Below are 56,883 nucleotides of genomic sequence, written 5' to 3' on the forward strand. Positions count from 1 at the left end.
AGAAGGCCCGGCCCGGGGCGACCTCGCTCCATGACCTTTTCGCTCGGCGCGGCGACCACGCCCGCCTGGCACGCGGGGCAAGCGCGCTTTTCCCGATCCTCCTCGACCACCACGAACTGCGCCGGAATGAAGTCGAGGATCTCGCTCCGGATGTGCCCGATGCAGGTCTTTTCGGTGCCGCAGTCGGCGCACTTGCGCTCGGCTTCCGGCACGCGGACGACCTTCTGCTTGCGCGGAAGATGCGCGGGCAGCGCAGTGCGACCCTTGTGGGGCGGCGGGCGCTTCGGCTCGGGATTCGTCTTCTCCGGCGGAGGCTCATCCCCGATTGCATCGCGCGCCCCTTCCGGCGTGTCCTTGCCGAGCGCATCGAGCATCAACGTGAGCTGCTCCGCGCTGACCTTCTCGGTGCGGCGCCCGTAGAGCATCCGGAGCGCATTCTGCAGCCTCGCCGCGAGGGCCGTGTTTTCATCCCGCACCCGGGCCAAAAGGCCCATGACGACCTCGACGAGCTCGTCGACCCGCCCCTCCTCGGCCATCGACAGGAGCTTCGAGCGCACGTGGGCGAGGTCCTGGGGAGCGTTTGTCCGCGGGGAGGTCATACGCGCTCTGTATGCCTCGCGCGCCTGAATATCAAGCGAAAACGTCGCACCCTGGTTTGCCAACGGAGACTCGGGCGAACCTACGGCGGCTACGGAGGACGAGCCCTCACGCGTGTTGCCGCGGCTGCGGGAGGAGCCGAAACCGCTTGCGGCGCTGGGCGTCGCTCAGATCGATGCCTTCGAGGAGCAGGCCCAGCTCGGCGGCGTCAACCTCGAGGTGGCGGACCGCAGGCGACGCAGGCATGGGGAGGTGGAAGCGTCCACGTGCGAGCCTCTTGGCGATGATGCAATAGCCGGTGCGGTCCCAGAACAGCACGCGGATCTGATCCCCGCGACGATTCCGGAACACGAAGAGGTGGCCCGAGGTGGGATCCTGGCCGATGATCTGCGCCACGGCAGCCGACAGGCCATCGAAGCTCTTACGCATGTCCGCGGGCGTCGTGGCCACGTAGATACGCAACGCGGGCGGGAGCGTGAACATCAGCGCGGCTCCGAATCACGCAGCAAGCCGAGGACGCGCAGCAGCGTTTCCTCGTCGAATCCCGGGCTGACGCGCACCGCGTGTCGCTCGTCGACAACGATCTCCACGCCGCCACGGGCCAGAGGCGCGGCCTGCTCACGGGGCAACACGGCTTCGACGAGGTGAACGGGCAGGAATGCCGGAACCGACTCGGTGGGCGCGGTCGGCGCGTCCTCGATTGCTTCGCGTTTACGCAGCGACCAGCTCCACCAATGCAGGCTGTGCGCGTCGACCCCTACCTTCGCGCCAAACTCCCCCGCACGCAGGCCGCTGCGCTTCCAGCGCGCGACCAGCCGAGCCCACTGCTTCGCCGTCCTCCGTGCCATCCGTCCTCCAGACGCGTTGAGGGCAGGGTGAACGGCTGGCGCGGGGGCTCCAAGATGTAGTTGGCCGGGCGCTTACAACCGCCGCCACCTCCTCTGCCAGCGCCGCAACCCCACCTGACGGCCCCAACCGTCGACGAAGCTCGGGTAGCATCCCCCACATGCTCCGCCCCCTCCTCGCCTCCGCCACCCTCCTCTCCTTGCTCGCCCTCGCCGGCTGCGACGAATGCGGCGAAATCGATTGCACTTGCCTGCAAGGCGGCATCGTCGTGACCGTCGTCGACGCGACCACGAAACAGCCGCTCGTCGGGGCCAAGGTTGCCATTGGCAACGAACTCTGCCCCTCGAATGGCCCGGACCACGTCTGCAATGTCCCCGGCGGCACCTATTCGGTGCAGGTCTCCGCGACGGGGTATGCCGCGAAAACGGTCTCCATCGTATTGCCCGAGCCGCAGGGCGAGGGCTGCTGCGTCTGCGGCGACATCGTCGAGCAGACCGTCGAACTCACGCAGATGCCTTGAAAGGCGTCGTCACGATTCGAGTTCCATCCCCCCAAAATGGGAATCCTCGTTCGCCCCCGTGCGAACCGTCGTACGCTTTCCACGCGCAAGGCGCCGACGTGAAACCCGCACGAATATTCACGGCGAAGCTCAACAAAAATCGAGCTTTCTCAACGAGATAGCTTCGTCGAAGCCGTTGCCTTCGGCCTCGCGGCGATGGTATTCGTTCACGATTGGGAACGTCTCGGGTCATGAGGCCCCCACGATTCCCTCCCCATCGAGGCTCATGCTTAAACGAACCCTGCTCCTCACGGCCTTCGCCTCCCTCCTCGCCTCCCCTGCGCTCGCGCAAGGCCCGACCGGCGACACCGCCGCGCCCCCGCCTCCGCCGCCGGCCGACACCACCGCGCCCCCGGCCGACACCGCCGCGCCCCCCGCCGCGCCCGCCGCGCCCGCCGCGCCCGCTGCGCCCCCCAAGACCGAACCGAACGAAGAAACCCCCGAGGATCCGGGCGGCCGCGTTCGCTGGGGTGTCTCCGGCAACCTCGGGTGGCACGTCCCGCAATCGATGTTCACCATCGGCGGCGAGGGCCGCATCGGCTACCAGGTCTCGAACGTCTTCAGCGCGTACGCCGCCATCGGCGGCACCGGCGGCTTCGGGTTCAGCGCCGATGTCGGATTCGACGGCATCAACGTGGGCGTCTCGGCCATCTCGTACTGGTACGTCGGCGCCATTGCCGAGGCCATTTTCGGCAACCGATTCTACGTCGGCGGCGGCCCCGTCCTCGCGCGCGGCGCCCTCGGCGGCATCACCACCGGGGTCAGCCTCGACGGCGTCGCCGAGGTCACCGAAATCGCCTCCGCCGGCTTCAAGCCGGGCCTCAACCTTCGTTTTGGCCTCTCCACGGCGAACCCGAGCGGCCCCTCGCGCCGCCGCGGCGGCTTCAATATCGGCATCGACGCGCTCATGCTCTTCCACCCGAGCGCGCTTTTCGTGACCACACGCGCGGACGGGCCAAACGGCTCCGCGGGCGTGTCCGTCCGGGAGAACACGCTCGGCGTCTCCCTCATCCCCATGCTCACGCTCGGCTACGATTCGCGCTGAGCCGCCGCGACCCCTTCCGTTTTCGTCCGCATCCCGGCTACCATCGCCCCCGCCCGCTCCCCATCCTCGAGAGGAGGCGACCGATGCTTGCCGGACGCATGATGGACTTTCCCCTCACCCTCACGCATTTCCTCGAACGCGCGCGCACCTTCTTCGGTCGCAACGAGATCGTCTCGCGCCTCCCGGACAAGACCCTCGTCCGCAGCACGTACGGCGACTTCTACCGCCGCACGGCAAAACTCGCCGGCGCCCTCCATCGCCTCGGGGTTCGGCCGGGCGATCGGGTCGCCACGCTCTCGTGGAATCATCAGCGCCACCTCGAGGTCTACCTCGGCGCGCCGGCCATGGGCGCCGTCGTCCACACCTTGAACCTCCGCCTCCACCCGAACGAGCTCGGCTACATCGCCAATCATGCCGAGGACAAGGTCGTCGTCGTCGACCGTTCCCTCCTGCCGCTCTGGCGCAAGTTCGCCGACCAGGTCCGCTCGGTCCGCCACGTCATCGTCGTCCCCGACTGCCCCGCGCAGGGCGAACCCACGAGCACCGAAATCGATTACGAAGAGCTCATCGCCCCCGAAAAGGACGAATATCCCTGGCCCTCGCTCGACGAGCGCAGCGCCGCGATGATCTGTTACACCTCGGGCACCACGGGCAACCCCAAGGGCGTCGTCTACAGCCATCGCTCGACCGTCCTTCACACGCTCGTCGTGTGCAACGCCGATACCCTCGGCGTCCGCGAAGCCGACGCCGTCCTGCCCGTCGTCCCGATGTTCCACGCCGCCGCCTGGGGCCTGCCGTATGCGGCCGTCATGGCCGGCTCCAAGATCGTCTTCCCCGGCCCGCACCTCGACCCGCCCAGCCTGCTCGACCTCATCGCCGCCGAAAAGGTCACGATCGCCGCCGGCGTGCCCACGATATGGCTCGGCATCCTCCAGCTCCTCGATCAACACCCCGGCAAGTGGGACCTCTCCGCGATTCGCTCCACGGTCATCGGCGGCTCGGCCGCGCCCCCGGCGCTCATCGACGGCTTCAAGTCGCGGCACGGCATCGACGTCACCCACGCCTGGGGAATGACCGAGACGAACCCCGTCGGCACGCTCGCGCGCGTCAAACACGCTTTGTCCGACCGCGACGAGGCCACGAAGCTCGGGTGTAAAGCGTCGCAGGGGTATGCCGTGCCGTTCGTCGAGCAGCGGCACGTCGGCGAAGACGGCACGATTCTCCCGTGGGACGGCGAGACCATGGGCGAGCTCGAGGTGCGCGGGCCCTGGGTCGCCTCCTCGTATTTCGGCGGCGAGGGCCCCGACAGGTTCACGACGGATGGCTGGTTCAAGACGGGCGACGTCGTCACGATCGACCGCGAGGGGTATCTCCGCATCACGGATCGATCGAAGGACGTCATCAAATCAGGCGGCGAGTGGATCAGCTCGGTCGCGCTGGAGAATGCGCTCATGAGCCACCCGGCCGTGCTCGAAGCGGCCGTCTTCGCGGCGCGGCACCCGAAATGGACCGAGCGCCCGCTCGCGGCGATCGTGCTCAAGGAGGGCAAGGCCGCCACGAGGGACGAGCTCAATGCCCACATCGAGTCGAAGTTTGCGAAGTTCTGGCTCCCGGACGATTATGTCTTCATGGCCCAGATCCCGCGCACCTCGACCGGCAAGTTCCTGAAGACGAAGCTCCGCGAGTTGTACGGCGACCACCTCGAAAAGAAGGGCGCCGCGGAGTAACCTTGCGCATGCGTCCCTCCCTGCTCCTCGCGCTCGTCGCTTGCGGCGGCGCACCGCCCCCGGAGAGGCCGGCCGTCCACGTCGCGACGGCGCGCGCCTCGTTTTCCTCCACCGGGGCGCTCGTCGCCGAGCCGCTTCGGGATCCCGCGCCGTGCACGCGTGTCGCCGAGCTCGTGCGGATCGAGCGCGTGTCCGAGCCGGAGAACGGCATCACGCTGACCCCGGATCCCGGCATGGGGCAGAAGTCGATTCATTTCGAGGGCTCGCTGAACGGCGACCGCTTCCCCGACCTCATCCTCTCCTTCAACGATACCATGGGCAGCACGCATGAATGCATGAGCGGCGTCTACCTCGGCTGCGGCGAGGGGGAATACCTCCCCGTATGGGGTCCCGAATACGCCTTCGATCTGAAGGTCACCGACACCGAGACGGCGAATGGCTATCGCCTGATCCAGCACATCTCACGAGCGGGCGAATTCGAGGCGATCGTCACCGACCTCCACTTCGACGGACAATCGTACCACCCCGCGCCGGGAGAAACGCCTCCCCGCCCCTAGGTCTACCTCCACCGTTTCTGAGGCCACGCTCCTCCAGCGTCCGTAGGCCCTCCGCGTCGCGTGCTCGTTGGGCAACGCGGAGCGGCCTGCGGCGGCATCCCCGCCTACATCTGGCGCCGGCCGACGAAATTCGGGGGGGCATGCAGAATGTCTGCGACGAACGGATCCCCCGAGCATCTTCGGTACGACGCCACGGATGGATGGCGCTCAGGAGGTCTTGATGGTCCGCTCTTCGTCGCTTGTTTTTGGTGTGCTCTTGTCGACGCTCCTCGTTGCGTTCGTGGCCTGTGGGGGGGAGGGCGACGCTGACCCCGGGCCCACCGGCGGCGCGGGTCCCGAGCAGGGCTTCACGTCGTGCGGCAATTTCCCCGACATGGTCGCGAAGTCGTGTCAGCCAGGCCAATATTGCGCGGACGCGGCGTTCTCCGATTGCAAGGCCGGGTGCCTCTCGAACGTGAACTGCGCCTCGGACCAGACGTGCCAAAAGGCGGCGGGGGAGACCACGGGGGCGTGCCAGAACAACATGACCACCACGTCGAGCTCGAGCGCGAGCTCGAGCAGCAGCGGAGGCGGCGGCGGCAATAACCTGGCGAGGTGCCAAGACGCCTGCAAGAAGATGCTACAATGCGGGCTCCTGGACGCCGCGGACGGCGCCCAGTGCACGAATGACTGTAGCGAGGCTTCGGACGTGGAGCAAAAGACCATCGCGGATTGCGTCGAGCCGTGGACGTGCAACGCGCCGATCCCTGGGTGCCTCGATCCGATCGTGTGCGGGCCGAGTTATCCCTGCCCCGCCGGTCAGGATTGCCTCGCCCATACCTGCCTGTGAACCTCGAATGAAGCGATCGGGGTGACGCGCTCATCAGCGACGCGAAGGTCCAGGAGATCGTCCGCCAACTAAACGACGCTCTCCACCTCGTACACCTTCGTCCCCTGCGGCGTCGGCACCTCCGCTTCATCCCCCTCCGACAAACCCATCAACGCCGCGCCGAGCGGGCTCGTCGGCGTCACCACCTGCACCTCGGTCCCGCCCACCTTCACGCGTTGCCCGCCCGCCGCGGGGAGCACGAAGCAAACGAGCTTCGCGCCCCGGTGCACCAAGGTCACGAGCGCCGTCGCGGCGATCCCGTCCCCGTCTGCAAATGCGCGCACATAGATCGCGCCGAGGAGCGCGAGCGACCGTTCGAGCTCCCGCGCTCGCTCGGCCTGGCCGCGCGCGATGTAGGACGCCTCGGTCGAGCGCATGTCCTTGTCGTTCTCGGGCTTGTTTTCCTCGTGGGACGCGGCCGCGGCCGCCTCCGACGCGATCCGCGCCATCGTGGCGAGCTCCTCCGAAAGCCGCGCGCGAAGCTCCTTCAGGAGGGCTTGTTTGTCGAGCTGCACGGCCCCATCAAGCCACGGACGCCCCACCCCCCGCAAGCGCCACGCGGTACACGACGCCCCATTTTTCCGCCGTCCCCTCCACGTCGTCGATCACGGGAACCCGATACCGCGTGATCTCCTCGATCCCCTGGTTCGGCAGATACGCGCGCCCCGGATCCCCGAGCAGCACCGTCCGCCCCTCGCCTGCCCGCGCGCGGAGCCACGGGAACACGACGCGTGTCATCACCGCGTCGTAACAAACGTCCCCCGCGAGCACCACCTCCGCCCCCTCGGCCCAGGCGGGCAAACCCGCCCCACCCAGCAGGTCCTCGACGTGCGCCTCCACGGCGACCCCCCCGTCCTCCGCGTTCCTCGTGATCGCCACGGCGGCCAGCGAATCCGTGTCCACCGCGACCACCCGCCGCGCCCCCGCGCGCGCCGCTGCGATCGCGCAAAGCCCCGAACCCGACGCGAGATCGAGCACGACCTTGCCACGCACGAGCTCCGGCCGATCGAGCACGAGCCGCGCGATCGCTTGCCCGCCGGCCCAGGCGAACGCCCAGAAAGGCGGCTCGATCCCGTGCGTCCGGAGAAATGCCTCCGTGGCGCGCCAGAGCGGCGTCACCTCCGTCGCGAGCCGGAGCCGGATCTCGGGCAGCAGCGGCGGCGCGCACGACGCCGTGTTTTCCTCGATGAATCGCCTCGCTTCGGCCTCGCGCATGAACGCGCGCGAGCGTACTCGATACTTGACGCCTGCGCGGAAAAAAGGTCAGTAGGGACCGATGTGGGCAAACGCGCGTCCTGCCATTGTGACCCTCCTCGGCCTCTTCGTCGCCGCCTGCGCGCCTGCGAAGCCTGCGGAGAGCGCGGCCGGCGCGTCGCCCACGGTCTCCGTCGCGGCGACGGAGCCGAGCGGCGAGCCTGTCGGACCGGACGTCGCGAGCCCCGGCGATCAGTTCGAGCTTTTGATCGGGGGCAAGGTCTACTCCGTGGCCGACGGCAAACCTTTCGAGGTGCAGATCGGCGGCGAGCGTATCGAGGCCACGATCCGCTCGAAGCAGGTCCTGCAATACGAGGGGAACGGGATCTCCTTCCGTTATCCGAAAGAAATGACCCTGGAGGAGGAGCGCTCCACGGGCGTCTCGAGCATCACCGTCGAGGCGGCCGATTCGACGTTCCTGATGATCCAGGTCTATACGGTGGACGTCGACCCCGCGACGCTGAGCCAGTCGCTCGTGGATGGGATCGAGAAGGAGATGCGCTCGCGCGGCGGCCAGTTTCACCCGGGCAGCGGCAGCAGCGTGCACAGGCGCCTGCGGGGCGAGAACGTCGAGGGGACGCGGCTCGAGTTCACGCTCGCGAAGGAGTCGATGCAGACCGAGATCTACGTCCTGCGCAAGAACAAGCTCATCATCTCCGTGCTGATCCAGCGCTCGGACGACGACACGATCATGGCGGAGCGCCGCTTCAAGGTGATCACGGACTCGCTCCGGTAGCCTTGACAGGCGCCGCTTCGTGCGAGAAACCGAGGCGCCCGTGAGCGACCCCTCCCCGAACGAGCCCACGAAACAAGCCGCGCCGCGCTCGCTCGTGCGGCTCGCCGTGCGCCTCGTGGGCCCGGTCCTGCTCGTGGTCGTGCTCCTGCGCATGCGCGACACGCGCGCGGCGTGGGATGCGCTCGCCTCGGCGTCGCTCCTGCCGCTCGGCCTCGCTTTTGCGCTGAACGCGGCGAGCTACTGGCTCAAGATCGTCCGCTCCGACGTCCTGCTCTCGGCGCGCGGCTACGACTACCCGCGCAAGCGCGCCTGGCTCGGCTTCCTCTCGTCGGTCTTCGTCGGCATGTTCACGCCGGGCCGCGTGGGCGACGTCCTCCGCGCGCAGTACTTCCGCCACGACCTCGGGATGCCTTATTCCGAAGGGATCGCGGTCGTCGTGGTCGACCGGCTCTGCGACCTCTACGTGCTCGTCGCGTTCGTGGCGGTGGGCGTCGCGCGATGGAGCTCCGTCGTCGTCGGGGATCTCGCGCTCTTCACGTGGGCCGGCGTGCTGCTCGCGGCGCTCGGCCCGCTCGTCCTCTTCGTCCCCTCGTTCGCGCAGACGGCGATGCGGGCGCTTTACAAGAAAATGCCCGGCGACCCCACGGGCGAGGGATTTGATCGTTTTCTTTTGGCCCTGCGCGCCCAGCGCCCGCGGCACCTCGCGTCCGCGGTCGTGCTCACGCTCCTCGCATTCGGCGTCAATTACCTCCAGGGCTATTTGATCGCGCAATCGCTGCACCTCGACCTGGCCTTTTACGACGTCGTCTGCCTGCTCGCGGTGGCGAGCTTGCTCGGCCTCCTGCCGATCTCGGTCTCGGGCCTCGGCGTGCGCGAGCTCTTCTTTTCGGAGGTCTTCCCGGCGCTCGGCCACCCCGGGGACGCGGGCTTGATCTACGGGCTCGTGGTGTTCCTCGTGATCTACGTGGGCGTGGCGGCGATGGGGTTTGTCGGGTGGTATTTGGCGCCGCCGCCGCTCGGAGACAAACCCGACGCGCGGAGCACGGCGGGGGCGGAGCGCTGACCGCCCGTGCGGGATGTGGTAGGATCCAGGCATGAACGCGTTTCCGGCGCGCAAGCAGGACGAAGAGGAGCGGAACACGCCCGAAGTCGAGGCGGCGTTCGAGGCGGTGCCGGAGGGGCAGATCGCGGAGATCCTCGACGGCGAGCTGCACGTGCAGCCGCGGCCGCGGTCCACGCACAGCCTGGCCGCGACACAACTCACCTCTTCGCTTGGTCCCTTCCGCCCGCGCGGCGATGGGCCGGGGGGCTGGGTCATTCTGTACGAGCCGGAGCTGCACCTCGGCCCGCGGCCGGACAAGCTCGTGCCGGATCTCGCGGGGTGGCGCCGGGCGCGGATGCCCGAGCTGCCGGACGTGCCGGCACTGACGCTCCCGCCCGACTGGGTCTGCGAGGTCATCTCCCCCAGCACGCAAGCGATCGACCGGGGGAAGAAGATGCGCATGTATCGGCGCGAGGGGGTCGAGTACCTGTGGTTCGTCGATCCTGCCGCGCAAATGGTCGAGATGTTCCGGCTCGTCAATGAACGCTGGTCACACCTCGACACGTACGAAGGTGATATCCGTGCGCGGCTCGAACCTTTCGAGGCCATTGAAATCGACATCGGCGTTCTCTGGGCCCGGTGAAGTGAACGAACCGACTCCCCCTCGCCTCTCCGTCTCCGGCCCCGACGCGATCCTCCTCGCCTGGATCACCGCGGCCATCACGAATGCGATCACCATCGCGCGGTCCTTCCGCCTGCCGCCGCGCCTCCTCACGCGCGTCCTGCACCACGCCTTCGACACCGGCCATTTCCTCGCCCTCGGCCTCGCCGGGGCTGGCCTCATGGGCCTCTACGTTCGGTTTGGCCACACGCGGAGGCGTTCGTCCGCCGCCGTGTTCGTCGTCCTCTCGCTCGCCCTCGGCGCCCTCGTCTTGCCTTCGGACCTCGCGACGGCCGCCGAGCGCCACGCCTCGGGCCAGGCGGCCTGGGTCGAGCCGGCGCTGCTCGTCCTCGCCGTCGGCCTCCTCGCGCTCACCGTCCCGCTCGCCGTCCTGCTCGGCCGCCTCGCCGCGCGCCCTTATCTCCGCTGGCTCGCCCTCGCCGCCGCCTGCGCGCTCCTCTCGGCGAACCCCGTCCTCCTCCAGGGCGATTATGCCGGCGCGCGCCTCTTCGTCGCCTTCGCCGCCGCGGCCCTCTTCGCCGCCGCCCTCGCCGGCGCCGCCTTGCCCGCGCGCCTCGTCCCCTTCGTCGCCCGCCTGCGCCCGCTCCGCACCCCGTTCCTCGCCGTCGCCTCGCTCGCCGCGGCCGCCTCGCTCGTCGTCGCCCCGCGCCCCACCGTCGCGCTGGCCCTGCAAAGCCCGACCGGATCGCTGCTCCCGCCCTTCCTCGGGCCCCTCCACGAGGACGCGATCGTCGACGACGCCCCCATTCCCCCCGAAATGGCCCCGTGGTTCACCGACCGCAAGGACGCGCCGCCCGTCCCGCCCAGCGCGCCCCCGGTGTTGCCGACCCACCCCGTCGTTTTCCTCTTCAGCATCGATTGCCTCCGGAACGACCTCCTCGCGTCCGGGAAATACGACGAAAAGCTCCCCACCCTCGCCGCCCTCCGCCGCGAAGGCGTGTATTTCCGCAACGCGCGCTCGCCCGGCGCGCAGACCGTCTACAGCCTCTCGGCGCTCTTCGCCGGCACCTACTTCTCGCAACAATACTGGACCCCTTCGACCGGCGACGTCCACGGCCTCTGGCCCGAGAACGACCCCACCCCGCGTTTCCCCGAGCTGCTCCGCGCCAAAGGCGTCACCACCGTCACCTTCGCCGGCGCGCCCTGGCTCGTGAATCGATATGGCATCGTGCGGGGGTTTTCCGAAGAGACCTTCGTCCGCCCCGTCGGCAACCATTTCACCCTCGCCAAGCACCTCGTCGATGCGACCCTCCGCCGCCTCGTGGCTACGCGCGGCGAGCCCTTGTTCCTGTACATCCATTTCCTCGACGCGCACGCCCCCTACGACCTCGCCGGCAGCTCCGGCCCCGAGCTCGATCGGTACCTCGGCGAGCTTGCCCTCGTCGACGCCGAGATCAGCCGCATCGTCCGCATGGTCGGGGCCTCCCCGCTCGTGGACCGCACAGCCTTCGTGGTCACGAGCGACCACGGCGAGGCCTTCGGCGAGCACGGCCAGTACCGCCACGCGAACTCCCTCTACGACGAGCTCTTGCGGGTCCCCGTCCTCGTCCAGGCCAAAGGCCTCACGCCGCGGGTCGTCGACGAGCCCGTCACGCTCGTCGACCTCGGCCCGACGATCCTCGACCTCTTCGGCGCCGCGACGCCCGGCACCTTCCTCGGCCAGAGCCTCGTGCCGTTCCTGCGCGGCGAGAGCCCCACGCTCACGCGCCCGCTCCTCGCCGAGACCCGCATGAAGCGCGCCCTCGTCCTGCGCGACGGCACCAAGGTCACGGTCGACGATCGAAGCCGCACCCTCGAGCTCTACGACCTCACCTCCGATCCGGGCGAGATGCGGAGCCTCGCGGACGACCCCACGCGCCTCGTCCCCCCGCTCTCGCTCCTGCGCCGTTTCCTCGCCACGCACACCTTGCGCCGCGAGGGTTATGTCATCCCCTATCGACGATGAGCCCTGCTTGACGCCGTCCCCCGAGGCAGGTACGCCCTCGCCCTCCATGGAATCGGGAGAGGCTCGGATCCAGGGCCGCGCGGGCGGGCGCCTCGGCAGCGCCGCCGTCGCCCTCGTCCTCCTCGCCGGGATGGCCTATTTCGGCAAGGTCGTCCACGCCCACTATCCGATCCAGCAATGGCTCGTCTGGCATTACGCCGGCATGTGGCTCGGCGTGCTCGTCGTCCTCGCCGGCGCCTACGGCCTCGGCCATGTCCTCGTCCGGCGCGCCTTTGGCCTCCGGCTCCCGCTCCTCGAACACGCCATCACGGCCTTCGCCGTCGGCATCTTCGGCTACGAAATCCTCGTCTTCCTGGCGGGCCTTCTCCAGCTTTATCGCGCGCCCACGTTTTTCGTGCTCCCGCTCGGCCTGCTCGCTGCCGTCTCCGTGCCCCTCGCGCGCCACCTCGCGCACGTGCGCCGTGTCCTCGCGCGGGCCTCGCGGCGCGCGCCGCCCCTTGGCAAAGGGGCGATCCTCGCGCTCGTGTTCGGCTGCCTCGGCCTCGGGCTCTTGTATTTCAACATCCTCACCCCGCAGAACGTCCAGTTCGACGCGCGGTGGAAGCACATGGCGATCGCCGAGGATTACGTGCTCCACGGCGGCATCCACCCTTCGGCCGAGGGCTGGGTCTTCTCGGCGCGCCCGCATTTCAGCTCGTATCTCTACACCTGGGCCTTCCTCCTGCCCAAGGCCCGCCTCTTCGACCGGATGGTCCTCGCGGCCCACCTCGAATTCGCGGCCTTTCTGTTCACCACCGTCGTCGGCATCCCCGCGCTCGTCCGGCGCCTCGTCCGGGGCGCCGATCCTCGCTGGATCTGGGCCGTCCGTTTCCTCTTCCCGGGCGTCCTGCTCTACGACAGCTCCGTCAGCGGCGGCGCCGATCACCTCGGGGCGATGTACGCGGTCCCGATCGCGCTTTGCACGTTCCGTGTCCTCCGCGATTTCGATCCGCGCCGCGCCGCCCTGCTCGGCGTCCTCGCGGCCGGCGCGGCGCTCACGAAGGAGACCGTGGCGATCATGCTGGTCCCCTTCCCGGCGCTCGCGCTGCTCGTCCAGTCGATCCGCGCGGCCCGAAACAACCGCCGCGCCCTCCTCGCTCCGCTCGCCTTTGGCCTCGCCGCCCTCGTCGCCACCTCGCCGCTCTGGCTCAAGAACTTCGTCTTTTATGGCGACCCCGTTTATCCCCTCTCGCATCGCTTCCTGAACCTGCACCCGTTCTCCGAGGACGCCGCGTATCGATTCCAGTACGGCTATCTCGAAGGGAAGATGTGGGCGCCGACGCGGGACCTCGCGGGCCTCGCCGAGACGGCGAGCTCGCTCTGGCTCTTCTCGTTTCTCCCGAACGACTGGGGGAAATTCCACGGCGACGTCCCCGTCTTTGGCTCGCTCTTCACGCTCCTGCTGCCGGCCTTGCTCCTCGTGCGCGTGGACCGGCGCGTGTGGTTCCTCGTCGCGTGGATCCACGTGGCGATCTTCGCGTGGTACTCCGTCCACCACCAGGACCGTTACCTCCAGGGGCAACTCCCGCTGATGACGGCCGTCACGGCCGTGCTCCTGCTCTCGCTTTATCGCTCGTTCGGCCGCCCCACGCGGGCCGCGCTCTTCGGGCTCGTGGGATTGCAGGTCGTCTGGGGCGGGGACGTGTATTTCATCCAGACGCACGTCCACGCGAAATCGCCGCCGAAGCAGGTGATCGACCTCCTGAGCGGCGGGTTCGACCAGAAGTACACGGATCGTTTCGCCGTCCAGGCGCGCTTCCAGAACATCGGCGCCGAGGTCCCGCCGGGTTCGCGCCTGCTCCTGCACCTCATGCACGTGCACCACGGCCACCTCGGCACGGGCCATCGCACGGTGCTCGACAATTACCTCTGGCAATTCGGCATCGAATACGGCCGCGCCGGCTCCCCCGAGGGCGTGCGCAAGCGCCTCCGCGCGCTCGGGGTCACGCACGCGTTCGTCGCGCCCGAAAAAGAGAGCGACGGCTCGAACTCGATCGCGGCCGACATCCTGTTCTGGGAATTCGCGCAAAGCGGGCTCGCAGAGCGCCGCGTCCTGGAGGGCGGCGTCCTCGGCCGCGTGACGGACACGCCGATCACGGCTCCGTTCCACGACGCGGCCCTCATCCTCGGCTGCACGAAGGACGCGCCGCCGCGTGGGCTCTATCGCGTGAACGACCTGCACGTCTTGCCGTATGGCCCGAAGGCGCTCGACTTCCCAGCGTCCGAGGCCGAGGCCGCCACGAAGGAGGCCGCGGAGCGGCTGATTCCGACTGCGGAATACGTGATCCTCGAGAAACAATGTTACGAACAGAAGCCCGCCGCGCTGCTCCAGAGCTTCGAGCTGCTCGTCGAGCGCAGGAGCAGCGGCGCCTGGAAGAAGCTCGAGATCTGGGCGCGGAAGCGCTGAGCGGCGACCTTTGCGCTTGATCTTCCACGGAGCGGGCCCACGTGAGGCTTGACTCACGGGGGGTCGGGGAGTACTCCGCCCCGGGCGATGGAGTCGGAGTCGGCCCCAACTGTACCGTCCGCTGGATCACGCGCGCTCGACGTCGTGCGTACCCACCTCCGCGGGGCCCTCGCCACGACGATGCTCGTGGCCGGGATCGCCCTCTTCGGGTGGGTCGTCCACCGGCATTATCCCATTCCGAAGTGGCTGTTCTGGCGTTACGCCGGTTACTGGCTCGGCGCGTTGGTCGTCGGGACCGCGAGTTACGGGATCGGCCACGTCCTCGTCGAGCGTGTCTTCCGCCTCCGCCTGCCGCTGCTCGAACACGCCGTCTTTTCGTTCGTGCTCGGCATATTCGGATTCGAGACCACGATGTGCCTCGTCGGGGCGGCGCAGGGCTATCGCAAGCCCGCCTTCTACGCCGTCCCCCTCGTGCTCCTCGCCGCCGTGGCCTGGCCGCTCCGCCGCCACGTCGCGCACGTGCGGAAGGTCCTCGCCCGCACGGCCCCCACGCGCCCCGCGCTCGGCTGGTCCACGCTCGCCACGGTCTTCGGCGTGCTCGGGCTCGGGATGGTGTATTTCCTCGTGCTCACCCCGCACAACGTCCAGTTCGACGCGCGGTGGAAGCACATGGCGATCGCGGAGAACTGGGTCGCCCACGGCGGCCTGTATCCCGCCGCCGAAGGCTGGGTCTTCTCCGCCCGCCCCCATTTCACCTCGTACCTCTACACGTGGGCCTTCCTCGCGCCGGGCCGCCTCTTCGACAAGATGGTCCTCTCGGCGCACCTCGAATTCCTGATCTTCGTGGTGACCACGGTCCTCGGCATCCCGGCGCTCGTCCGAAGGCTCGTGCCGAAGGCCGATCCGCGCTGGGTCTGGGCCGCGCGTTTCGTCTTCCCGGGCGTCTTCCTCTACGACAGCTCCCTCAGCGGCGGCGCCGATCACGCCGGCGCGATGTACGCCGTCCCGATCGCGCTTTGCCTCTTCCGCGTCCTTCGTGACTTCGATCCGCGTTTCGTCGTGCTCCTCGGCCTCTTCATCGGCGGCGCCGGGATCACGAAAGAGACGATCGTCATGATGCTCGGCGTGGCGCCGCTCCTGCTCGTCGGCGGCAAGATCCTCGTCGTGCTCGTCCAGAGCCTCCGCGGCAAAGCCACGCCGGAGCTGCGCCGCCGGGCTCTGCTTTCGCCGCTCCTCCTCGCCGCGGCGGGCCTCGTCGCGACCTCGCCGCTCTGGGTGAAGAACTTCCTCTTTTATGGGGACCCGGTCTACCCGGTCTTCAGCAAATACCTGCATGCGCACCCGCTCTCGGACCAGGCGCTTTATCGGTTCAAGTACGGTTATGCCGAGGGCCTGCTCTGGAACCCGACGCGGGACCTGCAGGGCCTGCGCGAGACGCTCCAGGCCCTCTTCACCTGGTCCTTCAGCCCGAACGACTGGCCCAAGTTCCACCGCACCGTCCCCGTCATCGGCTCGCTCTTCACGCTCCTGCTCGCGTGCCTGCCCTTCCTGAAGAACACGAAGCGGCTCTGGATCCTCGTCTTCTGGATCCACGTGGGGATCTTCGGCTGGTATTCAATCCACCACCAGGATCGTTATCTCCAGGGCTTGATGCCGCTCATGGCGGCGGTGACCGTGGCGATCGCGATCTCCCTGTGGCGCTCGTTCGGCGTGGCCGCGCGTGGCGCCCTCGGCATGCTCGTCGGCCTGCAGCTCATCTGGGGCGGTGACGTCTACTTCATCCAGACGCACGGCTTCGTGAAGACGCCGCTGAAATCGGCGATCGACCTCTTGAGCGCCGGCTTCGAGAAGAAATACGACGATCGTTTCGACATCCAGGAGGGCTGGCAGGACGTCGGAAACGCCATGCCAAAGGGCTCGCGCCTGCTCGTGCACATTTTCCTGAGCCACCATTTCCAGCTCGGGACGAACCGCGAGACGATCCTGGACATGTACCTCTTCCAGTACGGGATCGAATACGGCACGGCGAAGAACCCCGAAGGCGTGCGCCAGATGGTGAAGGACCTCGGCGCGACACACGTCTTCGTGCAGCCCGACAAGAAGGCCGACGGGATGAACTCGATCGCGGCCGACATCCTGTTCTGGGATTTCGTCCGGTATCTGACGAATCGAAAGACCGTGAACGAGGGCGTGCTCGGCGGCGTGCCCGACAAGCCGATCGAGGTGCCGTTCCGCGACACGGTGGCCGTCCTGAGCTGCTCGGCGAAGGCGCCCCCGAACGGCCTGTACAAGCTCTCGGACTTGCGCACGTTGCCCTACGGCCCGGACAACCGTCGCTTCGGCAAGCCCCTGCGCGCGGCGAACAACAAGGAAGAGGCCGCGGCGCTCCTGCCGATGGCCGAGTTCGCGGTCGTCGAGGACACCTGCTTCGACCCGAAGAACCTGCCGCCGGACCTGTCGCGCTCCTACGACTTGCTCGTCGAGCGCCGAGAATGGTCAGGCTTCCGGGCGATGGACATCTTCCGCCGCAAGGGCCACCTGCCGGCGGCGCCGGTGCCGCCCGGGCCTTAGGTCTTCTCATCGCAAGCCGCCGCGCCGGGGCGCTGCCCCGGTCCCCGCGGGGGCTGTTCGCCCCTCGACCCGAACCAGGCACGGCCTGGACCGAAGGTGGAAGAATTGCGCGATGCGCAGTTCTTCCAACGGGCCGGTGGCAAGACCATCGACGTGCGTCTCAAGCTGGCGAGGGGCACGTGGCCGGTTGAACCCGCAGCGCCGTGGTCTTGGCTGGCAGGATCGTCGACGGGCTTGACCTGGCGTGTTCGATGAACTGCGCGGTGCGCAGTTCATCGCCCCCCGAGTCCAGCGCTTGCGGGGGGTGAGCGGCCATCATTCGGCCGAAAAGCTCGTCGCGACACACACGTTCACGCGTGCTCTTGCTCGGAGGCATCGACCGCGGGGCGGGTGCCTACCCCCGAGGACGTCGTCTCCAGCTCGCCGGCCTCGAGCAGCGAGGGGAAGCCGCGCTCGACACCGGCCTCGTACTCGGCGCCCTCCTCGGCTTCGGGCATCGAGGCGGCACGGCGCTCGATAGGCCCCCGTGCTCGCCAGCCTTATGCTCGTCGCCCAGCTCGCAGGTTCCACCTCGTCGGCCACCAACATCGAGGCCGACAACGGAGCCGACTCGCAGGGGCCACTTTTCGGAAGCAAAGATGGTGCCGTGAGCATCTCTCCACCGACAAAAGAAATACATCTTCCTCTTACAAGGAACTACTACAGGACACGTTTGCCTGGTAACATGGGCCCACATGCGGAGGGCGGCATCATGGTACGTCAGGGATCGCTTCTGAGGACAAGAGGGCTGAGTTGCGCGCTTACGATCATGGTTGCGCTTGTCACGGGTTGCGCTGGGTTTGACCCGTCAGGGCTTATTCAGGTCAACGTCAATTCGCAATCGTCCGCCCCAACAGGCAAACCACCTACGGGGAAAGGCACATCGGAAGTCGCAGATGAACCGGCAAAGGTGCCCGGGAACGCGCCCGCCCAGTCAGGAGACTACACGACCGACTGGCAACTGATTGGTAGCAATTACAACCAACTTGAGTGGCGCATGACGGCCTTGAAGTTCACCGCCAAGGGAACCGTCGCCTTCCTCGAAATCAGGAACAATTCCGAGTCAGACGACTCATTCTTTGATTTTAAATCATCGCCACTTGCGATCATCGATGCTGCGGGGGACTATTACAAGCAAACGTCAAGCAGTGATCCTCCCGAGAATCTTCGACACAATGATGGCCACTGGTGGCTGGAAAGTGGTCGGTTGATACGGGCGAAAGTCACATTTCAAGCCATGCCATCGAACCGACGAAGCGGCAAAATACGTCGCGCTAACAGCAGTAGGGTTCAACCATTCGTGTTCGGACAATAGTCATTGCTCATTGTCGTGTGAGCGGCGAGCGGCCAAATATCCCCCGAACCCTCGCAGCCGTGACCGCGCTCGACATCGTCAGCCCGCGAGGGAGTGGGGGTGCGGGAATCGCTCGGTCCCTGGGCCCTAATTCGTCTTCAACTTCTCCGCATTGAGCACGAGCACGTCATCGGCGAGCACGTGGGCCCAGTTCCCCGCGGACTCGTCGACGATCACGACGCGCCCCTGCTTGCCCGCATACGCGCTCGTCGACAGCTCGGTCGGCCGGAAGATCTCGTCGTTCTTGCCGCAGGCCCGCGCCACGACGCGCCCGTCGACCTCCAGGCCCACGTACGTCTTCTGGCAATCCTTGCCGCCGGCCACGAGCACGTGCACCGGCTGGCCGTCGAGGGGCATCAGCGGCAACACGAGCTTGCCCTTCGCCGCATCCCCGCCGTGGTACCCGTTCACGAACGCGCGGCCGAGGAACCCCGTGACCTCCTGCTGGTTGCCTGTCGGGCCCGTCGTCGGCACCTTCCCGAATGCCGTGCCCGTCACCTCGCTCCCCGCGGGATACGCATCGTCGAAGCTGTAAACCACCGAGAACCGCGCCGCGAACGCGACCACGTCGGGATCCGAATCGGGTAGCTCCGTGCGCGCCGCGCGGAAAAGGTCGACCGCATTCGCCGACGTGCCCGACCGGAGCCGCGCGCGCACGTCGTCCTTCGTGCCGCCGGACCAATGAATCCCGTCGACGTAGAGGCCCATCCCCGGCGCCTTGTCCTCGTCGACGATCCGCAGCGTGGCGCGGCGGCCCTGCAAGTCCTGAATCTGCCAGGCCTCGGGCACGAGCTTCCGGTCGACGCGCGGGCGCGCCGTCCGCAGGGCCGCGCCGTCGACGACGAGCTCCACACGCAAGCCGGGGCTCGACCTGCCGCCGAGCGCGAATCGAAGCTCCGGCCGCGCGAGCACGCCGAGGTCGATCTCCAACGTCCCCATGTTGTCGCCCGCGTCCGGCAACGAGACGAGCAGGCTCTTGCCCGTCGCGCCCGAACGCCGGCTCTTCTCGATGCGCAGCCCCGCGCCGCGCATCACTGCGCCTTGCGGGAGGTTGCCCTCGAAATCGGCGACCTCGCCGAGCCGCGCCCGCAGCTCGCCGAGCAGCTTCTCCCGGTCCGGGTGGCGCTCCAGGAAGACCTGATAAAACTCCAGGGCATCGAGGATCTCGTTCCGCGTGCCCGTGCGCGTGACCGTCGCGATGTCGCGGGTCGGGTCCGGGAGCTGGGCGCCCTTGACGCCGCGGAGCACCTTCACGACCTCCGGATCCCAGCGAAGGAAATGGAACGAGTTGCCGTCGATGTTCGCGCGGGTCTTTTCTTTGTATTTGTCGCCCCAGGGATTGCCGAGGTCGACGACCGCGCCCTCGGCGAGGAAGTCCTCCAGCGTGCCGCGCTTCTCGTGCCCCGGCCGCCCGCGCTTCTCGATCGACTTGTGCGCGATGCGCCGGTTCGCGAGGCCATAGGCGTCGACGATCGGCAGATCCGCGTACCAGCCCACGAGGCCGATGCAATCGATCGAGAGGCGGGGCTTGAGCCCCCGGGCGACGAAGAGCTTGTGGATCCGCTGGCCCATGCCCGCGTACGTCGAGCCACTTTCGAGCGGGAACACGCTCTTCAGCGGGTAAAACGTGTTCTCCTCGGCGAGGTTCCAGCGCTTCTCGTAGGGCTTGAGCACGCGGACGGGCAGGACGGCGAGCGCGACGGCGAGCGCCGCGGCCGAGCCGAGCAGCGCACGGACCGGGAGCGCGGCCTCTCGCAGGCGATACCGGAGCGCGATCTCGGTGGAGGCCGCGAGGATCGGCAGGAGCGAGATGAAGAAGCGGTGCTCCATGAAATCGCCGCCGACCTTCACGACGTAGCGGCCGTAGACGAGGAGCGAGAGGAGCGCGAAGATCCGGAGCCGCGTCTCGGACCGATTGCGGGCCCGCCCCGAGAGCACGACGAGGAAGAGCGGGAGCCAGATCGCCGCGCCGCTCGTGAAGAGGAAATGCGTCGCGTAGATGAGGCCTTGCGACCAGTACGTCAGGTTGCCCGACTTCGCGTAATAGGTATTCGGAAAGAAATCGCCGTACGCGCGCCAGCGCCAGAGGAAATAGGGCACGTACAGGAGGACGAGCGGCGCGCCGTAGGCGAGGTACCGGCGGAGATCGAGGCGCTTCCAGAAGGGCCGCTCCTCGTGGTGGACGAGGTCCTCGGCGACGAGGGCGAGGCCCATGCATCCATACAGGAGCAGGTGATCGGGCCGCGTGAGGGCGGCGGCGACGAAGGCGAGCCCGGCGCCGAACGCGCCATTCTTGCGGAGCGAGGCCCACATGCCGACGGCCACGAGCATCGCGGCGGGCATGGTCTCGAGGCCCGACGACGCGAACGTGTAGAACGGGCGGCTCGCTGCGAGGCCGAGCGCGGCGAAGGGCACGATCGCGCCTTTGGGGCTCGCCTTGCGCACGACGAGCGCGACGAACACGATCGCGAGCGCGTACGACGCGAGGTTGCCGAAGAGCCCCGCGTGCGGGATGGAGACGCGGACCTTGGCGAGGAGGCCGAGCACCAGCGTCCACAGAAAGTTCGTGTACCCCTCGACCCACTCGCCCGGGTTGAAGACGAGCCCATCGCCCCGCGCAAAGTTGCGAGAATAGCGGAACGAAATGAACGCGTCGTCACAGAGCCATCGGATCTTCCACGCGAAGAAGAGCCCGGCGCCGAGGCCGCCGAGGAGGAAGACGGCGTAGAGGACACGCTTGACGGCGAAGGAGACGCGGCTGGCGAGGAAACGCTCGAAGAGAAGCAAGAGGGCCGCGCCGAGGATGAGACCGGCGAAGAGGGGCAAGCTGGCCAGGATGGCTTCGGCCGCGGCGACGACGATTTCGAGGAGCATCACGGAAAGTCCGGAGGCGTAAGGGCGGGATCCGGCGCCCCGCGGGGCGGAGACTAGTACATCCGGGGGGAAGTTCTAGGGGGTCGTGGGGGCCGCATCTGGCCCAAGGCCAGGCTCATCGCCGCCGGCGTTTGGGTCCCCCTCTTCCGGGGCTCTTCGCCTCCGGGGGAGGGGCGGCTGCGGCCGGCGTCTCCTCCTCGTCGAGCACGATGGGCACACCACGCGCGCGCGCCGTCCACTGATCGAGGAGCAAGACCGTCGTGAAGGGGCGCAGATCCAGGAGTTCGAGGCGGCCCTTGAGCCGGTTGAGGAGCGCGTCGCGCATCGACTGGAGCTCATAGGCCTGGTCGGGACGGGCCATCTTCAGCACGAAAGTCAGGCGGATGGCGCCCGCGCGCGTCGGCTTTTCGTGGGATGCGCTCGGCAGCATTCCCTTGATACCGTCCGCGTGGGGTAACCTGTAATAGATCGACCCCAGCAAGAGCAGGCAGTCCGTCGCCTTCTGGACGAGCTCACCCACGAGATCCGGGGGCAACGATTTGATGGAATAATCCTTCAGCTCCAGCAGGTGCACGATCTGCTGCGCGGGATCCCACCAGACGAAATCCATCTCGCCCAGGCCATACCGCTTGAAGTGCTCGACGAAATACGGCGCCGCTTCCAGCCGGACCGTGGTGTCCGGAGGGTCGAAGAGCAGCCCGGATTCCTCGATCAGCTTCGGCACGGCGGCTCAGGCTTCGTCGCGTTGGCCAAGCTCGAGCTCGAGCTCCTCGCGGTACATCCGTATCGATTCGTCGACGATGGGATTGCTGGGCATGCCGTGGCGAAGATCCCGCAGCATGGGCTTCACCTGGCCGTCTTCCCGCATCAGGGAGCAGAAGGGCACGGTCTCGTCGTGCTTCTGCGCCAGGATCTGGAGCTGCTTGATCACGAGGTAGCTATGCGTGGCGAGGAAGACCTGGACCCCTGCCTGACCGAGCTGGAAGAGCAAGCGAACGAGGATCCGGATGGCCCTCGGGTGCAGGTTGGTCTCGGGCTCGTCCAGGAAGAGGACCGAGCCCGGGACGAGGCTGCGGTTCTCGATGAGCGTCGTGAGAATGCCTATCTTCTTGATGCCGTCCGCCGTCTGCGGCATCCCATAGGATCGCTTCCCGCGCTCGAACGTGAACTCGTCGGAGCTCTGCGACTTCACGATCTTTCCGTCGAAGAGGTCTCGCAGCGCGGCGAGCACGTCGGAAAGGTCGGGCCCGATCTGGCCCTGCGTCGGCGGGACGCGCAGGAGCTTGATGAGGTCGTAATAGGTGTCGTCGAATCCAAAGATCTCGAGTCGCTCGCGCGTCACCGCGATGGCCGAGAACGTGGTCAAAATTTCCTTCGGCGGAATGAAAATCGCGCTGATGTCCCGCAAGGGCAAAGAATCGTGGCCGCCGCCCAGCACGATCGCTTTTCGATTCGGGACGCGACCCCACGAAAAGAAGTGGCCCGTTCCGCTGAAGGTCGTCTCGATCCTCGCGCTACGCGCGCCGTGATGGATGAGGGTTCCGAGCCCTCCGCGCGGCTGGAACGTCCAGCGCATCTTGGACGCGACGAGCGACCTCCAGGACGTCTCTTCGAGGCTGGGGAGCTGCTCCGCTTCGAGGCTCTTGGCGATGACGTAGAGCGCCTTCAGGAGGTGCGTCTTGCCCGTGTCGTTCTCGCCGACCACCACGTTGACGCGGCCCAGCTCGGACCAGGCAAAGTCCGCGAAAACCCCACAGTTCTTTAGATGCACATGGCTGAACAACGGAGTTCCTCGGTCCTTGGTGAAGCGGCCCGCAGCCTACCCCACCCGCACGCACAACGGGGAACGAATCCCTCACCCACCCCCGCCCACGCCCCGCAGCGCCCAGGTGACCCCTCACCTCCCCCCGCGCACGGCGTGACGCGCGAACACCCGACCCGATCCGCCCCCCCGCGCCCCGTGACCTCGACCCGATCACCCCCGCCCTGACCCACCGCGGCACCCGCTCCCGCGAGGATCACCCCTACCTCCCCGCTCCCATCCCCGGCGCCCCCGAGGATCCCCCCTCCCCTGCCCTCTTCATCTCCGGCGCGGACCTAGATCACCCCCCAACGATCCGCCCCCAGTTCTCCTCGTACCAAGCGATCGTCTTCACCAACCCGTCCCCAAGCTCCGTCCGCGCCTCGAACCCGAACCATTCCCGCGCGCGCGACACATCCAGCATCCTGCGCGGCTGCCCGTTCGGGCGCGCGCTGTCCCAGACGATGTCCCCTTCATACCCCACCGCCTTCGCGATCGTCGCCGCCAGGTCCCGCATCGACACCTCGCGCCCCGCGCCGAGGTTCACCGGCTCCTCGCCGTCGTAACGCTCCGCCGCCCGCACGAGCCCCTCGGCCGCGTCCTCCACGTAGAGGAACTCCCGCGTCGGCGAACCGTCGCCCCACAAAACGACCGACCGCTCCCCCGCCCGCCGCGCCTCCACGAACTTCCGGATCATCGCCGGGATCACGTGCGAGTCCTCCAGGTCGAAATTGTCCCGCGGGCCATACAGGTTCACCGGGAAGACGACGACAAACTTCGACCCGAACTCTTTCCGGTACGCCTGCGCCATCACGAGCAGCGCCTTCTTCGCGATCCCGTACGGCGCATTCGTCTCCTCCGGATACCCGTTCCAGAGATCCTCTTCCCGGAACGGCACCGGCGCAAACTTCGGATAGGCACATATGGTACCGGCCACTACAACCTTGGGCGTCCCCGCGCGCCGCGCCTCTTCGAGGACGTGCAGGCCCATGGCCATGTTGTCGCGGAAGAAGGTGCCGGGGTGGCGCCGGTTCGCGCCAATTCCACCGACACGCGCGGCCAGATGCAAGACGAGGTCGGGCCGATGCGTTTCAAAGAGAGATCGCGTCGCGTACGCGTCCGTCAGATCGAACGCGGCCGAGCGGGGGACCACGATCTGGCGCGCGCCACGCGCTTTCAGCACTTCCACAACGTGCGAGCCGAGGAACCCGGCGCCGCCTGTGACGAGGATCTTGGAGTCAGAGAGAGGGAACATCGGCATGGCAAGCACGACCTTAGCGCAGGCGATACCACCCCCACGCCCCGGGCGCAGCCAATCGATCGAGAAGTAGCGAGACGCACATGCCGCGCAGAGTCCGCCCCAAAAAGCTCTTTCTCACGATCGGCGAGCGCGTGAAGACGTTCCGGCTCGCCGCCGGGCTGACCCAGGAGGAGGTGGCCGAAGGTCACGCGCCCGGCGAGTCGCTCGCCAACAAAGGCCACATCTCCAGCATCGAGCACGGGCTCGCCAACCCCACCGTCGAGACCCTCCAGCGCATCGCCGAGGCGCTCGAAGGGCTCGACGTGGAGCTCGTCGACCTCGTCGTCTCCCCGGACGAGAGCCCACGCCACGCGGTCATCGCCCTCTCGCGCACGCTCCCCGACGAGGTGCTCGAAGAGATCCTGGCGAAATACGGGCCCCTGCCGGAGCTCGCGCCCCGGAAGAGGAAACGCACGCACCACCGGGCGAGCGGGGCGCGGCCCAAGGCGCGGTGATTACGTCCGGGAATACCAGTCCACGAACTTGCGAATCCCCTCGCGAATCCCCGTCCTCGGCTCGTACCCGAGCGCTGCCTTGGCCGCGCGGATGTCCGCAATCGTGTGCTCGACGTCGCCGACGATCGCCGGGCCCCGATGCACACGCGCCGGCTTGCCGAGGGCCTCGGCGAGCAGCGCGACGACCTCGTTCAACGTCGTCGGCGTGCCCCCGGCGCCGAGGTTGTAGACGCGGTAGCCGTCGTCCACCCGATCGATCGCGCGGAGCGTGCCGTCGATGACGTCGTCGACGTAGGTGTAGTCGCGGCTCGCCGTGCCCGTGCCGTAGAGCTCGATCGTCTCGCCCCGATCGATGGCGCGGCAGAACGCGTGGATGGCCATCTCGGGGCGCTGGCGCGGGCCGTAGACCGTGAAGTAACGCAAGCACGTGACCCCGAGGTCGTGCGTATGCACGAGCGCGCGCAGCACGAGCTCGGCCGCGCGTTTGCTTGCGGCGTACGAGCTCATCGGCTCGTCGGCGCGGTCGTCCTCGGCGAAGGGCAGGCGCTTGCTCGCGCCGTAGACCGAGGAGCTCGACGCGAACACGAAGCGGCGCACGCCCCGCGCGCGGGCGAGCTCGGCGAGGCGCGTCGTGCCCTCGACGTTCACGCGCTGGTAACGGGCCGGCACCGCGAGGCTCGGGCGCACGCCCGCGAGACTCGCGAGGTGCACGACGACGTCGAAGTCCGTGGCCGAGAGGATCTCCGCGACGGCCGCTTCGTCGAGCAGATCTGCCTCGACGACGTGGGCGCGGCCGCGGACGCGGGCGAGATTTCGCTCCTTGATCGAGCGCGCGTAATAAGGATCGAAGCTGTCGAGGCCGACGACCGTGTCGCCTCGATCGAGCAGGCGCTCAGCGAGGTGAGATCCGATGAACCCGGCGATGCCGGTCACGAGCAGCTTCATCGCGGGCGCGAGGGTAGCACCCCGATCTCGCCTTGCCTGTCCTCCGAGGCCTCGTGCGGACGGACCGTTCTGCTATCCTCCGCCGCCGTGAGCGCCGTGGACATCACCCAGCCCTCTCCGGGCGAGCCTCCTGCCATCGCCCTGACCCGCAAGGTGGCCGAGAGCCCGGTGGTCATCCTCCCGCGCGTCTCGCTCGTGGTCCCGGGCCTGAACGAAGCGAAGAGCCTGCCGGAGCTGGCCCGGCGCATCCACGAGGCGCTCTCCGGCAAGGAGGCCTACGAGCTCATCTTCGTGGACGACGGCAGCACGGACGACTCGTGGGCCGTGATCAAGCGCCTGGCCTCGGAGAACCCGGCCGTGCGGGGCGTGCGGCTGCGGAAAAACTTCGGCAAGGCCCAGGCCCTCACGGCCGGCTTCCGCAGGGCGCGCGGCACGATCTTCGTGACGATGGACGCCGATCTCCAGGACGATCCCGCGGACCTTCCGAACTTCCTCACCAAGCTGGAGGAAGGTCACGACGTCGTCGTCGGCTGGAAGGTGCAGCGCCTCGACCCGACGAACCGCCTGTTCCTCTCGCGGATCTTCAACGGCACCGTCGGCTACATGACGGGCGTGAAGCTGCACGACATGAACTGCGGCTTCAAGGCGTACCGGAGCGAGGTCATCCGCGCGATCCCGATCTACGGCGACCTGTTCCGGTTCATCCCGGCGCTCGCGGCGTCGCAGGGCTTCAGCGTCACCGAGATCCCGATCAAGCACCACGCGCGCAAGTACGGCAGCTCCCGCTACGGGCTCGAGCGCATCCTGCGCGGATCGTTCGACCTCATGAGCGTGCTCTTCCTGACGCGGTACCAGAAGAGGCCGATGCACCTCTTTGGCTTCGCGGGCGTGACGCTCGCGGGGATCGGCATGCTGATCGAGCTCTACCTGACCGTGCTCTGGTCCTTCGGTCACAAGATCGGCGACCGCCCGCTCTTGCTCCTCGGCGTGCTCATGATCGTCACGGGCATTCAGCTCTTCTCGATGGGCTTCATCGGCGAGTTCCTGACGTACCAGAGCCAGACCCGGCACCTCGAAGACGAGCCGCCGATCCGCGAGGAAATCCTGTGATCCCCGACGCGTACTTCGACCGGTTCGAGACGCAGAAGTACCGGCACAAGAACCCGGTGCAGCGGATGCTGATCCGCCGCTTCGCCGCCACGCTGCACTCGATGTTCCTCGAAGCTCTGCCAGCGCGCACGGTGCTCGAGGTGGGCTGCGGCGAGGGGTTCCTCTCCGGCTACCTGTCGGAAAAACTCGAAGACACGAGCTTCGTCGGCGTCGAGTACAACCCGGACGACGTCGCGCGGCTGCAACGCCACTTCCCGCGCATCGAGGCGCACGTGGGCTCGATCTACGACCTCGGGTTCCTCACGAAAAAGCCCGACGTCGTCGTGTGCTGCGAGGTGCTGGAGCACCTCGACGATCCACGCCGGGCGCTCGCGGAGCTGCGCAAGGTCGGGGCGCGGCGCGCGCTGCTCTCGGTGCCCCACGAGCCGTTCTTCATGCTGTCGAACTTGCTGCGCGGGAAAAACGTGTCGCGCTTCGGCAACGACATCGACCACAAGAACCACTGGGGCATGGCCTCGTTCCGCGCGCTGCTCGAACCGGACTTCGAGGTGCTCGATCTGCGAACGTCGTACCCGTGGATCCTCGCGCTCGCGGAGCCGCGCGCCTAGGGGATCGAGGTCGCAGGAGCGCAGCGCTCACCACCCGGGGTGGAGGCTCCCGTTGCAGCCTGAGGAGGCCTCCTCCACCTCGTAACAACATCGGCCGTTTTCGAGCAGGCCCTCGCCGAGGATGGTGAAGTCGCTCGGGGTCTCGCGCGAGATGATCTCCGTCGCCCGCGTGATCGGGGGGCATGTGTTCGGATCGTCGCCCGGCGTGTCCGGCCACGCGAAACATCGGTACGTCGTGAGATCATCGCCACACCCCTGGGTGGTGATGGGCACGACGAACAAGGCGAGCATGAACGCGCGCAGGAGGTTCTTGGAGGTGCGCATCCGCGTATCCTATCCGAACGTGCAGCCGGCCTCAGGACTGCGCTCCTTTCGCGCACAACGCGCCCCCGCCTGCAAACCGCCGGCTCTCCGCGCTTCCCCGCGTTGGATCCTATCTCGCAACGCTCCCCCACGTTGACGCGCCGCACGGCGGGTCTTCCCCGACAAACCATCCTCGCGCGCCCTCGTCCCCCGCGCTCGGCTGCGCCCCGACTGGACGAACCTTCCCTCGGCGAAGGCGTTTCCGCCCACTGGCCACGAGCTTGCATGGGTCGCTCTCGCGCGCGATCCACGTCCCCGAACTGCGAGGCACTAGCCCATGGCGCTCGATCTATCGATCTCCCACGGACAACGTACCCCCCCTGGTGCCCAGCCCGACACGAGCGAGCCCAGCGATGCACGTCCGCCAACGTCGACCCGGGTGGACGACGTGTCCCCGGTGTTACGAGCGCTGTCCCTCGCCCAAGCGCTGGCCGATGCGCTCGCCGATACCCGCGGCTTCGGGGTGAACGCCGCGGCCCAGCACGAGCTGTCGCTCGCGCATTCGCTCGCCTCGCACGTCGTCGACATCCTCGAGGGCCTGCCGCCGGAGTCCGTTCGGTCGAGGCCGTCCGCCCCGGATGCCGAGGAGTGACCCTAGGACGGCGGTCCCGCCTCGATCGCCCGCCGATACCGCTCCCGCCGCGTCCCATCCTTCAAAATCTCGTAGGCCTCGTCGAGCACCTCGAGGACGAGGCGCACATCGCCCTGGAGATCGGCCGTCGCGGCCGTGAGCAGGCGTGAAGGCTCGAAGAAGCGCCGCAGCTCCAGGTAGGCCCGCCGGATCTCGTAACTCGTCGCCGCGCGGCCGATGCCGAGCAGCGCGAAGTAGTCGCCGTCCTCGACGAGCGCGACCCGCGCCCGCACCCGCATGCGGATCGCCTCCTCGTCGAGCGGATCCTCCGCAGGACGGCGCTCGGCCGAAGCAGGGCGCGCCGGGGTGAGCGCGGTCAGGACCTCCAGGCACACGAGCGCGTAGAGCAGCGGCGTGAGGTCGTGCCCCGCTTGGGCCGCGAGCTCGCCCACGGTCGTGCCCGGCGCCTGCGCCACGAGCGTGGCTTCGTCGGGCACGAGCGCGCACTCGGAGAGGAGCGAGATGCGCGGGCCGGCGTCGAAACGCGCGGCCGCGCCGCCGAGGCGCGTGAAGGCGGCCTCGGGCGGGATCACGCGCCGGACGATCTCCACGAAGACCTCGGCCCCGGTGGCGCCGCCGAACACGTTGGGCTCGGCGCGCAGGCGGCCCGGCGGCTCGGCTTCGAGCTCCAGCGTGCCGGACTCGATGAGGATCGCCCGGCCGATGATCCACTCGGCGTGCGCGCGGAGGACGGGCCAGAGCGCGTCCTGCTGGAGAAATCCGTGCGCGATGAGCGCCGCGCCCGCGTGCCGGCCCGAGGGCGGGAGCTTGCCGGCGAGGCGAAACGCGACGTCGCGCTCGAGGTCGCCGCGGGCCGAGAGGAAGGAAAGGAGCGCCTCGTCGGCGACGCCCGATCCGGCCGTGACCACGTCCCCATCCTGGAGGACCACGCGGCGCACGGCCCCGCCTTCATGGATGGCGAGCGAGCCCGTGGCGCGGCTGGCGATGGCACGGGCGAGGGCGCGCGGCGCGTCGCCGGGGCCGAGCACGGTGGGATGCGCGCTGCGTGGCCCCTGCGAGGCATGCGGGGTCTGCGAGGACGGAACGGGCGCGGGCGGCGGCGGCACCGGCGGGGCGAGGCGCACCGAGGGCGGCGGGGCGTCCGAGGCGCGGCTGAGGATGCTGGGGGCCGTGGGCGGGGTCGGGGGGTTGGGGGTCGAGGGTCCGCTCGCCGGCGTGTAGCCCCCAAGCGGACGGGGGTTTGGGGGCACAGCTCCGCTCGCCGGCGCGTAGCCCCCAAGCGTGGACGCGAAGCGCGGCATGCCGCTCGGCACCGTCCAGCGGGCCGGGAAGACCGTCGGCGGCGCGACGTCGATCATGGGCTCGATCACGGGCGGCGGCGGGCGTGGCGGCGTGGGCGCGGACGCGGGCCGCGGCTCGATCGAGCGGGTGGCCGTGGTCGTCGCCTCCGTCGGGCGGATCGGCGTGCCCGGGTCGTCGCCGACGCGGGTCGAGCGCGGCTCCCAGGGCGTCGCGGGGGCCTCGGAGGAGGCGCCGCGGGTCTCCAGCGAGCGCGGCGTCGATGCGCCGGGCGCCGTTTTTCCGCCCAGCTCGCTCGGCTGCGGCGTGGGCGGCATGTCGAGCACGAGCTCGCCCACGCTCGGCGGCTCGAGGGCGGCGGCCGACGACGGCGGCGCGGGGTTGGGCGCGGTCGTGTTGCCATCGGCCAGGGCAAACGAGCCGGTCGTGATGCTGAGGGCGGCGTTGGGCCCCGTGCCCGGATCGAGCCCCGTGGTGGCGAGGTCCGACTGGGAGCTGTCGGCCTCGGCGTCGAGCGGCTCTTCGAGGATGGCGAGGAACTCGTCACCGAGGATGAGGTCCACCTCCTCCTCGACGGCCACGGCCGGCGGGGGCACGGACGAGGCCGGGGTCTGCGCGAGCACGCGTTGCTCGGCCGAGGCGAGCAAGTTCATGAGCTCGGGCGAGAGCTGCATGGGGTGCGTGGGCAGCAGCGTGGGCGGCGACTGCCCGTCGCTCTCGTCGGGCGGGAAGATCGACGCGCCCATCTCGGCGATCTCGGGCGCGCCGGGAAACGCGGACTGGAAGGCCGGCGGGAAGGCGCCGGTGCCGTCGTCGAGCAGGCCCGGGGGCACGGTCTCGCCGGGGCGGATCCCGGCGGCGCCGCGGTCGTCGACGATCGAATCGTCGAGCGGCGCCGGGTCGGCGAGCGCGGCGATCTGCGCGACGATGGCGTGGATGTCGAGGGGCCGCGCGAAGGAGCGACCGGCGGCGGAGTGCGCGCCGATCTCCGCGGCGCGCAGGCGGCTGCCCAGACAAACGAGCTCGGCGTCCTCGCCGCCGGGCAGCTCCTGCAGCCGCTCGATGGCGTCGCGCGCGCCGGGCTGATCGATGTCGACGAGCAGCACCCGCGGCGACTCGTCGAGCACGCGCGCTTCGAGCCGCTCGATGGGCGCGAAGGCCACGGCGAAGCCTTGCGCGCGGAGCGCCGACGCGATGGTTTGCCCTTCCGCGGACGCGTCCGCGATCAGAATCACGTCGCGACGCGGCGTGTTCGGGGCTTCCTCCATCGCGGGCACAGCGTGATCCTTCGACCCGAGGCACCTGGCTGTCAACGCGTGCGCCCTCGGGTCTTCCCTTCCTACGTCCAAGGCGGCGTTCGTTCCAACATTTGAAGCGAGCCGCGCACCTTTCTGGTGGTAAGAATCCAGCGCATGTCCGCCTTCGGCACCCCCCGAGAGCTCGCGCTGGTGGCCTTTCTGGTCGGGCTCGTCGTCATCCACTCGGTCGTCCCGCGGATCGGCGAGGCGATCGGCGGCCTCTTCGAGCGGAAGAAGGGAAGCGGAAAGGCAAGCCGCTCCGAGGGCGCGGGCTGAAAAACGTGGTAGGGCTCGGCCCGTGCAGACGCGCACGCGCAACGCCCTCGTGTTCGCGGCCGCCGCGGTGGTGGTCGTCGCGGCCGTCGCCTGGGTCTGGCAACGACGCGAGATGGCGCGGCCGCTGCCCGCGACGCTCGACGCGATCCCCGAAGGCGCGCTCCTCGTCGCCACGGCCGACCTCGGCGCGCTGCGACGCTCGGACGCCTTCGCGCCCCTGCTCTCCGAGACCCGCGAGATCCCCGGCCTCGGCAAGGTCCGCGACGTCTGCGGCTTTGATCCCATGGCCGGCCTCACGGAGATCGGCGTGGCCGTGCCCTCCTCCGGCGGCGACGGCGACTTCGGCCTCGTCGCCTCGGGCGCCATCGACCCGGACGCGCTGCTCGCCTGCGCGAGCAAGGTGATCGAGGCCCGCGGCGGCCGCTCGGTGGTGAACCCGATCGGCGCGTTTCGCACGGTGCGCGACGCGAGCCAGTCGACGAGCGGCGCGGAGATCGCCGTGCGCGAGGGCGGGCCCATCCTGCTCGGCGCAGGCAGCTACCTGCGCGCGATGATCGACGCGGCGGAGGGCCGCGTGCCGAGCGCGCGCGCCGACGGGGACCACACGAAGCTCGCGGCGGAGGCGGGCCCGGGCGCGCTGCGCGTGACGGTGGTGCTCACGCCGGAGCAGCGGCGCACGTTGCTCGAAGAGATCGCGCTGAGCGGGGCGCAGGGCTCGCCGGCGGCGTCGGTCGTGGGCCTGGGGCTCTCGGTGACGATCGGCGAGCGCGTGGGTTTGTCCGGAGTCGTGGCCTGTGACGCGGCGGCCCCGTGTGCCGATCTGGCGCGAATTTTCGATGGCAAACGGACTGCGCAGTCGGGCGATCCGCTCGTGCGCCTGATGGGCCTCGGGCCGATCCTCGAGCGGCTGCAGATCGGCGCGGAGGGCCCGCGCATTTCGGCGCGTGTGGACATGTCGACGGACGAGGCGACCGAGCTCGTGACGCGCGTGATCGCGTTGCGCGCCGCGGCAGCGCGGCAAAAAGGTCCGGTCGAGGAAGAGCCGCTGGCCCCGCCGCGGCCGAGGCCGCCGCCGCCCTCTGCCTCGTCGGAGGGTTCGACGCCCCCGCCGGCGCCGGCGCCGAAGCCGCGCTGAATCTTACGGCGGCGTCCGTTTTTCCAGTGCAACGAACGGCGCGCCGCTCGATTACACTCGGCGCAGCCATGTCTACGCCGAACGAGACCATCCCTTCCCGGCTCTTCAAGCAAGCAGAACGCAGGCCCGACGCGCCGGCCCACCAAATCAAATCGGGCGGCGTCTACCGGCCGAAGAGCTATCGGGAGCTCGCCGACGAGGTGAAGCGCCTGGGCAAGGCGATGATCGCGCTCGGCCAGGCGCCGGGCTTCACCGTGTGCCTCCTCGGCTTCAACCGCTCCGAGTGGGTCGCCTTCAACGTCGCGGCCATGGCCGCGGGCGGCGCGCCCGCTGGCATCTACACGACGTGTTCGCCCGAGGAGGTCGCGTACATCGTCCACCACGCCGAGAGCCAGATCGTCCTCGTCGAGGACGCCGGGCAGTGGGCGAAGATCGAGAAGATGCTGGGCGAGCTGCCGCACCTCAAGCACGTCGTCACGATGCGAGGCGCGCCCCGCATCGATCATCCGATCGTGTCCTCGTACGAGCAGTTCCTCGACAAGGGGAAGGACGTCACCGACGAAGCGTTTTTCGCGCGCATCGCCGCGCTCGAGCCGCAGGGACTCGCGACGCTGATTTACACGTCGGGCACGACGGGCCCGCCGAAGGGCGTGATGCTCTCGCACCAGAACCTCGCGTGGACCGCGGACACGGCGCAGCGGCTCGTCGGCGGCACCGCGCAGGACTGCGTGCTCTCGTACCTGCCGCTCTCGCACATCGCGGAGCAGATGTTCACCATCCACGGCTGCATCACGATGGGCGGATCGGCCTACTTCGCCGAGAGCATCGAGAAGGTGCCGGACAACCTCAAAGAGGTGCAGCCGACGCTCTTCTTCGGCGTGCCGCGCATCTGGGAGAAGTTCCACGCGGGCGTCCAGGGCAAGCTGAAGGGAGCCCAGGGCGCGAAGAAGGCGCTCGTCACGTGGGCGATGGACATCGCGCGTGAGGCGACGGCGGTGAAGATGCGCGGCGGAGAGCCCTCGGGCGCGCTCGGGCTCCAGTACAAGCTCGCGCAGAAGCTCGTGTTCGCGAAGCTGAAGGCGGCGATCGGCCTGTCACGCGCGCGCACGTGCGTGTGCGGCGCCGCGCCCGTGTCGAAGGAGATCCTCGCGTTCTTCGCGAGCCTCGACATCCTCGTCTCCGAGGTCTACGGCCAGAGCGAGGACACGGGCCCGACCACGTTCAACCTGGCGAACGACATGAAGCTCGGCGCGGTCGGCACGCGCATCGAGGGCATCGACGTGAGGATCGCCGAGGATGGGGAGATCCTGGTGAAGGGCCCGAACGTGTTCCTTGGCTACTACAAAGAGGCACAAGCGACGGCCGACACGCTCCAGGACGGCTGGCTGCACTCGGGGGACCTCGGGCAGTTCGACAAGGACGGGTTCTTGTCGATCACAGGTCGCAAGAAGGAAATCATCATCACGGCCGGCGGGAAAAACATCGCCCCGAAGAACATCGAGGCGGCCCTGAAAAACCACCCGCCCATCGCCGAGGCCGTCGTCATCGGCGACCGGCGCAAGTTCCTCACGGCGCTCGTGGTGATCGATCCGGCCGCCGCAGGCGAGATCGCGGGCGCACCCGGGGCAGATCCGTCGAAGCTCCGCGACGACCCCACCGTGGTGGCCGCGGTCCAGCAGGCGGTCGACCGTGTGAACGCCACGCTCGCTCGCGTGGAGACCGTGAAGAAATTTCACATCCTCGACCGCCCCTTCACCATCGAGCGAGGTGAGCTCACGCCCACCCTGAAGCTCAAGCGCCGCGTGGTGTACGACAACTACGCCAGCGAAATCGACGGCATGTACGAGGGCGCGCAAGACGCCTGACGCGACGACGAATCCCCCAAGCGCCTCCGCTCCGTGCTAACGGAGCCTGCGCCATGCACGCCGTCACCTTCGACTTCGGTCAAACCCTCGCCGCCCTCGACGCGGACCTCACGGCCGCCCGCCTCGCCGAGCGGAGCCTCTCGTTCGACCCCCAACGAATCGGGGCCGCTCTCCCCGACGCATGGCGCGTCTACGATGACGCCATCCATCGCGGCCTCGGCGGTCACCCCTGGAAGATCTTCATGCGCGCGCTGCTCGAACGCGCAGCCTCGTCGCCGCTCGACGAGGAGGCGCTCACGAGCGCCGTGGATTTCCTCTGGTCCGAGCAGCCCCGGAAGAACCTCTGGCGGCGCCCGATCCCCGGCATGCTGGAACTCGCGGAGGATCTCTCCGACGCGGGCGTGCCCGTGGGCATCATCTCGAACTCCGAGGGCCGGCTCGCCGAGCTCGTCGCAGAGCTCGGCTGGGACGATCGGTTCCTCGTGATCGCCGACAGCGGCCGGCTCGGCATGGACAAACCCGGCCGCGAGATCTTCACCTGGACCGCCGAGCGGCTCGGCCGGCCGCTCGATCGGGTCGTGCACGTCGGCGACTCGCTCGCCGCTGACGTGGAAGGTGCGCTCGGCGCAGGGCTGCGCGCAGTGTGGTTCGGCGGAGATCCGAAGCGCGCGCTCGGCGAGCGAGCGCGCGTGGCGAAGGACGCAGGCGAGGTGCGGCGGGCGCTCGTGGAGTTCGGGCTGACCGCCGTCGCCGAGCGTGTGCCTACTCGAGCTTCGACCCGGCCTGGATCCAAGCAGCGATCGACTTGATCTCGGCGTCCGTCATCGGCTCGCCCGAGAGCGGCATGAGGCTCGTCATGTCCGCGCGCCCTTCACACGCCGGATCCACCTTGCAAAGCAGGTAACTCGCCGCCGGTTGTCCCGGCACCACGCGTTGCGCGCCCGTCTGCACGCTGGGCACGTTGATCACGTTCGCGAGGAACGTGGCCGGGTCGGGTGTCAGATCCAGATCCCCCGCCTTGTCCGTGCTGTCGTGGCACTTCGACGTCGCGCAGCGCGAGCCCATGAGCGTGCGCACGCTCCCCCACGTGCCGGCCGTGTTCGGATCGGGCGCGTCGGGGTCGGGGGGACAATTTCCGTAGTCGATCGGGTCGAGGGCCGACAGATCGCCCTGCAACGTGTCCGGCTTCATGCCGCGGATCCAGCACCACACCGCGCGCGTCGCGAGCGCGGTCCACGTGCGCTGGAGGAGCGGCATGCGCGGGCCGTGTTTGTCCGAGAGCAGCCGCTTGTAGAGGTAACTGCGCCCCGGATCACCCGGCGCGACGAGCGACCACGGCGTCGCCGACGGATGCGCGCTGCCGTTGCCGTTCGCGTCGCCGACGCGCACCCGATCGAGGTCGGTCACGCGTACGTCGAGGAAGCCCTTCAGCGACGGAGGCGACGCGGTGAGGTTCACGATCACGCTCGCCGGCGAGCTGCCTGGCAGGAACGACGCGCCGTCGAGGGGCACGCTGAGCACCTCGGCGCCTGCGTCGTCGAGCCTGCGGATGCGCGCGCCGTTCGCGTCGAGCGAAGGCGGCGCCGAGGCGAGCCGAAGCTCCACGCTCGCCGGCGGGAACGGCGCGTTCTTGTCGAGGACGACCTGGAGGATCTCCCGCTCTTGCCCGCCGAGAACGAGTTTGTCGCCGGGGCGCTCGCACTCGTCGGGCACGAGGCTCGGCTCGGCCGCCGTGATCTGGCAAGGCGCGTTCACGAGCGCGAGCATGTCCTTCACGCCGCCGAGCTCGGGGTACTGCCGCGACGCATGGCACACGCCCTGGTTGAGCGAGCACGTCTGCGCGACGCCGAGCGCGTGCAGCGACGCGATGTTCGGGTAGATCGCCTCCGCCGGATCATCACTGCCGCCCGCGCCGCCGCCGTTCCCGCCGTTCCCGCCGGGGCCGCCGCTCCCGCCGGCGCCGCCGTCTCCGCCCGTGCCGCCGGTGAGCTCGACGTCCTCGTCGGCCCCGCACCCGACCACCATCCCCAGGGCGATCGAGAGTGCCCCGATCGCCCTGGTCGCCCGCGACAAACCCATCCTGCTCGTCCTTTCAAAGCTTGGGGCTTCGCTCGGACAAGCCGAGCTACGCCCCAAACCCCTTCCGTCACTGCTTCTTGGCGGTGATCGTATCCGGACCGCAGGTGATCGTGTACGGCGCGCCGATCTGCCCCGCGATGAGCGTCACGTATCCGCACGTACCCTCGTACGAGATCTCCGGCGGCGTCAGCTTCGGCACGTCGGTCGCGTCCGGGGGCACGACGCCGCCGAGCATGAACTGCGGAGCTGCGACGAGGACGCCGCAGAACGAGCGCAGCTTCGCGTCGAGGCCCGCGAGGTTCGTGTCCGCCAGGGTCGTCTTGACGAGCGCCTCGATCTGCGGCTTCTCCGCCACCGGCTCGACCCACGGCTCGCCGAGGAGGCGATCCTTGAGCGCGATCACCGCGTCGCCGACCGTCGCGCCCGTCGTCGCCTGCGCCCTCGACACGATCTTCGCGATGAAGTCGTTCCCGCCGAGCGGCTTGCACGCGCCGTACGTCGCCTCCCACGAGAGCCGCCCCTGGAAGTCGAGCCCGCGGAAGCCCGGCTCCGCGTCCTTCAGCGCGAACCCGATGGCGAGCTGGAGGCTCTCTTCCCCGTTGTCCTGCGGATACTCGCTGTAGCTCGGCCACTCCATGGCGCGGTGCAGGCTGCGGCGCAGCGGGCGCGACGAGATCGCGAAGACGCCGTCGGCAGGGCTGTTGCCGCGCCGGCCGATGTCCTTGTCCGCAATCGTCCACGGGTCGAAGACCCGCGGCACCTCGTAGGCCCCGTTGCCGCAGCCTTCTTCCGGCGCCTTCAGGTTGAAGGCCGGGTGCGCGAGGATGTCCGTGAGCAGCTCGCGGAGCGAGAAGTGCGACGCGACAAACTTCTCCGTGAGGCCCATCAAGACGTCGCGTTGCACCTCGGTGCGCGGGAAGTAGTTCGCGATCGTCAGCCGCGTGCCCATCACCTCGGCCCACACGACGTCGACGATGTTCTGCGCGACCATGTACGCGAACGCCTCGTCCGGATCGGCGAGCTCGCCGCCGGGCAAGCGCACGAGCCCGTGCGCCGCGAGCCGGTCCACGCCGCGCTTGAGCGCGCGCTCGAGGTCCCACACGCTCGCGCGGCGGCCCTTGTTCGGGGCCTCCGGGGTCGAGCGGATCGAGCCGAAGTACGTGTCGACGCCGAGCGGATCGTCCTCGGTGGGCGCGCGGAAGCTGCCGCACGCGTTGCCGTTCCAGCCGTAGGGCGCGCTGCCGCCGCCGTCGGCGACGCCCCAGTAGCGCAGCATCGAGAGCGCGCGCATCTCGTCCGTGCCCTTCGTCTCTTGCTCCTCCTCGGGGTGCACGCCGGCCGAGTTTCCGTAGAGCGCGACCTCGAAGAGTCCGGGCACGGGCCACGCACGGTTCAGCGACGGATCGTCGCTGTACGTCACGGAGAACTCGCTGTTGTGGCAGGTCAAGCACACGCGATCGCGGTGGAGGTAGGCCCGCTCGAAGATCGCGCCGAAGTTCTGCCGCCGCGCGCGCTCCATCTCCAGCTCGCCGACGTTCGCGCCCGAGTACGGCTGCGACATCATCGCGAAGAGGTTCGCGCGGTACACGGGCGAGAGGTCGTCGAGCTCGAGCGCCGACGAGAGGAGCTGGTTCATGGTGAACCCGGGGCTCGGCGGGTTCTTCGTGGTCGCGTCGTTGTCGCGCACCCACGCCGCGAGGTTGCCGTTGTCGTACGCCGCGGCCGGCGGCGCGCCGTAGCACTGCTGCAGCGACTTCGTCTCGATGCGGTTCACGCGCAGCGTGTCCATGAAGAAGTCGCTCCACCGCTGCCGGAACGCGTCCTCGCGCATGAGCGCGCGAGCCACGATTTTGCGCGCGTTCACGAGGTCGTCGCCGTAGGGCGGAAGCGCGCCGCCGAGCTCGCCGAACTTGCCGGCGGCCTCGAGGTCCGCCTTGCGGATCGCCGTGATCGCGTCGGTGTACGCGTTCACCTCGGCCTGGCCCCACGGCTTGCGGCCGCTCACCGCGACGATCGCGCGGCGCACCCACGCTTGATCACTCGCCTGGCACTCGGTCCACACGTGCTGCGGCGTGTGCGGCGTCGAATCACCACCCTCGCCGCCCGCGCCGCCCATGCCGCCGTCACCGCCGCTGCCACCGCTGCCGCCGCTGCCGCCGACGCCGGGGCCCGTCGGCGCGGGCGGGTCCGTCCCGCCGCCGCCGCATGCGGGCACGGCGGCCATCGCGGCCGCGCACGTGATCACCAGGGTGAGCGTCGAGAGCCCGGAGAAACGCCTGGTCTTCATGCCACCACCCCCAACTGCCGCTTCTGCACGAGGAGCGCGGCATCGATCTCCGTCGTCGCGCCCGGCACGTCGGAGACGTTGAAGCTCTCCTGCGCGAAGGGCCAGATTCCAAGCGAGAGCAGCGCCGCCATCCGGTTCTCCTGCGGCGTCGAGGCGATCGTCGCGCGCCCGTCCTCTCCGCACGCGCCGAACACGCCCTTGCCCGAGGGCCGCACCGGCCCGCCGATGAACACGACCGGGAAGCCATACGGCCAGTGGTTTCGCCCCTGGCTGCCTTGCTTGAACGGCGTGCGCCCGAACTCCGTCGTCAGCACGATCAGCGTCTTGTCGAGATCGAGCTTCGCCGGGTTGTTCTCGCCGGGCGCGTTCACCACCGAGAGGAGCTGCCGCAGCGTGTGCGACAGGTTCCGCGCCTGCGTGAACGAGTTCTCGCCGTGCGTGTCGTACCCGCCGCCGCCGTCGGCCGTGAGCAGGCCCGTGTCGACGATGCACACGTACCTCGCGGGCACCGTCGGGTGCCGCAAGAGGTGCGCCGCGAGCTTCAGGTTCATCGTCATCGCGTCGGTGCCCGCGTTGTCCCCGCAGTTCGAACCGCCGATCTTCGTGAAGAACTGCGGCTCGAGCACGCCCGAGATGGCCTGCGCGTTGGCGATGGAACTCGACGCGGCTTCGAGCTCGCCGAGCCGCGGCGCGCGCAGCGGACCACCTTCCCCTCTCCAGCGCAGGCGCTCGTGGTACCGATCGATGTAGCCCTGCATCAGCGCGTCGTACTGCGCGCGGTTTTGCCCGACGGTCCCGCGCGCGAGCAGGCTCGTGAGATCACCGGCCGCGTCGACCTTGATGGCGAGCGGACGCGCCGCGCCGGGGTGCATTCCGATCGACACGACGCTGCGGACGTTGTCCGTGGGCAGCCCGTTCGCGCCGTTCGACATCAGCGCGTACGAGTAAGGCGCGCGCCCCGGCGTGTTGAACCGTTCGAGGAAGTAACGCTGCACGTGCGCGCCGAGCCCCGAAAACGCCGGATGCCCGAGCCCTCGGCCGCCGAGCATCATGGGGATCGCGCCCTCGTGTGGCTCGAGGTCGTGCGCCGAGACGGAGACGCGTGTCCGTTCCATCACATCGGGCCGCTCCCGCAGGGGCATCACGAAGGGCCCGAGGTGCACGGCTTGGCCCATCGAATCGGCCGCGAAGGGCTCGGTCAGCGGGCCTTGAAACGCACACTGGTCCACGGCCGCCTGCACGTGCCCCGACTTCAGGTACGCGTGCCACTGCGTCCCGCTCGCCTCGCCGAGCGAGGGAACGCAGTAAAACGACTCGTACTGGCTCACGCCGCCGTAAAGAAAGATCTCGAGGATGTTTTCGGCCTGCAGCTCGAGCGGCAGCATGGCCCCCTCGGCTTCCTTGGGCACCTCTCCGAACGCGCGCGCTTGCCGCATGCCCCAGAGCGATACGCCGAGGCCGCTGGCCGCCGTCGCGGTGACGAGCCCTGCGCCCTTGAGAAAATCGCGACGCTTCACGTAAGCCTCCAAGTCGAACGTGCCGCGACGAACCACGCCGACCGGCACGTGTCTACGTTCTCTTGCGCGGAAAGGGTGGTCAATCAAGTTTTCAACGTCCACCCGGAACGGTTTCGAAAGCGGCATCGTTTGGTACCGCAACGTTACGCGTGCGCTGCCATTCGTTCCGATGGGAGCGTGAAATGCCGCGCCTATTGAAGCCGCATGACGGGCCGCGACGACAACGTGCTCCGGCGCGGCGACAACGTGCTCGGCGGTGCCCGGCGGCTCGGGGCCGTGGAAAATCGCGACCGACGGGAAGGGTCTGCATTGCGCATTCCTGGGGTCGCCTTGACGCACCTCGGCGCGCCTCCTAGCATCGGCGCCGATGTCGCGCGTCTTTTGGCCCTCGTCCCTCGCCCTCCTGCTCGTCGGCTGCGCCGGCGCCACGCCGCCCGCCGACGCGCCGCCGCCCGCGGAGGCGAAAGCCACGCCGGCCGAGGCGCCCCCCGCGCCCGAGGCGAAGGCCGAGCCCTCGAACAAGGGAACGGACGTGATCGGCGCGCTCGATGCCCCGGCGGGGAGGCTCGACCCGGCCGAGATCCAGAAGATCATCCGCGGCAACTTCAAAACATTGCAGGCCTGTTACGAGGAGGGCCTGAAGAAAAACCCGAACCTCGGTGGCCGCATCGCGATCAAGTTCGTCATCGGCAAGGATGGCAAGCCCGCCTCCGTCGGCGAGGAGACGCCTGCGACGCTGCCCGATCCCGACGTCGTGAAGTGTGTCCTCGCGGCCGTCGAGACGCTGACGTTCCCCGCGCCCGAGGGCGGTGTCGTCAAGGTCGTTTATCCGATCATGTTCGCCCCGGCCGGGGGCGATGCAATGAGCAATTGCAAGAAGTCCGCCGAGGAGAAAGACGGCATTCGCACGGTCTCGATCGTCTGCGACAAGCAAACGCTCAAGGTCACGGACATGCCCGTGCGCGCCGTGGACGAGAAATTCGCCGACGCGATCCTGACCGGATTCGAGCAGCAATCGCCGAAGATGCGCCGCACCCGCGGCAAGCCGACGATCGCCGACAAGCCCTGCTACACCACGCTCATCGACGGACAAACCTGGGTCTCGACGTTGCTCGTCACCGAGGTCACCCCGGGCCGCGCGCTCGTCGTGTCCTGCCTCGACGAGACGGGCGGGATCAGCTCCGGCCGGTGCGACGCGCTGGTCGAGTTCATCGTCAAGCGCGAGGCCACCGCGCCCGCCACGCCCTCGCCCTCCCCCACGCCGAAACGACCGGTGCCCACGGGGACGGCCACGGGCGGCGGCTTTTGACGGGTTTCCAGCGCTTGCCGTCTCGGGCCTATCCCTGTATGCTCCGGCCCATGTCCGCGCCGATCCGCGCCCCACGCCGCCTCTTTCTCCTCGGCGCCGCGCTCCTCGCCTTTGCCGCCGGCTGCAACCTGAAGACACGTGGCCCCGCGCTCGCGGCCTCGGCGCAGGCGCCTGCATTCTCGCTCCCGTCGCACACGGGCGAGACGGTCACCCTGGCGAGCCTCACGCAAAAAGGCCCCGCGGTCGTGGTGTTTTACCGCGGCTACTGGTGACCGTATTGTCGTAGCCAGCTCGGGCAGTTGGCAAGAATGAACGATCGGTTCCGGAGGCTCGGCGTGGGCCTCGCGGCGATCAGCGTCGATTCCGAGGAAGATTCGCGCGAGTTCGCCGAGACGCTCGGCGCGCGTTACCCGCTGCTCCGGGACGACGGGTTGAAGACCGCGCTCGCCTATGGCGTCGCCATGCAGGGCCAGGACATCGCGGTCCCCTCGACCTTCGTCATCCTACCGGACGGACGAATTTTCTTCCGGCAGATCGGCGAGAGCATGGCCGACCGGCCGAGCACCGCCGAGCTGCTCGATATCGTCGACCGCGCGCTCGTCGAATCACGGCGCGATTGATCCGCTGTTCCCCGCGCGCCTGCGCCCTCGAAGCGCAGCGAGCGCGCCGAGGAGGAACATGAATCCCGCCGCCCCCTCCTCGCCTTTCACCGCGCACCCGCCGCAGCCGCTCGGCGCGTGCGCAGGCGCGGCCGGCGTGTTCTCGGCCGGATCGGCGGTCGTGCTCGGAGGAGGTGTCTCCGCGGCCTCGTCCCGGGGCGGCGTCGGTGCGAAGCCGGGCGGAAAAGGCCGCTTTCCATCGGCCGGGTAATCGACCGGCACGCGCTTCCCGTCGTCGAAGAAATAGACGACCTTCACGAGCCGCGCGACGAACACGCCGCCTTCGAGCTTCTCGACGCGGACGACGTCGTGCATGCCCTTCACGGGCCAGCGGTCGGGCACGAAATGCTCCGGCCGGATCGTGAGCCCCGACGAGATGAGCCCCTTTCCCTCTGCGAAGAACGCTTCGAGGGCCGCCCCCTCGAGCTTGCGCAGCGAGGACGCCTCGTAATCGGACTTCTTCATCGCATACACGACGGGCTGGACGTACTTCCCCACGATCCGCGGCATCCCGCCGAGCACGCAGAGCTCGGGCATGGGCGCGCCGAACGACGTCGTGTACGGATGCGCCAGGAATACGTAGTCGGGGAACTGCGAGGAATTCTCCAGCTCGAACGTGTAGTCGACGCGCTTCTCCCCGTCGGGGATGAGGTCAGCCCGCGCCTCCCGGGAGACGAGGAGCCCGAGCGAAGCCAGAAAAAGCAGGGCGGTGCGTCGTGTCGTCACGGATGGGTGCTCTCCTCCGCCCATCCTACACGAACGCCCTGCCCCGTCCCCGGCCGAAAACTTGTCCCACGCCCCGCGTACGTGAGACCCCCCTCCCCATCATGACGATCCCCCGCTCGCAGGCCGAGCTCGTCACGCTGCGCAAGCTCGCCCAGGACCTGGCCGCTGCGCGTAAGGAGCGCCCGACGAGCGTCCACCTCCTCGCCGCCATCGCCTCGCGCGACGGTCAGGCCGGCGAGCTCCTGCGCGAGCGGCGCCTCGACGCGGACACGCTCCTCAAGGCCGGTCGTTCGTTCGACGAGGACACGCCCGATCCGCTCGCCCGCGCCACCGTCGCGGCCCGCGAGCTCGGCAAGCGCGCGCCGCTCGGCGAGCCGAACCCTCTGCACCTGCTCCTCGCCCTGCTCGCGGATCGCACCTGCGCCGCGCACCGCGCCCTCGTCCAGGCCGGCGTGGACACAGGAAGGCTGCGCACGGCGGCCATGCAGCTCTCGCTCGGGGTCGTCGCGGCCCGGCGCGTGCCGCAGGCCGCGGGCGGCAAGACCACGGAGGCCGAGCCCCGGCCGGCCCCGCGCGCTGCCACGCGCATCGACCTCGACAAACCCACGCCCATGCCCGCGAAGCGGCCGACGGGCACGGGCGTGACGGTCCCGCTTTTTCCGCCACCGGGTCGGCTCGGGCAGGAGCAACGTCCGCCCACGAAGGCGCCCACGGTCACGCCGACCGCCGCGCCCTCGCCCCCTCCGCCGCAGGCCACGGCGACCGCGACGCCGATCCCGCTGCCCACGCCCGCGCCCGCGAAGCCGGCCGAGAGGGACCGCAAAATCAAGGCGCGGGAGCCCCTCGCGCCCGGGCCCACGATCCCCGAAGGCCATCCGCTCGCGCTCGATCGGGCGAAGACGCCGACGCTCGCGGCGCTCGGGAAAAACCTCACGCTCGCCGCGTGCCTCGGCGAAATCGATCCCGTGATCGGTCGGGACGCCGAGGTCGACGCGACGCTCGACATTCTGGCCAAGAAAAACCAAAATAGCTGCCTGCTCGTGGGGCCGGCCGGCGTCGGAAAGACCTCGGTCGCGCGGGGCATCGCCGAGCGCCTCGCCCGCGAGGCCGATCGAGATCCGTCTGCGGCGCGGCTCTTCGTCGAGGTCGCGGTCTCCGAGCTCGTCGCCGGCACCGGGACGCGCGGCGCGCTCGCCGAGCGCATGAACGCCATTCTGCGCGAGATTCGCGAGGAGGGGCGCGCCGTCATCCTCTTCGTCGACGAGATCCACGAGCTCTTCTCCGGCGGCCTCGACGAGGCCACGGCCGAGATCAAGCTCGCCCTCGCCCGCGGCGATCTCCGCCTCGTCGGCGCCACGACGCCCGAGGAGCACCGGCGCGCGTTCGAGCCCGATCCCGCGCTCGCGCGGCGATTCTCGGTCGTCGAAATCGAGGAGCCGGACGAGGAATCGGCCTTCCTCCTCTGCAAACAGGTTTGTCAGGGCCTCGGCGCCCACCACGGGCTCGGGTACACGGACGAATCCATCGCGTCCGCGGTCTCGTGGTCGGTCCGCTATCTGCCGGGCCGCGCCTTGCCCGACAAGGCCATCGGGATCCTCGACCTCGCCGGCGCGCGCGCTCGACGGCGCGCCGGGGCCGGAAAGCTCGCGCCCGTCGGGCCCTCCGAGGTCGCCGAGGTCCTCGCGAGCCTCGCGGACATCCCCGAGGAGCGGCTGCTCGAGACCGACCGCGAGCGCATGCTCAACCTGGAAAAGCTGCTCGCCGATCGGGTCGTCGGCCACACGGCGCCGCTCGCCCGCATTGCGAGGGTCCTGCGGCGCAATGCCGCCGGCATTCGCGCGGATCGGCCGCTCGGCACGTTCCTTTTGCTCGGGCCGACGGGCGTCGGCAAAACGGAGACGGCCAAAGCCATCGCCGAGGCGCTCTTCCATTCGGCCGACGCGATGACGCGGCTCGACCTCTCCGAGTACAGCGAGGCGCACGCGACAGCGCGGCTCATCGGCGCGCCGCCCGGCTACGTCGGGCACGAGGCCGGCGGCCAGCTCACGGAGGCCGTGCGCCGCCGCGCCTACCAGGTGATCCTGCTCGACGAGATCGAGAAGGCGCACCGCGACGTGCTCGAAGCGTTCCTCCAGGTCTTCGACGAGGGGCGCATGACGGACGGCCGCGGCCGGCGGGTCGATTTCACGAACACGGTGATCGTGTTGACCTCGAACCTCGGCGCGGCCGAGGCCGGGGCCCTCAAGAGCGAACGTTCGGTCGGGTTTTCCCGCAGCAGCGCGGCGCAGGTTTCGCCGGACAAGCTCGAATCGACGATGCTCGCCGCCGCGCGCGGGGCCCTGCCGCCGGAGCTCTACAACCGCATCGACGAGGTGCTGGTCTTCGGCCCGCTCGGCAAGGTCGAGGTGAAGGAGGTCGCGCGCAGGCTGCTCGCGGCGCTCGGACGTGGGCTCGAAGAAAAGGGCATCCGCCTCGACGTGGAGCCGGCCGTGCTCGATGTGCTCCTCGCGGAGGGCGGGTTCGACGAGGGGCTCGGCGCGCGCCCGATGAAGCGCGCGATCATGCGCCACGTCGAGGCGCCGATCGCCGAGATGATCCTGCGCGGCGAGCTGCCCTCGGGATCGGTCGCGCTGCTCTCGGCCGATCGTGGGCAGATCGTCGTCGACGCGGTGGACGAAGCCGGCGGCGAGCTGGCAACGGGCGCTTGAGGATCACCGCCGCCCCTCTCCCGCGAGGGAGAGGGGTTGGGGGGTGAAGGAATCGAACGGCGCGAAGGAGCGCGTTCGGGCTAAAGCCCGATGTCCTCGGACGCCTGCATCGACGCCGGCATCGACGACGGGGAGGCCGAAGCCTCGGGCCGCGGCGGCCGCTGGCGACGCTCGCCTCGGCTCACCGTGCGGTCTTGCCCTTCGTCCTTCGAGGCCTGCGCCTTCTTGTCCTTGTCGCCTTCGCCGGGCTTCTTGCGCAGGCTGATGCGGTCGGCCTCGCGCATGTTGAGGCAGGCGCGCAGGCCGTCCTTCAGCGTGCGCAGCGTCATGAGCCCACCGAGGTGGACGCCGATCTCCACGAGCGTACGCGCCACGTCGGGGCGCACGCCCGTCAGCACGCATTTCGCGCCAAGCAGCTTGGCGGCGTGCGTCAAACGCACGAGGTGCGCGGCCGTCATCGTGTCGACCACGTCGACGCCCGTCAGGTCGATGATCACGTACTCCGCGCCGCGATCGGCGATGCGCTGCAGGAGCTTCTCGGTCATCTCGGAGGCGCGCGCGCTGTCGATCGCGCCGACGAGCGGCAGCGTGAGCACGTCGTCCCACACGTCGATGATGGGCACGCTGAGCTCGCGGATCGCGATGCTTTGCCGCTCCACCGTGGCGACCTTCTCCTCGAGGTCGCGCCGCGACGCTTCGAGATCACTCATCGCCTTGTCGTGCTCTTCGCGGGTCTGCTTGAGCTCCCGCAGCAGCACGAGCAGGCTCTCTTCGAGCGCACCGAACCGATCCTCGGTCAGCGCGCCGGAGAGCCCGATGGCCTCGTCGAAGGCCCCGACGGAAGCGAGCGAAAGCGCCTCCAGGACGCGCTCGATCCGCTTCCCCTCCACCACTACCGACTCGTCGGTCGCGTCCGTCATCCCGATGGTCTCCGATGCGTCCCTCCTACATACGGGAAGATGCCCATGAGCATCAAGTTCCTCCTGATGCCGGCGGCGCGTGAAACCGTGCTTTCCTCGAATCCTCGGGAAAGCATGTCTACAGAGGGCGGAAATTCGGCGGAAAGCGGGGGAGAGCGGCCGGGGCCGCGGTCCCCTCGGTCGGGCCGGCTTCAGGGAAGCGGGAGCACGTTGACGTCGATGCTCGTGTTGCCGTCGCTCGACGTGAGGGTCACGACGGCGTCGCCGGGCTTGCCCCCGACGAAGATGAAGACGGCGCGCGGCACGTCGGTGGCGTAGCGCTGATACGCGTCGCCCGGCGCGAGCAGATCCACGAAGCCGGGCAGGACACGCACGATCTCCGGATCACTCGAGGTCGCGGTCGCGTCCTCGCAAGGGCTGTTCTGGTAGGTGCACTCGATCGCGAGCGCGATGCCCTGCGAGAGGCGGACGTCCTTCTCGACGTTGTCGACATCGGCGACGGCCGTGGGCGGCGCGATGGTGAGCGCGGTGATGCTGGGTTCGCAGCCCGCGGCGAGCGCGGCGGCGGCCAGAAGGAAGAGGGACGCGCGGGGGCTCACGGCTTCACCTCCAGCACGGTCAGCGCGACGGCAGCCTCGATCCCGAGCGCCTTGACGGTGACGGTCGTCTCGCCCGCGGCCGTGGCGACGATGCGCCGGCTGCCGGCCACGCCCTCGTCGAGCATCAGGACCACCTGCGGATCGGCTTCGAACGCCGCGTCGAGCTCGCCGAGGAGCCGCTGCGGGCCTCGATGCGGCGCCGCGACGAGGGTGAGCTCGTCGCCCACGAGCATCTCCATCGCGGCTGGCAAAGGCGACGTCTGAAGGCCGCCGTTCGTCACGCGATGGAGCCGGAGCGCGTCCGCCTCCGCGACCCACACGTGAAGAAAGTCCACGACCAAATCGCCCTCCATCGTGATGAGCATCGACGCGATCCCAGGCGCCTGCGCGTGGATGCGAGCGTCGTCGATCGTGAAGACGTCCGGGTTTGCCGAGACGAACGAGAGCGGCGGCGTGGAGGCGCCCTCGGAGGTGACGGAGACCTGGATGGGCAAAGCGGCGCCCTTGGCGATGGGGGCATCGATGCCTGCGACGGCGCAGACGAGCTCGCTCGGAGGGCAAGCCGCAGTCGTGTCGGTCTGGCCGAGCGCGCCGGACGAGCCCTGGGCACATCCGGTCGCGAGCGCGAGGAAAGGAAGCAAAAAACGAGGGAATGGCATGGCCCGACGATAGCAACGGACATGCCCGTCGCGAAATCGCGATCTGGCTCGGGTCCGGCGGCCTGGAAGGCAGGGCACGAACGTCATGGCCGGCGCGGCGATTGCACAGCGAGGCGTGTTCGGGGGAGAGGCCCCCGAGACACGCAACGAGACACGAAAGGAGAACGGGATGGCGACGTCGCTCCTGACGACAGTCGAGAACCGATCGAGCGTCGATACGCTCGCGGAGGCCGTGCATCGGCCGGTCCAAGCGGTCCTGCAAAAGCGCCCGGAGCTCCGGACCACGCTCGACGGGACATGGCTCGGGCACCCGCTTCACGCGGCGCTCACCGATTTCCCGATCGGCGCATGGGCGACGGGGCTCGTCCTGGACATCGCCGGGCTCGGGCGACGCAAAAAGGGGCTGCACGACGCGGCCTTCACGGCGCACGCCTTCGGGCTGGCAGCCGCGGGCGCGGCGGCGCTCGCGGGGCTCGCGGACTGGAGTTACCTCGACGGAAAACCGCGGCGCGTGGGCTTCGTGCACGCAGCGCTGAACACGGTCGCGGCCAGCCTCTTCGGCGTCTCGTTGCTCCTGCGCAAAAACGGCCGGCGCGGGGCGGGCATCGCCGCGTCGACGGCGGGCTTCGGCATCGTGCTCGGCAGCGCGTGGCTCGGCGGGGTCATGTCGTACCATTACGGGATCGGCGTGAGCCACCGGGCCTTCGAGCAGGGCGGGCCGAGCGGCTTCGTGCCGGTGCTCCGCAATGACGAGCTCGTCGAAGGGCAGCTCCGCCGCGTCGTGGCCGAGGGCGCGCCGATCCTGCTCGCCCGCGCGAACGGCCGCGTCCACGCGATCGGCGATACCTGCACGCACCTCGGCTGCTCGCTCAGCGCGGGCCGCCTCGACGGCGAGCGCGTCGTGTGCGCCTGCCACGGCTCGCAGTTCCGGCTGCGCGACGGCCGGGTGATGGTCGGCCCCGCGACCGACTCGGAGCCCCATTACGAGACGCGCATGCGCGACGGCCAGATCGAGGTCCGTAAATCGGGCCTCAATGGTGCTTCGTAATACGCGGGTGCGACGCTCCCAGCCGCAGCCGGGTTCGTCCGCCGCGGCTGGGCCTTCGTTTGCATCAGAACGTCGGGGACGCCGCCTCGCGGCACGAATCGCCCACGGAGCTAGGAATGGTCCGCACCGAAAGCGTGGCCGATCACCATCGAAAGGCCGCCGAACATTTCGAGAACGCTGCCGTGCACCATCGGATGGCCGCGGAGCAGCACGAGCGCGGAAACGAGGCCGAGGCCCTCCGGCACACGATCGAGGCTCGGCGGTATCACGAGCAGGGAATGCGGCACGAGCAGGAGGCCGAGAAGCGGCACGCCGCGTGACACCCATCGCCCGAGGAGGAGGAACATACCATGACATGGCCCCGATGGATCAATATCGTCCTGGGTATCTGGCTGCTCATCGCCCCGGCGGCGCTCGGATACGTCGATTCCTACGCCGCGAACAATGACCGCCTGCTCGGTATCCTGATCGCGTCCTCGGCGATCGTCGCGCTCTGGGCGCCGAAGGCCCGGTTCGTGAACGTCGTGCTCGGCGCATGGCTGATCATCGCGCCGTTCGTCCTCGGATACTTCGGCGGCAGGGCCGTAGCGAACGACATCGTGCTCGGCATCGCCGTCGCGGCCTTCGCGTTCATCCCGAGCCGCCCGATCACGACCCCCCACACGCCCGCGGGCCCGGGGGAGCTGAGCTGACCCAACGGAGAACTTGGCCCGGGACCTCGCCCCGTGGGAGGTCTCGGCCATGTCCATTCGTGTCGCCCGGCCCTGGCTCGTGGCCTCCGGCCTCGTCCTCGGCCTCGTCACGCGGTCAGCGCCCGCTCTGGCGTGGGTCGACGTGCACGTCGCGGGCGACGACGTCCGCGTCGACGTGAACAAGGACGGCTCGGCCCGCGTCGAGCACAAGCTCACCCTGCGCGTCTCCGGCGGGCCGCTCAAGTCGATCGACCTGAAAGGCATCGACGCCGACGCCGTGCCCGAGCCCGACGGCTACGTCGTCCCGGGCCGCGACGCCGCCACGAACTCGCTCGCCTCGGCCGCGCCCGTCACCACGGAGATGTTGCCGCCGCCGAGCCGCCCGCGCGACGACGGCCAGCCGAGCCCCTCGGCCATGCGCATCCGCTTCGACGCGGACAAGGGTTTGTCGCGGGGCGTCTTTGTGGTGTTCGTCCGGTACCGCACCGAGCTCTTCCGCCGCGGCCTCGTCCAGCGCGACGGCTCCATGGCCCGCCTCCGCTGGACCGGGCTCACGTGGGAAGACGGCTTCGACTCGGCGCGCGCCACGTTCGTCCTGCCCGCGGGTCCGACCGAGCCCCGCCCCGACGAGGCCAGCGTCGCCGCCGATCCCTCGAACGAATCCGCCGCGCCGCCCTCGGTCCTGTCCACCGTTCGCCGCGCCACGGGCCGCGACGAGCTCGAACTCTTGCGGCCGTACGCGCCCAAAGGCGAGCCCGTCACGTGGCTCGTCCGGTTCGATGCGCGCGCCCTCGAAGTCACCGCGCCGCGTGCCGAGCCGACCACCGTCGTGTCCCCGGGCCCCGCGGCGCTCGCCCCGGATCGCCGCACGTTCGTGCTCCTCGGCGGGGGCCTCGCGTTCGTTCTTTACGCCCTGCTCGTCGCCTGGAAGACCCGCGAGGTCGAGCGCGCCGCGCGCGCGGCCGGCGCCGAGCCGCGCCCCTTGATCCCCGCCCCGCTCTTCGTGCGCGCGACGGGCGCGGGCCTCGCGCTCGTCGGAGGCCTCGCCTTGCAGCTCACCTTGTCCACGGGCACGGCGGGCGCGCTCCTCGTCGCGCTCGCCTCGGCGTTCGCCGCGTTCCGGGCCCCGCGCTGGATCCGCGCGTCCTCGCTGCGCGGCCCGGGCACGTGGCTCCCCGTCTCCGAAGAAGAGGCCTTCGCCCGCGCCGCGCGCCCCTCCGCGCAAGCCGGCCTGCTCGACGTCTCCACCCGCGCCGGAAAGGCCCTCTTCGCGCTCGGCCTGCTGCTCCTCGGCGGGGCCGTGTGGTTCGTCTCGCGCACCTCGATGTACCACGCCGAGCTCTTCGCCTACGACGCGGTGGCCCTGCTCGCGCTCTTCTGCACGGGCCGGCTCGCGGAGTTGCCGCCCGATCCGGTCGCCTCGGCCGCGCCGCTCCTGCGCGACGTCGCGAAGCGCGTCCGCAAAGCGACGAAAAAGGCCGGCGAAGAGGTCCGCATCGTCCCGCGCATCCGGGTGCCCGAGGGCAGCGCGAAGGCCGACGAGCTGCGGCTCGCCGTGGTCCCGCGCGCGCCGCTCCCGGGTTTCGCGGGGCTCGAGGTCGGCGTGGTGCTCACGCCGGCCGCGGGCTCGACGTTGCGCTCGCCGGAGGTGCTGCTCCGCGTGACGTCGGGGACGCCGTGCGAGGAGGCGATCGAGGCAGTCGCACAACAAGGCCGATCGCAGCGCGGAAAGCGCGCGACGGAGCGCGCGATCACCCTGGTCCCGCGCTTGCCGACGGCGTGGATGACGGCGGATCTCGTCACGCGCCTCGTGGGCCTCTTGCGCGATGGTCGCAAGGCGGAGGAGCGCTCGGGCATTCGGCGGTCGTCCCAGGTCATCGCAGCCTCCGACGAGGGCCGAGCGGCTTGACGCCGGGCAGGTTTTCCCGCTTGCTTCGAGGGCGCCCGTGACCGCCCCTTCCGAAAAAACCCCCCGCCTGTTCGCCCGGATCGCCGCTGCTGCATTGCTCCTCGGGATCCTCGGGTTCCTGGTGGCGGCCGCGCAGAACGACCCGAGCACGCCGGCGCCCCCCGCTGCCGGAGCTGCGGCCGACGCGCCCGCGCCTGCCGAGCCTTTTGGCCCCGCCCCCGCGCCGCCCGATCCGGCGCTCGTCGCATTGCTCGACGGGCTGACCGTGGGGAATGAGGTGAATGGGTGGAAGGTGGTGAACTTCTACCCGACGAACGAATCCGTCGTCTGGGTGGAGCTGCAAAAAGGCGAGATCTTCTTCTCGGTGGGAATCGGCCCGAAAGGAACGGGCAAACCGCCGCCGCCGATCCAGACAGAGTCGTACGAGGTCGGTTACGGAATGCCGAAGCCGCGTGATGCGGGCATTCCGGCGCAGGAGATGACGGCAGCCGCGGAGCAGGTGGCGGCGCGGATCCGGAAGCGGGAGAAAGAGGTCCCGCGGCCGAAGGGCCTTTGAGCGGGCCGCCTCAGCCGCCTTCTTCCCCCACGATCGCCGCAATGTCCCCCGGCAAGGGCGAGCTCGCCGTGAACGCCGGCACCTTCGCGTCCCCGCTCCACGTGATCCGCGACGCGTGCAGCGCGTGCCGCGCGAGCCCCGGCACACTCTCTCCACCGTACAGCGTGTCTCCCGCCAGCGGATGCTCGATCGCCGCGAAATGCGCCCGGATCTGGTGCCGCGACGCCTTCCCCGCGCGCGCCTCCACGAGCGCCCATTCGCCCCGCTCGGACAGCTTCTTGTACGTCGTGTGCGCCGGCCGCGGCGAATATCGCTCCACGTCGCGCGGATGCACGCACGGATACACCCGGCGCCGATCCTTCGGGTGCGGCGCCAGCGGGATCTCGATCGTCCCCGTCTCCGGCAGGTCCTTCGCCGCGCAGACGAGCAAATATCGTTTGTCGAGGCGCTCCTCCTTGATCGCCCCCGTCAGCACCTCGAACGCCTCCCGCGTCCGCGCCGCCAGCACGAGCCCGCTCGTCTCCGTGTCCAGCCGATGGCAAAGCCCCGGCTCCCGCGTCGAAAAGCCAATCCCCGCGCACTCCGGGTACCGCGCCACGAGCGCATTCGCCAGCGTGCCACGCTCCCCCGGCTCGAGCGGCGCCGTCGGTTGCCCGGCCGGTTTGTCAAGAATGACCACCTGGCTCGTCTCGAACACCACGGTGAGCGCCGCCTCCGCGTCCGGCAGCGCCCCGCCCGAGACCGATGTCGGATCGAGCTCGACCGAGACCACGTCCCCCGCGCGCGCCACGTCCCCCTTCGCCACCCTGCGCCCGCGCTCGCCTCCGCCCTCGTGCAGGCGGACCTTGCCAGCCTCGAACAGCCGCTTCGCCCCCGCTCGCCCGAGCGTCGGCATCACCTCGAGCAGGAGCTTGTCCAAACGAACCCCTGCCTGCGCCTCGTTCACCGTGATCTTCATGGTCTTCCGTGATGTCCGTCGCCCGCGACGAACGATCGCTGCTCTACCGCAACGTCCCGCTCCACGATAGCCCCACGACGGGCGCGCGCCGATCTCCCACCTGGCTCTGCCCGATCACCCCGAACACCGGCAGCGTCCCCGGGCCCTCGCCGTGCGCCTGCTTGCCGGGCTTCGAAGCCTCCGCCTTCGGCTTCGTCATGAACCACCCGATCGCGCCCCCTGCGAGCGCCATGCCGCCGATCATCCCGACCCAGGCCCGCTGCTGCGTCTCCGTCGGCCCGTCGAGCAGGAGCGGGCTACCGAGCGCCGCGCCGCCGAGCCCGCCGAGCAGCGCCCCGAGATCCATCCCCACCACCCGGTTCGCCGCGGGCCGCCAGTGCACCGCCAGCGCCGCCGCCCCGAGCCACCCGAGCCCCGCGCCGTAGCCCATCCCCGTGATCGGAAAGCTGTCCACGTTTCCCCGCACGAGCGCCTCCGTCACGCCCCCGAGCACGAGCCCGAGCCCGCCACCCGTGTGCGCGAGCAGCGCCCCGCCCTCCGACATCCCGCGCAACGCGAGCCCCAGCGTCGACAACGTGAGCCCCGTCATGCCCGCCACGAGCCCCGCGGTCCATTGCTCGCCCTCACCGCCCGACGCGCCGAACCGACCCGCGTAGATCATGTGCCCCGCGATCGACGGCCACCACACGCCCGACGCGAGGAACCACGCAGGTCCCACGCCCACGTCCCACTCCTCCGCGACGAGGATCGACGTGACCAGCCCGCCTCCCGCGCCCACCGCGAGCAGCGGATACAAAAGCCGCGGATCCTCCGACCCGCTCGCCCGCTGGATCGAATACCCGAGCAGCCCCCCGAAGAGCGTCGCGTTCACCGCGAGCGCCGTGCGGCCCGCGCTCCTCGCCGGGTACGTCAGCGTCCCCTCGAGCACGCGCCGCGGCTCGGGTCGACGCGCCGGCATCGAGCGGAGCCCCGTCACGAGATCCCGCAACATCACGACTGCGCGCACGGAAAGATCCGCTGGGCTCGCACGCTCGATCCGCACGCGAAGCTCGGGCGACGACGCCTCTGCGAGCACGATCCTGAGCTCGATCTCGCCGTTCCGCGCGCGCACGCTCGGCACGATCAACGTACCGCCGAGCGCGCTCGCCCGCGCCACGAGCTCGGCCTCGTCGGGCGCTGCGCCGCGCTGATCGAGATCCAGTACGAGCCCGAGATCCTGCGCCGCGTCCGCGAGCAGCGCATCGAGCTGGCCCGCGATCGGCACGAGCTCCGCGCCTTCGCTCGCCTCGTCCGCGTTCGCCGGCCGACGCGAGATCTTCGTGGGAAACAAGACGGCGGAGGTGCGCGAGGCATCCGCGCTCGCGCTCGCCGTACCGTTCGTCCGCGGGGTCTCGGCCGAGGCGGTGCGCGCAGCGCCGAGCGCCGCGAGGACCACCAGGAGCCGAGCCACGCGGCTCCGTTTCAGAACATCACCACGCCGCTCGCGAAGACGTCGAAGGTGTTGCTGTCGCTCACCCAGAACCGCCTCCCGACCGCGTTGATCGTGGGACGATAGTTCGGGTTCGGAATACCCGTGGCGGAGACGAACTCGCCGACGTTGAGCTCGTTGCCGCTCTTGCACGGGCCCGACTGCCCGATGTCATCCTTGAACGTCGGGTTGCACGGCTGATCGCCCGTGATGCCGTGCTTCTGATCGTGCGTGAACCCGAAGCCCAGGTTGAACTTCACGTACTCGCTCGCTTGCCACGTCACCGACGCCTGCCCGCGGATCGACGCGTACTGCTGCACGTCGGTCAGACCCGTGACGTACGTCTTCTGCGAGCCCTCGTCGATGATCGAGATCGGCTGCCGCATGCCCGCCGGCGCGTTCTCGTCATAGGCCGGGTTGCGCCTGTACTTCGCCCACTGCGGCTGGCGCATCGAGTTCGCGCTGCTCGACCCGAGCGCGTCGAAGATCTCCGAGTAGTCGCGGCCCTCCGACGTGTACGTGCCCTGCGCGCGCAGATCGAAGGTGAGCCGGCCGAACTTCTCGCGGTTCTCCCACGGGATGATCATGAGGCCGAGCGTCATCGTGCCGCGGATCGGCGGGCGGTTCACGAGCGAGCCTTCGAGGTCCGTGAGGCCGTAGTCCGAGTCCTGCTGCTGGAACTCGAAGAGCGCGGAGAAGCCGCCGTAGGGCTCCAGGTACTTGATGCGCTTCGAGACGAGCGTGTGCACCTCGAGCCCGATCGTGCCGCGCGTGACGCCCGCGTCTCGCTCGCCGATGCCGATGCCCTCGTTCGCGAGGTCCGACTGCCCGTTGCGGTTGATGTCCGACGGGTGCGCGCACTGCACCTGCCCCGAAGGCGCGTTGGGGTTGCACGCGTGCATGGGCGTGCCGAGCGCGAAGCGACCCTCGACGCCGAAGAGCAGCGTGGGCTTCGTACGATCACGCGCCTGGTTCATGAACGCGCTCGTGTCGATGCCGACCGCGAGGTACTCGAGGCCGCTGCGCTCGGGCGAGGTGAACGGCAGCCCGAAGAGCTGCTCGCCCGGCGCGCCCGCGAGCACCACGTTCTGCACGTTGGAGCTGCCGTCGAGGTCCGTGAGCTCGCGCGAGTTGTTCAGGATGATCGGCGTGCGGAAGTAGAGCGCGAGATCCTTGTAGAGGCCGATGTCGACGCGTGGGATGAGGCGCGACGTCTGCTCGCTGTAGCTCGCCACGTTGAGCAGGTTCGAGGTGAACCCGCCCGACGTGAGGCCCGGCCCGAAGATGTTCGTCTCGCGCTGGATCTTTGCGCTCTTCGTCGAGTACTGGAAGCCCAGGCTGATCGCGATGTCGAACGGATCGCCGTCGTCGAAGGCGTCGATCACGTTCACCACCTCGCCGGGCTCCTGCATCACGCGCGGCTCGGTGGCGCTGTGCGGTTCGTCCGCGAGCGCGCCGGTCGTCACGAGCGACGAAAGAAGCCCCGCCACGAGGGCGAGCGAGACAGGCGATCCCAAGCCCCGCCTCCCGAGGCGAAAGCCATTGCCCTTGCGATCGCAGAACATTGCGCCTTCCATGGCAGACCTTTCCGTTGGACGGACGCTACCGGCGCTGGGGCGAACGTGTCAATTGGAACTACCAGGAAACCCGTACGCCCCAGGCGGCGCGGCTTTTCTCAGCCCCCGATGGGGGGCGATTGATCCGAAGGGGGCTCGGGGAGGTAGCTGTCGCGGGGCCGCGGCTCGGTCACGGGCGCGTCGTCCTCCCCCGGCTCCACCTCGTCCGGGAAGATCGCGTCCGTGATGTCCTCGGCGTTGAGCTCTTCGCGCGCCGAGCTGAGATCACGCGAGGTCTGATCGAGCCGGTCGGCGAGCACGCCGAGGAACTGCCAGAGCAGCTTCACCGCGAGCTCGTGCTCCTTGCGCAGGATCTCGAAGAAGTCGTTCCGGTGCAGCACGATGAGCTCACTCGGCTCGATCGCGGTCACCGTCGCCGAGCGCGGCGCCGCGCGGATCAGCGCCATCTCGCCGAAGTGCTCGCCGGGGCCGAACTCGTTCAGCACCGTCTCGCCGCGGCTGATGCGCACTTGCCCCGAGAGCACGATGAAGAGCTCGTCGCCGCGGTCGCCCTCCTGCACGACGATCTGATCGACGTCGTACGAGACCACGTCCGCGACCTGCATGATCCGGAGCATCTCGCGCTCGGACAGGCGCGAGAAGAGCGGCATCTTCGCGAGCACCTCGCGCTTGAGGTGCAGCCGCCGCGCGCGGTTGTCGTCCTGTTTGTCGCCGGCGCCGAGGCGAACCAGGATCGCGGTGATGTTGTCCTTGCCGCCCTTCCGGTTCGCGAGATCGATGAGCTCACGCGTCGCCGTCTCGCCGTCGGCCTCCTCGAAGTACGGCTCGAGCTCCGCGGTGTGCGCGATGTATCCATGCAGGCCGTCGGAGGCGAGCAGGAACTGGTCGCCGGGCAGCACCTCGATCGTCAGCGTGTCGACCTCGACCCGCTCGTAGACGCCAACGGCGCGCGTGATCGCGTTCTTCTGCGCGACCTTTTCGATCTGGTCCCGCGTGAGCTTTCCGCGCTTGATGAGCTCGTTG

At 69.3% G+C, this 56,883-nt stretch carries 52 protein-coding genes and 1 pseudogene (1 of these 53 only partly in view); 29 read left to right on the forward strand and 24 right to left on the reverse strand.

What is annotated here, in order from left to right; translation table 11 throughout:
* The 3 genes from QHF89_RS36785 to tnpA all read right to left on the reverse strand — a co-directional run.
* On the reverse strand, positions 1–557 hold a 557-nt coding region (locus QHF89_RS36785; RefSeq protein WP_284721398.1), incomplete at its 3' end, for an IS66 family transposase zinc-finger binding domain-containing protein.
* Positions 558–705: 148 nt separating this feature from the next.
* Entirely contained in the window at positions 706–1,080 is a 375-nt protein-coding gene (gene tnpB / locus QHF89_RS36790; protein WP_136936357.1) for an IS66 family insertion sequence element accessory protein TnpB, read from the reverse strand.
* Positions 1,080–1,445, reverse strand: a complete 366-nt coding sequence (gene tnpA / locus QHF89_RS36795) for an IS66 family insertion sequence element accessory protein TnpA (RefSeq protein WP_284721399.1) — start codon at positions 1,443–1,445, stop codon at positions 1,080–1,082. The genes tnpB and tnpA overlap by 1 nt, the downstream gene beginning before the upstream one ends.
* Before the next feature lie 158 nt (positions 1,446–1,603).
* On the opposite strand from tnpA, the gene QHF89_RS36800 reads away from it, so the two are divergent.
* The 5 genes from QHF89_RS36800 to QHF89_RS36820 all read left to right on the forward strand — a co-directional run bounded on the left by QHF89_RS36800 (position 1,604) and on the right by QHF89_RS36820 (position 6,160).
* On the forward strand, positions 1,604–1,963 hold the full coding sequence (locus QHF89_RS36800; RefSeq protein ID WP_136972136.1) for a carboxypeptidase-like regulatory domain-containing protein: 360 nt from the start codon (positions 1,604–1,606) through the stop codon (positions 1,961–1,963).
* A gap of 265 nt (positions 1,964–2,228) precedes the next feature.
* On the forward strand, positions 2,229–3,047 hold the full coding sequence (locus QHF89_RS36805; protein WP_136972137.1) for a hypothetical protein: 819 nt from the start codon (positions 2,229–2,231) through the stop codon (positions 3,045–3,047).
* A gap of 83 nt (positions 3,048–3,130) precedes the next feature.
* Positions 3,131–4,774, forward strand: a complete 1,644-nt coding sequence (locus QHF89_RS36810; protein WP_136972138.1) for a long-chain fatty acid--CoA ligase — start codon at positions 3,131–3,133, stop codon at positions 4,772–4,774.
* An 8-nt stretch (positions 4,775–4,782) separates the two neighbouring features.
* Complete coding sequence (locus QHF89_RS36815; RefSeq protein WP_136972139.1) at positions 4,783–5,331, forward strand: hypothetical protein; 549 nt, start codon at positions 4,783–4,785, stop codon at positions 5,329–5,331.
* A gap of 220 nt (positions 5,332–5,551) precedes the next feature.
* A complete protein-coding gene (locus QHF89_RS36820) occupies positions 5,552–6,160 on the forward strand; it encodes a hypothetical protein (RefSeq protein ID WP_136972140.1) in 609 nt (202 codons plus the stop codon).
* Between the two features lie 68 nt (positions 6,161–6,228).
* Here QHF89_RS36820 and QHF89_RS36825 read toward each other — a convergent pair whose 3' ends face one another.
* Together QHF89_RS36825 and QHF89_RS36830 are read right to left on the reverse strand one after the other, a co-directional pair.
* On the reverse strand, positions 6,229–6,714 hold the full coding sequence (locus QHF89_RS36825) for a GreA/GreB family elongation factor (protein WP_284721400.1): 486 nt from the start codon (positions 6,712–6,714) through the stop codon (positions 6,229–6,231).
* Between the two features lie 7 nt (positions 6,715–6,721).
* Positions 6,722–7,414, reverse strand: coding sequence for a class I SAM-dependent methyltransferase (locus QHF89_RS36830; RefSeq protein ID WP_136972141.1), 693 nt, complete (start codon positions 7,412–7,414; stop codon positions 6,722–6,724).
* Positions 7,415–7,502: 88 nt separating this feature from the next.
* Here QHF89_RS36830 and QHF89_RS36835 point away from each other — a divergent pair, with 88 nt between their 5' ends.
* The 6 genes from QHF89_RS36835 (at position 7,503) to QHF89_RS36860 (ending at position 16,875) form a co-directional block, all read left to right on the forward strand.
* Entirely contained in the window at positions 7,503–8,189 is a 687-nt protein-coding gene (locus QHF89_RS36835; protein ID WP_284721401.1) for a hypothetical protein, read from the forward strand.
* A 40-nt stretch (positions 8,190–8,229) separates the two neighbouring features.
* Positions 8,230–9,252 (forward strand): lysylphosphatidylglycerol synthase transmembrane domain-containing protein, encoded by a 1,023-nt coding sequence (locus QHF89_RS36840; protein ID WP_284721402.1) that lies wholly within the window; start codon positions 8,230–8,232, stop codon positions 9,250–9,252.
* A gap of 31 nt (positions 9,253–9,283) precedes the next feature.
* Positions 9,284–9,874, forward strand: a complete 591-nt coding sequence (locus tag QHF89_RS36845; RefSeq protein WP_136972143.1) for a Uma2 family endonuclease — start codon at positions 9,284–9,286, stop codon at positions 9,872–9,874.
* Position 9,875: 1 nt separating this feature from the next.
* Positions 9,876–11,858: a sulfatase gene (locus QHF89_RS36850; RefSeq protein ID WP_136972144.1), complete on the forward strand. Its 1,983-nt coding sequence runs from the start codon at positions 9,876–9,878 to the stop codon at positions 11,856–11,858.
* 46 nt (positions 11,859–11,904) lie between these two features.
* Entirely contained in the window at positions 11,905–14,304 is a 2,400-nt protein-coding gene (locus QHF89_RS36855; RefSeq protein ID WP_136972145.1) for a hypothetical protein, read from the forward strand.
* A 144-nt stretch (positions 14,305–14,448) separates the two neighbouring features.
* The gene (locus tag QHF89_RS36860; protein WP_136972146.1) at positions 14,449–16,875 is read left to right on the forward strand and encodes a hypothetical protein; all 2,427 of its coding nucleotides are present in this window, start codon (positions 14,449–14,451) and stop codon (positions 16,873–16,875) included.
* 350 nt (positions 16,876–17,225) lie between these two features.
* Here QHF89_RS36860 and QHF89_RS36865 read toward each other — a convergent pair whose 3' ends face one another.
* Positions 17,226–17,372 (reverse strand): hypothetical protein, encoded by a 147-nt coding sequence (locus QHF89_RS36865; protein WP_284721403.1) that lies wholly within the window; start codon positions 17,370–17,372, stop codon positions 17,226–17,228.
* A 29-nt stretch (positions 17,373–17,401) separates the two neighbouring features.
* Here QHF89_RS36865 and QHF89_RS36870 point away from each other — a divergent pair, with 29 nt between their 5' ends.
* Positions 17,402–18,229, forward strand: coding sequence for a hypothetical protein (locus tag QHF89_RS36870; protein ID WP_136972147.1), 828 nt, complete (start codon positions 17,402–17,404; stop codon positions 18,227–18,229).
* Positions 18,230–18,355: 126 nt separating this feature from the next.
* Here QHF89_RS36870 and QHF89_RS36875 read toward each other — a convergent pair whose 3' ends face one another.
* The 4 genes from QHF89_RS36875 to QHF89_RS36890 form a co-directional block, all read right to left on the reverse strand.
* Positions 18,356–21,145 (reverse strand): hypothetical protein, encoded by a 2,790-nt coding sequence (locus tag QHF89_RS36875; protein ID WP_284721404.1) that lies wholly within the window; start codon positions 21,143–21,145, stop codon positions 18,356–18,358.
* Positions 21,146–21,257: 112 nt separating this feature from the next.
* Positions 21,258–21,866, reverse strand: a complete 609-nt coding sequence (locus QHF89_RS36880; RefSeq protein ID WP_136972149.1) for a hypothetical protein — start codon at positions 21,864–21,866, stop codon at positions 21,258–21,260.
* A gap of 6 nt (positions 21,867–21,872) precedes the next feature.
* Positions 21,873–22,925, reverse strand: a complete 1,053-nt coding sequence (locus QHF89_RS36885; protein WP_136972150.1) for an AAA family ATPase — start codon at positions 22,923–22,925, stop codon at positions 21,873–21,875.
* A gap of 319 nt (positions 22,926–23,244) precedes the next feature.
* Positions 23,245–24,198 carry an NAD-dependent epimerase/dehydratase family protein gene (locus tag QHF89_RS36890; RefSeq protein ID WP_136972186.1) on the reverse strand — a complete coding sequence of 318 codons (954 nt, stop codon included), beginning with the start codon at positions 24,196–24,198 and terminating at the stop codon, positions 23,245–23,247.
* Positions 24,199–24,284: 86 nt separating this feature from the next.
* Between QHF89_RS36890 and QHF89_RS36895 the strand changes: the two genes are divergently transcribed.
* Positions 24,285–24,698: a helix-turn-helix domain-containing protein gene (locus QHF89_RS36895; protein ID WP_136972151.1), complete on the forward strand. Its 414-nt coding sequence runs from the start codon at positions 24,285–24,287 to the stop codon at positions 24,696–24,698.
* On the opposite strand, the gene QHF89_RS36900 is transcribed toward QHF89_RS36895, so the two are convergent.
* Complete coding sequence (locus QHF89_RS36900; RefSeq protein ID WP_136972152.1) at positions 24,699–25,643, reverse strand: NAD-dependent epimerase/dehydratase family protein; 945 nt, start codon at positions 25,641–25,643, stop codon at positions 24,699–24,701.
* Positions 25,644–25,730: 87 nt separating this feature from the next.
* On the opposite strand from QHF89_RS36900, the gene QHF89_RS36905 reads away from it, so the two are divergent.
* Together QHF89_RS36905 and QHF89_RS36910 are read left to right on the forward strand one after the other, a co-directional pair.
* Positions 25,731–26,753, forward strand: coding sequence for a glycosyltransferase family 2 protein (locus tag QHF89_RS36905; protein WP_284721406.1), 1,023 nt, complete (start codon positions 25,731–25,733; stop codon positions 26,751–26,753).
* Positions 26,750–27,361 carry a class I SAM-dependent methyltransferase gene (locus tag QHF89_RS36910; protein ID WP_136972153.1) on the forward strand — a complete coding sequence of 204 codons (612 nt, stop codon included), beginning with the start codon at positions 26,750–26,752 and terminating at the stop codon, positions 27,359–27,361. Before QHF89_RS36905 ends, QHF89_RS36910 begins: the two co-directional genes overlap by 4 nt.
* 27 nt (positions 27,362–27,388) lie before the next feature.
* Here QHF89_RS36910 and QHF89_RS36915 read toward each other — a convergent pair whose 3' ends face one another.
* A complete protein-coding gene (locus tag QHF89_RS36915; RefSeq protein WP_136972154.1) occupies positions 27,389–27,685 on the reverse strand; it encodes a hypothetical protein in 297 nt (98 codons plus the stop codon).
* A gap of 436 nt (positions 27,686–28,121) precedes the next feature.
* On the opposite strand from QHF89_RS36915, the gene QHF89_RS36920 reads away from it, so the two are divergent.
* Complete coding sequence (locus tag QHF89_RS36920; protein ID WP_136972155.1) at positions 28,122–28,316, forward strand: hypothetical protein; 195 nt, start codon at positions 28,122–28,124, stop codon at positions 28,314–28,316.
* A gap of 2 nt (positions 28,317–28,318) precedes the next feature.
* Here the strand turns inward: QHF89_RS36920 and QHF89_RS36925 are convergent, their stop codons facing one another.
* Positions 28,319–30,892, reverse strand: coding sequence for a hypothetical protein (locus QHF89_RS36925; protein WP_136972156.1), 2,574 nt, complete (start codon positions 30,890–30,892; stop codon positions 28,319–28,321).
* Positions 30,893–31,027: 135 nt separating this feature from the next.
* Here QHF89_RS36925 and QHF89_RS36930 point away from each other — a divergent pair, with 135 nt between their 5' ends.
* The 4 genes from QHF89_RS36930 (at position 31,028) to QHF89_RS36945 (ending at position 34,998) form a co-directional block, all read left to right on the forward strand.
* Positions 31,028–31,189, forward strand: a complete 162-nt coding sequence (locus tag QHF89_RS36930; RefSeq protein WP_170229638.1) for a hypothetical protein — start codon at positions 31,028–31,030, stop codon at positions 31,187–31,189.
* Between the two features lie 22 nt (positions 31,190–31,211).
* Positions 31,212–32,324 carry a hypothetical protein gene (locus QHF89_RS36935; RefSeq protein ID WP_136972157.1) on the forward strand — a complete coding sequence of 371 codons (1,113 nt, stop codon included), beginning with the start codon at positions 31,212–31,214 and terminating at the stop codon, positions 32,322–32,324.
* Positions 32,325–32,392: 68 nt separating this feature from the next.
* Positions 32,393–34,189 (forward strand): AMP-dependent synthetase/ligase, encoded by a 1,797-nt coding sequence (locus QHF89_RS36940; protein ID WP_136972158.1) that lies wholly within the window; start codon positions 32,393–32,395, stop codon positions 34,187–34,189.
* A gap of 53 nt (positions 34,190–34,242) precedes the next feature.
* On the forward strand, positions 34,243–34,998 hold the full coding sequence (locus tag QHF89_RS36945; protein WP_136972159.1) for an HAD family hydrolase: 756 nt from the start codon (positions 34,243–34,245) through the stop codon (positions 34,996–34,998).
* Here the strand turns inward: QHF89_RS36945 and QHF89_RS36950 are convergent.
* From QHF89_RS36950 to QHF89_RS36960, 3 genes are all read right to left on the reverse strand, one after another.
* Positions 34,952–36,268, reverse strand: a complete 1,317-nt coding sequence (locus tag QHF89_RS36950; RefSeq protein ID WP_284721407.1) for a hypothetical protein — start codon at positions 36,266–36,268, stop codon at positions 34,952–34,954. The genes QHF89_RS36945 and QHF89_RS36950 overlap by 47 nt on opposite strands.
* 67 nt (positions 36,269–36,335) lie before the next feature.
* Positions 36,336–38,555 (reverse strand): hypothetical protein, encoded by a 2,220-nt coding sequence (locus QHF89_RS36955; protein ID WP_284721408.1) that lies wholly within the window; start codon positions 38,553–38,555, stop codon positions 36,336–36,338.
* The gene (locus QHF89_RS36960; protein ID WP_284721409.1) at positions 38,552–40,072 is read right to left on the reverse strand and encodes a DUF1501 domain-containing protein; all 1,521 of its coding nucleotides are present in this window, start codon (positions 40,070–40,072) and stop codon (positions 38,552–38,554) included. Before QHF89_RS36960 ends, QHF89_RS36955 begins: the two co-directional genes overlap by 4 nt.
* A 367-nt stretch (positions 40,073–40,439) precedes the next feature.
* On the opposite strand from QHF89_RS36960, the gene QHF89_RS36965 reads away from it, so the two are divergent.
* From QHF89_RS36965 to QHF89_RS36975, 3 genes and pseudogenes are all read left to right on the forward strand, one after another.
* The gene (locus QHF89_RS36965) at positions 40,440–41,381 is read left to right on the forward strand and encodes an AgmX/PglI C-terminal domain-containing protein (protein WP_136972164.1); all 942 of its coding nucleotides are present in this window, start codon (positions 40,440–40,442) and stop codon (positions 41,379–41,381) included.
* Positions 41,382–41,431: 50 nt separating this feature from the next.
* Complete coding sequence (locus QHF89_RS36970) at positions 41,432–41,653, forward strand: thioredoxin domain-containing protein (protein WP_136933684.1); 222 nt, start codon at positions 41,432–41,434, stop codon at positions 41,651–41,653.
* A 12-nt stretch (positions 41,654–41,665) separates the two neighbouring features.
* A pseudogene (locus QHF89_RS36975) lies at positions 41,666–42,001 on the forward strand (peroxiredoxin family protein); the annotation flags it as partial.
* Here QHF89_RS36975 and QHF89_RS36980 read toward each other — a convergent pair.
* Complete coding sequence (locus QHF89_RS36980) at positions 41,987–42,766, reverse strand: MYXO-CTERM sorting domain-containing protein (RefSeq protein WP_136972166.1); 780 nt, start codon at positions 42,764–42,766, stop codon at positions 41,987–41,989. The pseudogene QHF89_RS36975 and the gene QHF89_RS36980 overlap by 15 nt on opposite strands.
* Positions 42,767–42,867: 101 nt before the next feature.
* On the opposite strand from QHF89_RS36980, the gene QHF89_RS36985 reads away from it, so the two are divergent.
* Positions 42,868–45,474, forward strand: a complete 2,607-nt coding sequence (locus tag QHF89_RS36985; RefSeq protein ID WP_136972167.1) for an AAA family ATPase — start codon at positions 42,868–42,870, stop codon at positions 45,472–45,474.
* An 80-nt stretch (positions 45,475–45,554) separates the two neighbouring features.
* Here QHF89_RS36985 and QHF89_RS36990 read toward each other — a convergent pair whose 3' ends face one another.
* The 3 genes from QHF89_RS36990 to QHF89_RS37000 form a co-directional block, all read right to left on the reverse strand.
* Positions 45,555–46,394, reverse strand: a complete 840-nt coding sequence (locus tag QHF89_RS36990) for an STAS domain-containing protein (protein ID WP_284721410.1) — start codon at positions 46,392–46,394, stop codon at positions 45,555–45,557.
* A gap of 191 nt (positions 46,395–46,585) precedes the next feature.
* Positions 46,586–46,993, reverse strand: coding sequence for a hypothetical protein (locus QHF89_RS36995; RefSeq protein WP_136933679.1), 408 nt, complete (start codon positions 46,991–46,993; stop codon positions 46,586–46,588).
* Positions 46,990–47,652, reverse strand: coding sequence for a hypothetical protein (locus QHF89_RS37000; protein WP_136972168.1), 663 nt, complete (start codon positions 47,650–47,652; stop codon positions 46,990–46,992). The genes QHF89_RS36995 and QHF89_RS37000 overlap by 4 nt, the downstream gene beginning before the upstream one ends.
* A gap of 169 nt (positions 47,653–47,821) precedes the next feature.
* On the opposite strand from QHF89_RS37000, the gene QHF89_RS37005 reads away from it, so the two are divergent.
* From QHF89_RS37005 to QHF89_RS37025, 5 genes are all read left to right on the forward strand, one after another.
* Complete coding sequence (locus QHF89_RS37005; RefSeq protein ID WP_284721411.1) at positions 47,822–48,700, forward strand: Rieske (2Fe-2S) protein; 879 nt, start codon at positions 47,822–47,824, stop codon at positions 48,698–48,700.
* Between the two features lie 116 nt (positions 48,701–48,816).
* Positions 48,817–49,020 (forward strand): hypothetical protein, encoded by a 204-nt coding sequence (locus QHF89_RS37010; protein ID WP_136933676.1) that lies wholly within the window; start codon positions 48,817–48,819, stop codon positions 49,018–49,020.
* Between the two features lie 30 nt (positions 49,021–49,050).
* Entirely contained in the window at positions 49,051–49,392 is a 342-nt protein-coding gene (locus tag QHF89_RS37015; RefSeq protein ID WP_136972170.1) for an SPW repeat domain-containing protein, read from the forward strand.
* Positions 49,393–49,441: 49 nt separating this feature from the next.
* Positions 49,442–51,301: a hypothetical protein gene (locus tag QHF89_RS37020; protein ID WP_136972171.1), complete on the forward strand. Its 1,860-nt coding sequence runs from the start codon at positions 49,442–49,444 to the stop codon at positions 51,299–51,301.
* Positions 51,302–51,338: 37 nt separating this feature from the next.
* Complete coding sequence (locus tag QHF89_RS37025) at positions 51,339–51,857, forward strand: hypothetical protein (RefSeq protein ID WP_284721412.1); 519 nt, start codon at positions 51,339–51,341, stop codon at positions 51,855–51,857.
* A gap of 10 nt (positions 51,858–51,867) precedes the next feature.
* On the opposite strand, the gene QHF89_RS37030 is transcribed toward QHF89_RS37025, so the two are convergent.
* From QHF89_RS37030 to QHF89_RS37045, 4 genes are all read right to left on the reverse strand, one after another.
* Complete coding sequence (locus QHF89_RS37030; RefSeq protein WP_136972172.1) at positions 51,868–52,815, reverse strand: RluA family pseudouridine synthase; 948 nt, start codon at positions 52,813–52,815, stop codon at positions 51,868–51,870.
* 43 nt (positions 52,816–52,858) lie between these two features.
* Positions 52,859–54,265, reverse strand: a complete 1,407-nt coding sequence (locus QHF89_RS37035; protein WP_136972173.1) for a hypothetical protein — start codon at positions 54,263–54,265, stop codon at positions 52,859–52,861.
* Between the two features lie 11 nt (positions 54,266–54,276).
* Positions 54,277–55,860: a hypothetical protein gene (locus QHF89_RS37040; protein ID WP_136972174.1), complete on the reverse strand. Its 1,584-nt coding sequence runs from the start codon at positions 55,858–55,860 to the stop codon at positions 54,277–54,279.
* A gap of 98 nt (positions 55,861–55,958) precedes the next feature.
* On the reverse strand, positions 55,959–56,883 hold the 3' portion of the coding sequence (locus QHF89_RS37045; RefSeq protein WP_136972175.1) for a Stp1/IreP family PP2C-type Ser/Thr phosphatase. It continues 467 nt past the right edge of the window; the window shows 925 of its 1,392 coding nt (coding positions 468–1,392); its start codon lies off the right edge, out of view — the gene reads right to left on this strand; it ends in the stop codon at positions 55,959–55,961.

Source organism: Polyangium sorediatum (assembly GCF_029946465.1).
In the GTDB taxonomy this organism is placed as follows: domain Bacteria; phylum Myxococcota_A; class Polyangia; order Polyangiales; family Polyangiaceae; genus Polyangium; species Polyangium fumosum.

Excerpts from the sequence above, each read along its gene's own strand:
- tnpB (WP_136936357.1), bottom strand. The coding sequence starts at position 1,080 with ATGTTCACGCTCCCGCCCGCGTTGCGTATCTACGTGGCCACGACGCCC.
- tnpA (WP_284721399.1), bottom strand. The coding sequence starts at position 1,445 with ATGGCACGGAGGACGGCGAAGCAGTGGGCTCGGCTGGTCGCGCGCTGG.
- QHF89_RS36800 (WP_136972136.1), top strand. The coding sequence starts at position 1,604 with ATGCTCCGCCCCCTCCTCGCCTCCGCCACCCTCCTCTCCTTGCTCGCC.
- QHF89_RS36805 (WP_136972137.1), top strand. The coding sequence starts at position 2,229 with ATGCTTAAACGAACCCTGCTCCTCACGGCCTTCGCCTCCCTCCTCGCC.
- QHF89_RS36810 (WP_136972138.1), top strand. The coding sequence starts at position 3,131 with ATGCTTGCCGGACGCATGATGGACTTTCCCCTCACCCTCACGCATTTC.
- QHF89_RS36815 (WP_136972139.1), top strand. The coding sequence starts at position 4,783 with ATGCGTCCCTCCCTGCTCCTCGCGCTCGTCGCTTGCGGCGGCGCACCG.
- QHF89_RS36820 (WP_136972140.1), top strand. The coding sequence starts at position 5,552 with ATGGTCCGCTCTTCGTCGCTTGTTTTTGGTGTGCTCTTGTCGACGCTC.
- QHF89_RS36830 (WP_136972141.1), bottom strand. The coding sequence starts at position 7,414 with ATGCGCGAGGCCGAAGCGAGGCGATTCATCGAGGAAAACACGGCGTCG.
- QHF89_RS36845 (WP_136972143.1), top strand. The coding sequence starts at position 9,284 with ATGAACGCGTTTCCGGCGCGCAAGCAGGACGAAGAGGAGCGGAACACG.
- QHF89_RS36855 (WP_136972145.1), top strand. The coding sequence starts at position 11,905 with ATGGAATCGGGAGAGGCTCGGATCCAGGGCCGCGCGGGCGGGCGCCTC.
- QHF89_RS36865 (WP_284721403.1), bottom strand. The coding sequence starts at position 17,372 with ATGCCCGAAGCCGAGGAGGGCGCCGAGTACGAGGCCGGTGTCGAGCGC.
- QHF89_RS36890 (WP_136972186.1), bottom strand. The coding sequence starts at position 24,198 with ATGTTCCCTCTCTCTGACTCCAAGATCCTCGTCACAGGCGGCGCCGGG.
- QHF89_RS36895 (WP_136972151.1), top strand. The coding sequence starts at position 24,285 with ATGCCGCGCAGAGTCCGCCCCAAAAAGCTCTTTCTCACGATCGGCGAG.
- QHF89_RS36900 (WP_136972152.1), bottom strand. The coding sequence starts at position 25,643 with ATGAAGCTGCTCGTGACCGGCATCGCCGGGTTCATCGGATCTCACCTC.
- QHF89_RS36915 (WP_136972154.1), bottom strand. The coding sequence starts at position 27,685 with ATGCGCACCTCCAAGAACCTCCTGCGCGCGTTCATGCTCGCCTTGTTC.
- QHF89_RS36930 (WP_170229638.1), top strand. The coding sequence starts at position 31,028 with ATGTCCGCCTTCGGCACCCCCCGAGAGCTCGCGCTGGTGGCCTTTCTG.
- QHF89_RS36940 (WP_136972158.1), top strand. The coding sequence starts at position 32,393 with ATGTCTACGCCGAACGAGACCATCCCTTCCCGGCTCTTCAAGCAAGCA.
- QHF89_RS36945 (WP_136972159.1), top strand. The coding sequence starts at position 34,243 with ATGCACGCCGTCACCTTCGACTTCGGTCAAACCCTCGCCGCCCTCGAC.
- QHF89_RS36950 (WP_284721407.1), bottom strand. The coding sequence starts at position 36,268 with ATGGGTTTGTCGCGGGCGACCAGGGCGATCGGGGCACTCTCGATCGCC.
- QHF89_RS36955 (WP_284721408.1), bottom strand. The coding sequence starts at position 38,555 with ATGAAGACCAGGCGTTTCTCCGGGCTCTCGACGCTCACCCTGGTGATC.
- QHF89_RS36965 (WP_136972164.1), top strand. The coding sequence starts at position 40,440 with ATGTCGCGCGTCTTTTGGCCCTCGTCCCTCGCCCTCCTGCTCGTCGGC.
- QHF89_RS36970 (WP_136933684.1), top strand. The coding sequence starts at position 41,432 with ATGTCCGCGCCGATCCGCGCCCCACGCCGCCTCTTTCTCCTCGGCGCC.
- QHF89_RS36985 (WP_136972167.1), top strand. The coding sequence starts at position 42,868 with ATGACGATCCCCCGCTCGCAGGCCGAGCTCGTCACGCTGCGCAAGCTC.
- QHF89_RS36990 (WP_284721410.1), bottom strand. The coding sequence starts at position 46,394 with ATGACGGACGCGACCGACGAGTCGGTAGTGGTGGAGGGGAAGCGGATC.
- QHF89_RS37000 (WP_136972168.1), bottom strand. The coding sequence starts at position 47,652 with ATGCCATTCCCTCGTTTTTTGCTTCCTTTCCTCGCGCTCGCGACCGGA.
- QHF89_RS37005 (WP_284721411.1), top strand. The coding sequence starts at position 47,822 with ATGGCGACGTCGCTCCTGACGACAGTCGAGAACCGATCGAGCGTCGAT.
- QHF89_RS37010 (WP_136933676.1), top strand. The coding sequence starts at position 48,817 with ATGGTCCGCACCGAAAGCGTGGCCGATCACCATCGAAAGGCCGCCGAA.
- QHF89_RS37015 (WP_136972170.1), top strand. The coding sequence starts at position 49,051 with ATGACATGGCCCCGATGGATCAATATCGTCCTGGGTATCTGGCTGCTC.
- QHF89_RS37020 (WP_136972171.1), top strand. The coding sequence starts at position 49,442 with ATGTCCATTCGTGTCGCCCGGCCCTGGCTCGTGGCCTCCGGCCTCGTC.
- QHF89_RS37030 (WP_136972172.1), bottom strand. The coding sequence starts at position 52,815 with ATGAAGATCACGGTGAACGAGGCGCAGGCAGGGGTTCGTTTGGACAAG.
- QHF89_RS37040 (WP_136972174.1), bottom strand. The coding sequence starts at position 55,860 with ATGGAAGGCGCAATGTTCTGCGATCGCAAGGGCAATGGCTTTCGCCTC.